Consider the following 57,462-nt stretch of genomic DNA (forward strand, 5'->3'; position numbering starts at 1 on the left):
TGCAAAACAAGCGTTTCCGCTCCTAGCAGGGTAGGGCCTGAACACAATTTCTTCGTCCAGTTTTAATTTTTTAAATTTCCGTGAGTTTCTGAAGCAAATGAGTTAAAGTAAGCAATGAAACCCGACCATTCTATTATACGAGAAAGAAGGTTATCCATGAGAAATTTCGGTTTATCCATCAGGGAAAAAAGCATTGTGTGCATCGGATTTATGGGAGTCGGAAAAACAACCGTTGGAAAATTGCTTGCCCAAAAGCTTTACCGCAATTTTGTAGACATTGATGTGGAGATCGAAAAAGAATTTGCCATGCCGATTCCGCAAATTTTCGAAACTTATGGGGAGCAAACCTTTCGTGCCAAAGAAAAAGAATTGATTTTACACTATAGCCAACAACCGCTGAACATCATTTCTGTCGGCGGTGGTGCTTTTTTGCAAAAAGAAATACAGGACATCTGCATGGCCAATTGCATCGTCCTGTTTCTCGATATTTCGTGGGAATCGTGGAAAGATCGCATTCATATTCTCGTTGATAACCGGCCTTTGTTGCAAAAGCGCTCTCTTGAAGACATGAAAACGCTGTTTCTCGAACGGCAATCTATCTACTCAGTAAACCATTCCAAGCTCCAAGTGGATAATTTCAAAGCAGAAGAAGCCGCTGAATATTTGGCAGACGCCTTAAAATTATCCTGGGAAATCCACGCACCCCAGTCAAATTAAAACAGAAACTCCGCCATCTCTACATGGCGGTTTTTTTCATGTTCTATTCTGCAGATGCGGCTGGGTCCTCGAGATCATAAGTCATTCCAGCTAGGCGGCAAAGAACACCGCCTTTCCGGCACGCCTTATGCTTGTCGGGCCTAAACAGCCGCATCCGCTTTTTTAAGAGTATTGTGCCTTTGCCAGGTCAAACAATCCGGCTCTTTTTAAATAATGTTCAGGTGCCAGGAATGTGATGGTCACTACTCCAGGATGTCGCCCAATTTCAATTGATCCCGTTATCGTAGCCCGATTCATAATTTCCGGCACGGTAACATCAAAAAGATCGGCTGCTCGCTGCAAGCCATTTTCTGTCGCATCATTCAACGTCGGCCCAGTCCCCACGAAAGAAATTGGCAACGATTCCTCCAGCTTGTCTATCTTCCATTTTTCCGCAAGCTGACGGGCTGTCTCTCGCTCTTTTTGTGTAAAAGGTTTAGCAGTATAAGGCAGATCTTCCACATTTGGCAGCAAAATCGGTCCTGCGTTATTTAGCCCTTTGACAACATGAACCTCCAAGTGAACGATTCCAGAAACGTCCGAAGTATGTCCGGCAATTTCTCCATCTCCCTGCATGGCGTGCATATCACCAAGGTAAATACCGCCTCCCGGTACTTTTACCGGACAAATCAATATTGCTCCGTCACGGACACGGCTAATGTCCATATGGCCATCTGTTCGGTGCGTCTCCAACTCTTCCTGCGTACTCGCATATTCATGTGGAGCCCCAACAAGAAATGAACCAAAATCCCCGGCGTTGTGTGAATCAGGGGTCGGACGGGAAGGCGTTGTTCCCAGCTGCCCCAAAAATGGCCGCATGCGCGCGATGGTTCCAACCAAATCATGAGGAGCAAACGTCACAATCGGATTTTGCACAGAATTCTCAGGTGTTTTCATATAACCACGGCCATCTTCGGCAATCGTTTCAGCTGCTTCTTTCGACAACGTGATTCCTACATCACCTTTTTCTCCGAAAAACATCGTGTAGCCATTTGTAAAAACAAATGGTGTAACATCCGCATCGCATTTGGCACAGCGGATCGCTTCGCTGCCAACGCCTTTAATAACCGTATCCGGATACATCGTTCCACATCCCGGGCATTTTACCGCGATAAAAGGATCTCCAAGAAAACGGCCTTCCACTGGACTGTCATTTCCTGAAGCAGTAGCATGAGACGTGACTTCGACTGACTTGATCTTAATGACAATTGCATCCCCTGGTTCTGCACCTTCGACATAAACTGGCTGTGTCACTTCATGCCCGCCACGTATACAAGGCGTAATCATTGGTCCCCAGCATCCGGGGGCTGTATGGGCAATGATATGGCCGCCGTCTTTTATCGGCCCAAGCATTTCTTTTCCAGGATCCAAGACACCATCGACATACCGATTAACCAACAAAGTCTCCACTGCTGTTTTCGTCTGGACTTTTTTTTCCACTTTTTTTTCCTCCCTTATTTTAATATTCAGTTTTTTAAAATTATACGCTATGGGTTGTAAGCTTTCAATTTTCCGCTTTATATTTCCATAGAAAAAACGCATGAGAGTCTTTTGAGACTTGCATGCGTTTCGAGAACTTATTCATAAATGAATTGCCGTTTGGATGAATAATTGAACCATAATGTAAAAAGCGACAGCAAACTTCAAATTGAATTGAAGGCCGTTGCGGATGCCGCTCAATCCATTGACACTGCTCAAAATAATAACCGGCATGACAAAAGGCGATAAAATGATGGAGATAACGCTTCCTGAAGTTACCGCGAGCACTACCAATTCTGGCGGATACGGGAAAGGAATTGCTTCTAACACTCCCGTCACCAATACTATGACTGGCAGCGGACCTAAACCGATAAATCCCAAGAAAATAACAATGAATGGGACCAGGAACAGAACATTCAGTACAGGAATAATACTCGTCAAATAGTTCATGCCACCGATTACATAGTCACCTACATTCGACTGATTCAGTGCATAAATCAATAATCCCGCAGCAACTAAAATGCTAAACTGCTGCGCTTGTTTAGCAATGCCAGTAGACAAGTAGTAGCGGGCTTCCACCGCAAAACTGGAAGGTTTTCTTTTGATCAAAAAATACATTAGGGTCCACCCAAGAATCACCAATGGAATGGTCAACAAAAATTCCAAGCCGGTCACTTCGTGCACAAAGAAAATGGTCCCAAACAACGAAATAAACAGAAAGACAAATTCCGCGACGTCTTTGTTCCATTTCCCTTGATTGCGTGAATTCTTCATGGCTTTATCGATTTCCTGTTTCAAGACATAGGTAAAATCCACACCGTATTTCTTTTCCTGAAAATAAGAGAAAATAACCGACAAAATCGTACCCGCGAAAGCGAAAGCGAATCCGAGCGCCATCGATTTCCAAAGAGTTGCTTCCAGCGCTTCCACTGCGAAGATAAAGCTGGGAATGCTGATGACCCATAAGGTAGATAATCCAAAGCCACGCAAAATAGCTGTGCCCTTAAAGTTTTCCCACGCCTCATCTTTATGCTCTTTTAAAAATGTATCGATAAAGCGATACATCATCGGCACCACCCCAAAGAGAAGAAAATGGGAAATCACTTGCGTCATTGCCATCAGACCAAAATAGAATTTTTGGCTCTGATTTAGTAAATTATGCGCAAAACTCATAATCTCTTCTATATAAGGCTCTTCTTTCAAAACCCAGCTGATCATTGGTACAATCAACAGCAGACCAATCAGGCTTCTCATCTGCTGCAATCCTTCGACGATGTCCATCTCAAAGGAATTGCTTGTGAAAAACAGCACAGCTAATGCCGTAACTACTAAAAAGAGTTGGAGTTGAATTTTTTTAAACGGCAGCAAGAGCAGAGCCGACAATAAGAGGAGCACACCTAAAATTGGAAGAAGCATGGTTAATAGAACACTCTCAAAAAAGTAGGTGATAAAATGCACGAAGGCATATGCTGAAACGGAAAAAATAAATCCCTGAGCAGCTTTTTGTTTCATTTCATCCCCCCTAGTTTCGCCATCATCTTTCCTATTCTACACCTTTTACAAGGGACATCTTTCGAATCCCGCGAATTCCTCTGGGATTCAACTTGACGACTTGAGGTGGCGGCAATTTCACAGCTGCACTCAAAGATTTTTTGTTTTCAGTTAATATGTGATATGCTCTGAGGTAACAATGATCGTATTTCATTGAGCAGACATTTCCCTTGGATAAAAGGCTTGCCATATTAATATCGTGTTCTCATAGTATAGGAGGAAATAAACGTGGGTGTAACAAGAAGCTTCTTCATTGCCTTATCTAAAAATCAAGTGCTGAACAGCGGCGCTAAAAGATGGGGTTTGAAACTCGGCGCCGGGAAAGTGGTGGCCGGAACTGACATCAAAAGTATGATGCAGTCAGTCAAGGAACTTAATGCGGATGGAATTAGTGCTACAATCGATAATTTGGGCGAATTTGTTCAGACTAGAGAAGAAGCAACGCATGCCAAAGAAGCTATCCTGGAAACACTCGAAGCGATTCAAGTTCATGGTGTAAATGCACACATGTCCATCAAATTGACCCAAATCGGTCTAGATGTTGACTTTTCTTTTTGCCTGAAAAACATTCAGGAAATTGTCGCAGCAGCTGCCAATTATGATATTTTCATTAACTTGGATATGGAAGATTATGATCATCTGCAGCAAACACTGGACATCCTAGACGTCTTGCTGAAAGAATACGATAATGTCGGAACTGTCATCCAAGCCTATTTGTACCGAGCTGAAAAAGACGTGGAAAATCTCAAAAATGTTCGCCTTCGCCTTGTAAAAGGTGCTTACAAAGAAAGCCCGGAAGTTTCTCTTCAGGAGAAAAAAGAGATTGATGAAAATTATTTGAAGCTCATCAAAATCCACCTTCAAGCTCCCGGATACACATCAATCGCAACGCATGATCATCATATTATTGAACAAGTAAAAACATTTGTAACAGAAAAAGAGATTCCGCTGCATAGCTTTGAGTTTCAGATGCTCTATGGCTTTCGTACCGAAATGCAAAAGGATCTGGCAAAAGAGGGGTTTGCGTTCACGACTTACGTGCCCTTTGGCCAAGACTGGTATGCCTACTATATGAGAAGACTGGCTGAGAGACCTCAAAATATCAATTTGGCCTTGAAAAGTTTTGTCTCTAAATAGAAAAAAAGCCCCTTCAGAAATTTTCTGAAAGGGCTCTTTTTCTATCAATTCGGTTAAACAAATGCTGGTAGAAAAACTATTACGGCTGCTTCCGCTTTTCTTTTTGTCCAGCTTCAGCAGCCAGCCCCTCGAGTCGCTTCAGCCTTTCCAGCAATGGCGAAGACCGCCATTACCGGCAAGGCTTCCAGCGCTTGTCGGGACTAAACGGCTGCTTCCGCTTTTCTTTTTTCAATCCAAATTTCTTACTTGGATTGGCTGCAGGTCTTGCTGAAGATTTTTTCTGTGTCTTTCGTATTGCAGCGGCAGCATCAATGCTTCGCCGAGCGATTCTGGAGATTCATCTATTGCAAATCCTGGGGAATCAGTTGCGATTTCAAATAAAATGTCTCCGTATTCCCGGAAGTAGATGGCGTTAAAGTAATTGCGGTCCTGAACAGGGGTTACACCCAATCCATAAGCCTCCACATGTTCTTTCCAGTCGAGTTGATCGGCATCATCTTGTGCACGCCAAGCAATGTGGTGGACCGTTCCAACACCCATTTGTCCGGTTCCGACTGGAGACAATTTCACATCAATGATATTGCCCAAGTCGCTTGCTGCGCGGAAACGCAAGAGATCGCCTTCTTCTCCGATTTTCTCAAGACCCATAACTGTTTCCAATAATTCAGCCGTTTTGTCAGCATTGGCTGTAAACAAAGTGGCTCCACCAAATCCTTTGATCGCAACTCCTTCTTCCACTTCACCGATAGTCCAGCTGTTTGGCTCTCCCTGTTCTCTTTCGACCAGTTCCAAATGCAAGCCATGCGGGTCATCAAATGTTAAGTACTGCTCTTCAAAACGCTGTGTTTTTGAAAATGGCACTTTGAATTTTTCCAATCTGTTTTCCCAGAAAGTTAAAGCTCCAACAGGTACTGCATAGGTGGTGACACCCACTTGTCCATCTCCAATTTTGCCTTTATAGGCATCTCCCCATGGAAAGAACGTGATGACGGTTCCCGGTTTCGCGGTTTCATCACCAAAATACAAGTGATACGTTCCTGGATCATCAAAATTTACTGTTTTCTTAACCAATCGCAAACCCAATATTCCTGCGTAAAAGTCCACATTTTCCTGCGGGTCACCAACAATTGCGGTAATGTGGTGAATTCCCATTGACTTCTTCGTCATTCTTCAGCACTCCTTTAGTGTTAAATCTATGTGCCTATCTTACCATCATATTATCTCGAATTAAAAGTATTGACGCTCGTATCTAAAATTGGATTTTGTAGATCAAACTATCATTTCGGTCGATTGTCTTTATGCTGTTCCAACTGCTCTTCTCTTTGATTCTTGATTTCCTCCAAACTTTCTTTGCTATCTTCCTTATCTTCTTCAATTTCTTGTTTGATTTGATGTTCTTCAGTTTTAGAAATATTCGACTTTTCCTGTTCTATTTCTATTTGCTCTTTCTGCTGTTCTTTAATTTCCTCAACTTTTTCTACATCATCCTGATATTGCTCTTCCACTTCAGAGGTAGAAGGCAGAAACGGGTCTTCGTTGAAATCTACTCGTCTGCCATAACGCAGCATATCGTAAATAATCAGTCCATTGTTTGGCATTCCATTAGCTGTTTTCATTGGGACAATATCAAACAATACATAGTAAAATGCATAAAAAACAAACCGGTCCCAAAAAGTGGCATACTCTTCCAGCATGCCATTCGCTAATAAGGCGTTTATTGTAACGGCCACTACCAGATTCACTAGAATTGGACCCGCGTAAAGCGATACGTAGGCAAACTTCCCTTCTCTTTTCAATGAATCATACGAATACCAGCTATACAAATGATAATATTTTCGTATATCGAACATCCCTATTTTAATAATCCTTGCCCCCGAGCCAATTGTCATCCGCGGGTTTTTAACACCCAAGATCAAGCTCATCAACAAATAACCGGATTCTCTTAAAAAGACTACAACCGGTAAAATAATAAATGCAGAAATTACTAATGAAACTAAATCAGCTAATCCGAACATTCGCTCACTCCTTCTCGAAAGCTCAAAAAGCTCTACCTCATAAGTTACCCGTATTATGTTTCATTCCTGCTTATCTAGCATTACAAACATGTTTCAATTTAATAAATTTAATCTGTTTTCTACTATCTTTTTCGTGTTAGCATAGCTATTATATAAAGAAGTGAAAAATCACAGACAGTTCGAAAATTTTAGGTTGCATCTTGTTAAGTGAGGTAGTACATATTCAGTCGTCGTTGCAATTAGCAATAAAAATTCACTTTAAAGGGTGGGTACTTTGGGAGCTAAACTCATACATTGGAATCGAAAAAAATGGATCATCCCTTTTTTCCTGATAGCGCTATTATTTGGAGCGGTCACTTTTGGAGAAATCACCTCTTCTCCCGATGCTTCTGCTTCCATACAAATTGCAGGATCTGCTGCCTTCAGCTCCCCACCCAACATCAATGAAATCAATAAGCGGGTCCACATTGTTAAAAACTTGTCCTACAGCGAATCGACTAACAGCTTTTTGGATGTTTATTATCCTAAACACGCAGCCGCTTCCATGCCAGTCATTTTGTGGATTCATGGAGGGGGCTATGTCGGCGGCTCTAAAGAAAGTCGTCAAGACTATGCAATGGCTTTAGCGAATGCTGGCTACGTAGTGGCGAATATTGATTATGCATTAGCCCCAGAGTCTCTTTATCCAGGTCCAGTTGTTCAGGCAAATAAAGCACTCGCTTATATGCAGCTTCATGCTGCTGAATACGGCGGCGACATGAACCGTGTGTTTATAGGCGGTGATTCAGCAGGAGCACAGATCGCCAGTCAAGTTGCCGCGCTTGTGTCAAGCGTAGAATTGGCTGAAACAATGGCAATTCAACCAGCCGTTTCCACCAGTCAACTTCGAGGAACATTGCTTTTGTGTGGCTTGTACAACTTAGACTCAGTCAGAGCCACTGCGTTCCCCAATATCGATGTTTATTTATCAGCTTACACAGGAGCAGAGCCATTCGAATCATTCCAGAGGATTGATGAACTGTCGACGGTCCAACATGTCACTTCTGACTTTCCGCCCGCCTTTATCACAGTCGGTGATGCAGATCCTTTTGTGTCGCAATCCACTGAACTGGCAGATGTTCTGCAATCCCATAATGTTCAGGTCAGTTCCGTCTTTTTTGAAGGTACCCAAAAAAACCTGAAGCACGAGTATCAATACGATTTAAGCACAAAAGATGCACGGGAAACGCTCGACAAAACTCTTCAATTCCTTTTCATCCACAGCCAATAAAACAAAAAAAAAAACGAGCAAGCCACTTATTTGTGGCTTGCTAGTTAGAGCTTGCAGATAAAAGAATATTTACAAGACAAAATGAATAAAGTATCATTTGGTCGGGTTTTATACGGAATCCTGCGCTCCAGACGGACGCTTTCCGCGGACGAAGCGCTGAGCCTCCTCGTCGCAAGCTCCTGCGGGGTCTCATCACTCCGTTCTCCCGCAGGAGTCGCCGTCTTGCGCTCCGAATTCTTGCGTGAAGTAATGAACAAGATTGTCGGAACTCGTGTAACTTAGAAATGACGAGCAGGCTTTTCTCTTCGATTAGAACCACACGCTCCCAACCGGGCTGGCCGCGTAGACTCCTGTGGCCCAGCGAGAGCTGAAGACCCCGCAGGAACGGCAGTGACGAGGAGGCTGAAGCTTGAGCCCACGGAAAGCGAAGTGGCCGGACCGGTTGGGACTATGCACGGCCATTCATTTTGGTAAGCCTTTGTCTACAGTCTGAAACGAGCAAGCCACTTATTTGTGGCTTGCTCGTTGTTATTTATCCTTGATTTATGGCGCTTTCCCTTACAATAGCTGCAGCGCGTTTCCGTTTTTTAGAAGGCAGCATGTTAAACAAGATATTCAGAACAATAGCAGTAACACTGCCGGCAACGATTCCGTTACTTGTCAAAATTTGAATGCTCGAAGGCAGTTGAACAAACAACTCAGGAACTACAGTAACCCCAAGTCCGATTCCGACTGCACAGGCAATAATCATGGAATTCTCTTGAGACTCGGTAATGATTGTGCTCAGCATTTTTATCCCCTGTGCAATGACCATCCCAAACATCGCAATCATGGCTCCGCCTAGGACAGATGGGGGGATAATCGTTGTCACAGCTGCAATTTTTGGAACAAATCCGAGAGTAATCAGCATAATGCCCGCAATCAGAATGATTTTGCGTGACTTGACGCCAGACATTTGGATCAATCCCACGTTTTGTGAAAATGCAGTATACGGAAACGAGTTGAATATTCCTCCCAATATAATGGCTAATCCTTCTGCTCGGTATCCTTTTGCCAAGTCTTTCTCGGCAATTTTCTTTTTCGTAATGTCACCAAGTGCAAAGTAAACGCCCGTCGATTCTACCAATGACACCATTGCGACCAAAATCATCGTCAAAATAGCTGGCCATTCAAAAGTCGGTGCTCCAAAATAAAAAGGTTCTACCATGTGGAAGTACGAGGCATCAGCGATAGGAGAAAAATCTACTTTTCCGTAAAAAGCAGCAACAATCGTTCCCACAACCAATCCCACCAAAATAGAAATGGCTCTCAGAAAACCTGTAGAAAACCGGTACATGAGCACGATAAAAAAGAGAGTACCGAAAGACAGTCCAATATTGACGAGTGATCCAAAATCACTTGCTCCCTGTCCGCCCCCCATATTGTTGATAGCTACAGGAATTAACGTGATTCCGATGATGGTAACTACTGTTCCAGTAACAACCGGCGGGAAAAATCGAACCAAGCTGCCGAAAAATCCGCTGATTAAAACTACGAACACTCCCGAAACGAGAATTGCTCCGTAAATAGCGGAAATGCCATATTGCCCTCCAATGGCAATCATCGGTCCAACCGCAGTAAACGTACAGCCAAGAACAACCGGAAGGCCTATGCCAAAAAAACGATTGCTGACAATTTGAAGAATGGTGGCTACACCGCAAAGCAGAATATCAATTGCAACCAGGTACGTCAATTGTTCAGCTGTCAGCCCAAGAGCCTCCCCGACAATAAGCGGCACCAAAACCGCTCCTGCGTACATGGCCAGTACATGTTGAAATCCTAAAGCTGTTTCGCCCAGTGCTTTTTTCATTGGTTTTTCTCCTCCTCTAAAAATGTCACTTGCCCATTTTCCAAAGATGAAATGTTTGCCAATGTTTCCACACGGATGCCGCGCTCTCGAAGCAAGCTTCCCCCGGGTTGAAACCCTTTTTCGATGACAATACCAATTCCAGCCAATCTTGCGCCTGCTTGTTCAACAATGTCCAATAAACCAAGTGCTGCTTGGCCATTGGCAAGAAAATCGTCCATCACCAACACCACGTCGTCTTTCTGCAGAAAATCTTTTGACACTGAAATTTCAGTGGTTTCATTTTTTGTATACGAGTGAACACTTGCTGTGTATAAATGATCCACTAATGTCAGGGATTTGCGCTTTCTTGCAAAAACCGCTGGTACACCTAAAACCAACCCTGTCATCATTGCAGGTGCGATTCCAGAGGACTCCAAAGTTAAAATTTTTGTGATGCCGCCTTCTTTAAAACGCAAAGCGAATTCTTCACCAATCGCCTGCATTAGCGGTGGGTCAATTTGATGATTTAAAAATGAATCTACTTTCAATACCGACTCCGACAAGACTTTGCCGTCCGATAAAATTTTGTCTTTTAACTTTTTCATGCTGTCAGCTCCTATTCTGTCACGGCTGAAGACATAAAAAAAGCCCTCAGAACGTGCATCCATCCATACCATGAGTGGAGCAATGTCCTTCGAGCTTGAATTCGAAAGGAAACAAAAAGAAAAGACGCCTAAAAAGGCGCAATTTTCATGCTTCGTTGCTTCTCATAGTCAGTTCGTTTACGGCAAACCGGTAGAAACTTGCGGGCCATATCCCCGCGATTATATGAGTAAATTGTATTTGAATGGTTTCATTATAGCACGCTGTTTTCGCATTTCAACAGAGCTGCAACTTAAAAAAGTATTCCTTTTATTCAGATAAAACAATCCTTTACTCGTCTTTCTCTTCCCATAAATGCTTGCCCAACTCTTGGCGAATTGTATCCGGAATTGCCTCGGATTCCTGAGCATTCAAGTTGTAATTCACGTAGACCGCAACATTTTTCGCACAAAGATTGCCGTCTTGATGCAGCTCTTCATACAATTCAAGACTGCTGCTGCCAATTTTTTTGACCCAGACATGTACTTCAACGTCTCGCCCGTAATAAAGTTGTCCTACAAATTCTAAAGTGGTTTTAACGATGACCATTTTCCAGTTCGTAAAATCATGATCAGGTGTAAACAGATCAAATATTGGCTTTCTGCCTGCTTCAAACCATACAGGCAAGGTCGTATTGTTGATATGCCCAACCGCATCTGTCTCGGAAACTCTTGGCGTCACTATTGTTTTATACATAAACGCTCTCCTAAACTTATTAGTTTTTTATTCGCAGGTATTGCAAAACCAAATCACTAAAAAAGATGGCACCGATTTGGCAGCCACCTTTCCTCGTTTAATTGTTGATGTATTTTTCAAACACATCGCCAAAATCTTTAACATGGTACTGGTTGCGAACAGAAGTCATCCAAGTAAAACCAAAGTCAGTCAGCTTTGAGTACTGATCATCCAATGCCACTTCTCCGGTTCTGGAATTTTGAAGCACAGTCACTGCTTTTTCCAGGCTATCATTGGCCATACCAATAATGATTGAGTTTTCATGAGTATTTTCCGCAATTCTTAACAATGATTTGTACAGATCGGTTAAGCGATCTGCCTGCTGTTTTTGAACATCGATTTTAAATGGAATGGTTCCTACAACAAAAGCAATTTCTACATCCAAATCGATTTTTCCAGCAGTTTCAAGAACCACACCTGAAATCGTGTATTGGGAATACGGATAGCGTTTTAATGTGCGTTTGGACGACATTGCACTATCTCCATCAACATGAATAATGGCAAGGTTCGTGAAGCAGTATTCGTCGGCTTTTGTCTTGATCAAAAAATAAATTTTTTCTCCATCTTCATACATGACATAATCATCAGAATCCGTTTTGTCAAAATCTTGCGGATCAATAATTTTTCCGATATCTGATAAACCCAGTGCTTCTGAAGCCATCTTTTTAAACATCTCGCCCATTCCCCTTTTTCCTTGTGATAGTGGTTCGTTCAAATTTAGTGTATCAAAGAAACATACGAAGGACATCAACAAAAGGAAATTCCATTTTCCAAATTCCTCAAAATGAAACTAGCTGCCCATCAGTCACTTTACTCAACTCTTCATCTAGTTAGCTGACTTGCCTTCAGTTCTATCTACTTTATAAGTAAATTCCATATCTACTTCCTTCTCTGCAGGGATGCGTACACGAAACTCCAGTTCATTTGACTGTACCAACTCATAGTCATGACTCGACGATTCCATCTGCCAAATCCGTTCGTGAATTTGATGATTAACCTCAATTCGCACGTATTCCGATTTTTGGTTTTGCAGTTTGTATACATACGTCACATAGTCAGACTGGCCATGTCGTTCACGCTTTTTCTCCCAGCTTTTGCTGACGATATCAAATGCTTCACCTGTGGAAAAAGATATTTTTTGCTGTGGTGCAGTGTGGCCAATGGCATTTTCTCCGGCAAATTCCATTTCTCCATCCAGGTCCTGTTCATATACTTTGATAATCCCTTTAGGCAGGGGAATACCAAGATTATTTTCAACTGTATTGTCAAACTCCACAATCACCTTCGCCTGCTGGCTGTCAGGCGTCACTTTATACAGCTTACGGAAAACCACGTTCTGTACGTTTTGGAAACTGATTTGCTTTACCTGTCCGTTCAGCAAGGTTACTGGATTCGCAATGCTATACGTGTGATAATCAGCAAAGCTATGTTCCCGGAAAGAAGATTCCGGTTCCTCGGCTTGCGCAAACAGCCTTGCCTGTGCATGTAATGGATGTGATTGCACATAGCGGCTAACCTTGCCAGCAATTAATTTGAAGCGGCTGTCAAAAAAACTAATCCCGCTGTTATTGGACAGTTGGACCCATCCCAAGAGATTTAGCTCGGCTCCACGAATCTCCGCGACATAACTGGCATGCCACTCCAAGCCTTGAGTCAAATAGGAAATTTTCGCTTCCACATCTGACTCTATCGAAGCGACTTTCCATACTAATGCAGGTTTCGTCAATAGCCCTTCCGGCAAGGATGGCAAAATGAGTTCACCTATTGGATCAATCACGACTTCTTTCGTGTCGACGCGTTCTCCAACAAGACTCCCGGAAACGCTGAGCAAGCGGATCTGCATCTCCTCATTGAGTTCCGCATTTCTTACCGTAATAACATCATCAATGTATTTTTCCAAAAGTTTTTCTTTGCTGATGACATTGTAATTATGGCTTTGTTCCAAAACGTGCAGACCATCGATCAACACCGATTCTGCCTCAATCCCTGAGGCGACATCCATAAATTGAATTTCAGTCACTTCTGCATTCCCCGGAATTATTCGCGTCTCTTTGATCAATCCGAATCCGTCATTGTAGACGGTCAAACTTAAAGCTGCCTGATGCTCACGCGTTGACTGGAATTTCATGCGGACCTCTCCTTTGCTAAGAGCTAATTTTCCTATTCAAAGTCGAACCTTAAACTCATTTCGGTGATTGATTAAAATACTGCTTTAAGTAAGCGATTGTATCCAACCTGCATGCTTCTGTTAGAGGAGACTTTTTTGGATGGACCAAATCGCCATAGAGCAGCTCTTCTAAAAATCGCAGTTCCCCTTGGTGCCTTTTGTCTTTTTGAGAATCATAAACTTCTATTTTTATGTAAATCGCCGTTCCTTGCTCAATAAAATCAATGACGGTAATTTGGCATGCCACCTTAATTTCACTACTTTCCTGTTTGCTGTTAACGGACTTTTTCCAGATGCGCCATCAGACTCATCCAATTTTCCCGTTCCTCACTGTTTGGATCATGAACAAGCACATTTTCACGATTAAAGATCATGACGGGACGATTTTCAAGATTATACGCATCCCACTCAGAAAGATGGGGTGTGTTTGGATTGCCACTTCGGGCAAAGCGAATCCAGGATTGATGCATCTCTTCCGCCAATTTCTTTCGCTCTTTTAAATTCCCCGTTAATCGCTCTGTACCAGCTCTTGAAAGATTGTTCCAAATAAATGGCAGCTCCAATCCGTGGCAAGCTTTTAGCTGTCCATCAAATGCAGGGGTTTCCCAATCAAAGCGATACATCCATACCGAGGCCCTTTGTTTGATCTGCAGTTCTGCAAGTTTTAAAGCCGGGAATGTAAACAAGCTCATCGTCATCAGCTTGTCGTATATATTCTGATTCAGTTCTTCCACGTTTATCAGGTGTTGTGAAATTTCCAGCCAGTTGAGGCCAAATGCCTGTTCGAAAATAGATGAAATTTCTTTTGGAGTGGAATCTTTCCATCGGCTATCAAAAAAGCTGAAAAGACGGTATTCATCTTTGTTCGTGCCGATCAACACCGGAATTTCTGCCGCCGCCCCTTCAGCTATCGCCCGCTCTGGATGGACCGGAAGCAAGTCTCCTTCAACCACAGGAATCAGGCTCATCGCTGGCAGTAAAGCAGCTGTATCTACTAACTGCTGAGCCGGAATCTTTCTAAGTTTGTCCACTTCACCATGCCCAATATTCAAAGCAGACAAAAGGCGGCTGCTTACCTTTTCAGCAGTGGAGGAGGCGAGCACATTGGCCGCGGCGCCGCTTTGCATAATTGCCTGATGGAACAATCCTTTTGCTTTTGGAACTGCCATTAGAACACCAATACTCATGGCTCCTGCAGATTCTCCAAAAACCGTTACACGCTCTGGATCGCCGCCAAACCTCTCAATATTGTCCTGTACCCATTGAAGAGCTGCAATTTGGTCCAAAATCCCACAGTTGCAGGATCCTGAGAAATCATCACCACCGATACCGCCTAAATGCAAAAAGCCGAGAGCGCCTAAGCGGTAATTGAATGTCACCACTACAACATCTCCTTCAGCCGCGAAGGAACGTCCATCATAGGTCTGGCTAGTACCCGTCCCGGCCGTAAAAGCACCGCCATGAATCCATACCATAACCGGGCGGCGCCGGTTGTCCGCAGCCGGTGACCAGACATTTAAATACAGACAATCTTCACTGGAATTGTCTGTTTGGTTTCCTAAAAACTCCATCACTCCATTGGATGTTTGCATAGCAGCCGGACCGAACAACTCAGCTTCGCGCACTTCTTCCCATGGTTCTGGAGGCTGCGGTGCTCGAAAACGCAGATCATCGATAGGCGGCTTAGCGTAGGGAATTCCTTTCCAGACAGTCACATTGCCTTTTTTCTGGCCTTTTAGTTTTCCATATATACTTTCAACAATGGTTGATGTCATAGTTTTCTCCCCTTACTGGTAATGCTTTGTTCCCCTATATTCTACCATTCATCTTCTTAAATAACCTTTTTTATCTGATTATTAAGTATTATTAAGAATACTTTTTTCTGGCTGTGCACACAAAAAAGACCCGGCATTTTACCGGGTCTTCAGCATTCAAAATAAACCGACAGCTCCTCCATCGTCAGTAACGTCCATACTCATTGCAGCCGGTTTCTTAGGCAAACCTGGCATGGTCATAATATCCCCTGTCAGGCAGACTAGAAATCCAGCACCCAATTTCGGCAGTATTTCCCGAATCGTAATGGTAAACCCTTCAGGACGGCCCAGCAATTTAGGTTGGTCCGATAGCGAATACTGGGTTTTGGCCATGCAGATTGGCAAGGAGTCCCAGCCGTATTTTTTCAATTCGACCAACTGCTTTTGCGCAAGGTCCGATAACTGAATATCTGCTCCGCCGTAAACTTTTTGAACAATCGCACGAAGTTTGTCTTCGATGTCATCGTCTTCCTGATACAAGTGATGGAAATCAGTCGGACGCGCCAATTCCTGTTTGACTAACTTAGCCAGGGCAATTCCACCCTGCCCGCCTTTTTCCCAGACCTCTGTCATAGCGATAGCAACACCTTCTGCCTCCGCCCAGTCCAGAACAACTGCTAATTCCGATTCACTGTCGCCCGCAAAACGATTCAACGCAACAACCGGCTCAATGCCAAATTGACGGATGGTGTCCACATGCTTTTCTAAGTTAACCATTCCCTGCTTCACCGCATGGGCATTTTCTTCAGCCAATAGATTTTTTGCAATACCGCCATGCATTTTCAGCGCACGGACCGTCGCTACAATGACGACCGCATCGGGATGGAACCCACCTTTTCGCGACTTGATGTGCATAAACTTTTCTGCACCTAGGTCTGCTCCAAATCCCGCTTCGGTGACGACGATATCTGCCAGTCTTCTTGCTGTATTCGTCGCAATCAACGAGTTGCAGCCATGGGCAATGTTTGCAAATGGCCCTCCGTGAATGATGGCCGGTGTTCCTTCAATTGTCTGAACCAGGTTCGGTTTAAAAGCTTCTTTCAACAATAATGTTAGAGCTCCTTCTACGCCCAGGTCTCTAACCGTGATCGGCTCCCGGTCATACGTATAGCCAATGACCATCTGCGCCAGGCGCTCTTTCAAATCTCCCAAAGAAGATGCTAGGCAAAGCACGGCCATAATTTCTGATGCCACCGTAATGTCGAAGCCGTCCTGACGCGGTATTCCCTGTCCAGGACCACCAAGACCAATTGTCACCTGGCGCAGTGCCCGGTCATTAATATCAAGCGCTCGCTTCCATGTGATGCGCCGTGGATCAATGTTTAACTGATTTCCTTGATGAAGGTGATTGTCGATCAATGCAGCCAAGGCGTTATTTGCTGAAGTGATGGCGTGAATATCTCCTGTAAAATGGAGATTGATATCTTCCATCGGCAAGACTTGTGCAAATCCGCCGCCCGTAGCCCCGCCTTTCACACCCATAACTGGACCTAAAGAAGGTTCCCGCAGCGCGACTGCGACTGATTCATCCAATTGTTTAAACGCATCTGCCAACCCAACGGTCACAGTGGACTTCCCTTCTCCTGCAGGAGTCGGGCTGATGGCGGTCACGAGTACCACTTGCCCCATTTTTTGAACCGGCGGCAGTTGATCTACATTGATTTTCGCTTTAAAGTTTCCGTATAATTCCAAGGCTTCTTTAGAGATACCCGCCTGTTCAGCTATTTCCAAAATCGGCAGTATTGTTGCTTCGCTCGCAATTGATAAATCCGTAAACGCCATGAATCCGATCCCAACTTTCAATTTTTTATTCAGTATAACCTGTTTTTACTAAAATAAAAAATAGCCGCTTCTCCAAACTTCGGAGAAACGGCTATTTGTACTTGTATGAAGCAAAATTTCCAACTGAAAACCGCTTTATTTTTTTGTAAGATCTGTTTGCTTTTCTTTGTTTTGCTTTTCTTCTAACTCAAATTCTGACGTCACATCATCCATCACTTCTTTAGTTGAGTTTTTAAACTCTTTCAAAGTTTGGCCCACTGCTCGCCCTAATTGCGGCAACTTAGCTGGTCCAAAGATGATTAAGGCAATGATTAAAATTAATATCAACCCAGGCACTCCAATATTCGGCATCTGTATTTCCTCCTTTGCTAGGCAATTTCGTTTTCAATTCGCTGGTTCATCTTTCTCAATGTCACACTTGATACCAAAATACTGATTTCAAACAAAACAAATAACGGAATGATGATTAAAACATCTGACAGAAAATCCGGCGGTGAAATTAAAACACCAATGACTACTAAAACAAAATAAGCAATTTTCCGCATATTCCGTAAAGACATAGGTGTGACTATGCCCAATTTGGTCAAGAACATGATGACAACGGGCATTTCAAACACAATTCCTACCGGAATGATCAAATTAAACATGAATGTAAAGTATTGGCTCATCCCATAAGTTTCAGTGGCACCAATAGACTGGTTGATGTCTGACATAAAATTCAGCATCATCGGAAACAAAATAAAGTAACTAAAACTGACTCCTGCCAAAAACAAAAAAAATGATACGGGAATAAATAAAAATGTTCCTTTAGCTTCACCTTCTGACAAGCCTGGTTTTACAAACAGCCAAATTTGGTGGAGGAGTACCGGCAATGTGATGAGAATTGCGAGAAGCAATGCACATTTAAAATAAATCATAATACCGTCAGTAAAACCAAAAACATTCCAATCTACATTGACTGCCGTCGGCTGCATTTTGATGAAGTTCAAAATTTTGGCCGCGATGGCAAATCCAATTCCTAGAGAAACGATAAACGCAACCGCAATTACAATGAGCCGCTTTCTTAACTCTGTTAAGTGCTCAATGAGAGTAAATTCTTGTTCCATGTTCCTTACCCACCTATTTGCTTGAATGTGGAAACCCGTTATGGAAACGCGGACGAAACACAGTGCATTTCAACAAAACCGAATTTCTAAGTCAAAGTTTTATCAAAATAGTGATTGACGTTTCTTTCCACTTGTTATTATACTCTTCATAAACGATTTGTAAATCATATATTTATGGTTATCGAATTTTTGTTGAGGCAGGTGATTTACATGACAAAATACAACGATGAAGAATTAAGAATGGTCAACCAATTGCTTTTGGCCATTTTCTTGGTAGGTGATTTCTCGTACTTCCTTTTTCTAAACAATACTGTTTTTCCTTGGTTTGCTCTAGCAGGATCTTCAGCTGGACTTGCCATTATCGTATTATGTTGGACAGGGACTAAATATCTTTTCTTTAATATCAGCCTGATTTTGGCAACAGTAGCCTTTTCATTGGTTTTTAACTGGAGTTCATTTTTTTAAGAAGATTGTTTAAAAAGAAGTTTCTGCCTTATGGCAAGAATCTTCTTTTTTGTTCCATTCATAACCATAAGTATATTTATTCATGGATAAATAAGTATTATTTTTAATGCTTGCATCGGCGTATAATCTTAATTTATGTGTATAGAATCGTTTTTTCATATTACATAAATCAAAAGATAAAGCTTAGAAATAGAGATTTCCCTGTTTTACTTTAAAGAAATTGGAGGTTTTCATGTGGCTGATAACAGCAATACACAAGTCGGCAAAAAAGGAACAACAAGACGCGATTTTTTAAAAAATTCCGGACTGACAGTCGGAGGCGTTGTTTTAGGAGGTGCAATTGGAAGTTTATTCGGAAGCAACAGTACAACACCCACACAACAAACAGCACCTGCTGCACCTGCGCTGACCGTCAATCCTTCAGTGGCATTAATGTTCTTTACACCCGCTCAATACCAACTGACTCAGGCAGCTGCGGAACGCATTTATCCCAAAGATGATAACGGACCCGGCGCCATGGATTTGAACGCCGCCATTTACATCGACCACCAACTTGCCGGTGCTTGGGGCATCAACTCCAAAGAATATATGGCGGGGCCTTTTTACAAAGCAGAAGAAACCCAAGGCAGCCAAATTCGCATTCTACGAAAAGACCTCTTTCTTATGGGATTGGCTGCTTTAAACACTTACAGCAATAAAACGTTTGAAGCGAGCTTTACTGACCTTGAAGCTGAACAACAAGACGAGGTATTAACGGCTTTCAGTGAAGACAAGGCTTCGGAGATTTCAAAAGTGCCTTCAAGCAGCTTTTTCAGCCTGCTGCGCAGTTTGACAATTGAAGGGGTTTACGCTGATCCACTATATGGCGGCAACAAAGAAATGCAGGGCTGGGCGATGCGCAAATACCCGGGCACTCGCTTGAGCTTTGCACAAGAAATACAAAACAGTGATTTTGTTCAATTGGACCCGGAGAGCCTTACAAGCCACATGGGTCATTAATGATAGATAGGAAGGATTGATTAACTATGGTGACCAAATTACCAAAAGTACCGGTCGTGGTTGTCGGCATGGGATGGGCAGGCGGCATTGTTTCATCTGAACTGACTAAAGCAGGCATCTCCGTTGTCGGGCTTGAGCGCGGCAAAGACCGGAATACCAGTGATTACACGATGGCCCACGATGAATTGCGTTATCAGCACCGCGAAGAATTGATGCAGGACCTTTCCAAAGAAACCATTACAAGCCGGAATAACGAAAAGATGCGTGCCCTCCCGATGCGGGATTACGGAACATTTATCGTTGGAGACGGCGTTGGCGGAGCCGGAAGCCATTGGAATGGGCAAACTTACCGCTTTCTTCCATATGACTTTGAAATCAAGACTATGACTGAAGAACGTTATGGGCCTGACAAAATCAGCCCCGACATGCCGCTTCAAAACTGGGGAATTACTTACGATGAAATTGAACCTTATTACGATACATTCGAAAAAATGGCGGGAATCTCTGGAGAAACAGTAGAGGGGTTCGGTTATGGCCCACGCTCAAACCCTTATCCAACCGGTCCAATGCTCAAAACACCGATTATGGAAATGTTTGAAACAGCCACAAAAAACTTAGGTTACTCTCCATATATACTGCCTTCAGGCAACCTTTCAGAAGCTTACGAAAATCCGGATGGCATTTCCCGTGCTGCCTGCCAGTATTGTGCATACTGCGAAAACTTCGGCTGTGAATATGGCGCCAAAGCTGACCCGGCAGTTACAGTCATTCCTGTCGCAAAACAAACCGGCAACTTGGACCTTCGCACACACTCCAATGTAATCGAAATCTTAAACGATGGATCTAGAGCAACAGGCGTCATTTATGTCGACACCATCACAGGGGAAGAATTCGAACAGCCGGCCGAAGTCGTCGTTGTAGCAAGCTACGTGTTCAACAACGTCCGCCTCTTGCTGAACTCCGGTTTAGGCCGTCCCTACAATTCCGCGAACCAGACAGGATCCATCGGCAAAAACTATTGCTACCAGGTCAGTTCCGCTTCTTCCATGATGTTTTTTGAAGATAAGGAGTTTAATCTATATGGTGGCGCAGGCGCGCTTGGCATTGAAATCCCTGATTTTGTCGGTGATGCATTTGATCATTCTGACTTGAACTTCCTTCACGGTGCAGGTATACGCGTCACTCAATACGGCAATCGGCCAATCGCCAACAATGTCGTTCCTGCGGGGACTCCAGCATGGGGCGCGGAATTTAAATCTGCATCAATCAAATACGCAAACAGCTTTTTTCCGGTAAAATCGCAAGGGGCGAGTATGCCGCATCGCTATAATTACCTGGACTTGGATCCCGAGTACAAGGATGCCTACGGCAAACCGTTGCTGCGCATGACTTTCGATTACACCGAACAGGACCGTGAACTGGTGAAATACATTTCGAAGGTCACCCATAAAATTGCTGAAGAAATTGGTGCTGACATTATTCAAACAAACGAAGAACAAGGTGACTTTAACGTCAATAAAGACACCAATACCCACAATACGGGCGGTGTTATCATGGGTGCAGACCCTGAAACATCCGCAGTCAACAGCTATATGCAAATGTGGGATGCCGAAAATGTTTTTGTTGTCGGATCTTCCGCTTTCCCGCATAATAGCGCGTTCAACCCTACAGGCACTTTAGGTGCGCTTTCTTACCGAGCAGCGGAAGGAATTCAACGCTTCCTAAAAGATGGCGGCTCTCTCGTCTAAACCAATCAAAAAAGCTTCAGGCTCTCTAGCAGAGCCTGAAGCTTTTTTGTGTATTTGCCGGATAAGGCTTGGATGTACTACAATGTGTTCAGCATCAGAAAGCTTTTAGAGAGGAGAAAAAGACATGGATTTTCTGCAATTAAAATATTTTCAAGAAGTAGCAAAATACCAGCATCTGACAAAAGCTGCTCAAGCGCTTAATGTATCTCAACCAGCACTTAGCAAAACCATTGCCAAACTGGAAACTCGTCTAGGCTACCAGTTGTTCGATCGCACCGGCCGGCAAATTCGCTTGAACTCTTTGGGTCAAGCCTATTTAAAAACTGTCGATAGGATTTTTCTGGAACTGCAAAAAAGCGAGAAAGAACTGGCTTTTTTGACCGAAAAACAAAATCGCTTGATTTCAGTAGCAGTCACCATTCCGACCATTCTCCCCGAACTGTTGGGCGGTTTCCTGAAAATACATCCTCAAGCTCAATTTCGCCAATACCAGGCTTTTGCCCAGCGCATGCAAAGCCAGCTTGAAAGCGGGGAGATCGATGTCGGCATTTCCACTTTTCCCATCCAAGGAGAAAACATTGAATGGTATCCCATTATAGAAGAGGAGATTCTGTTGGCAGTGCCATTATCTCACCCACTCGCTTCACGCAAAAGCATTGAGCTGACAGAAGTGCAAAATGATCCATTTATCGTTATGCCTCCAGGCTATGGATTTCGCGATTTAACGGAAAACTTTTGTGCACAAGCAGGCTTTTATCCTGACTTTGCCTTCGAGGGAGACGAAACAGGGGTCACTTACGAATTGGTTGAGAAAGGATTGGGGGTTGCCTTTAGCCCATCCTTAATCCGAAGCAAACGCATCTCTTCTCTTCAATTGAAAGAATTAAAAATTTCCGAACCAAGATGCACCCGTTCGGTAGGGCTCGTTTGGCACAAAGAGCGCAGCCAAACAGATACCGTAAAGGAATTCATTGCTTATACCATTGCCTTTTTAGAAGAACAGAAACAGCAAGCTTCAGCAGCCAAAGCAAGGGATTAGAAACGCACATCCCCGATAATCGTCAGTTCTGGGAAATCTTCTTCTACTGTTGCCAATAAATCATTTTCCTCCAGCTGTTCGTACAATTCTTCCTCATCCGCTTTTCGGACCGGTTCTAAATTTTCGGTGAGGTCATGAAACTTAAGAATGTATTTTTTCTGGCCATTTTTAGTCAGCACATAAACATCCAATGGATCGTACTTCACCACTTCTTTTAACTGCTGGTGCTCGAGAATCGATGCAGCATCCAGTTTATTGAAATGGGTATAAAGGAAGCTTTCCGAGCGTCCTTCTTCCGCTGAAATAAAACTCATTTTTGCATGATGGCGGTTGATAAAGCGCTCCGATAGTGACTGGTGAAACGTGATGGTTTCCCATTCTACGTCGTTGCTGTATTTTTCGATAAACCGTTCAGACAAAATCTGATGACGCGTCACTAATGTCCAATCGACTTGACGGGCATGACGATGGATTAACGGCATCGGCAAATACTGATAACGGCATAGCTCTGGCCACGATAATTTGTGGTGATGCTTTTCAATAAATGCCGGTGACAGTCCTTTTGAGTTGGCCAGCTGCTGCTTCATTGAAACAAGCCTCCAGTATTCTGCCTCATCAAAGGATTCACCTTCTTTTTCTGCTGTTTTTTGTTGCTTTTTACTCAATTCTTCTGGAGCAATCGGAGTCCATTTCTTTTTATCTGCATACTTCTCAATGGCGGTTTCGGAAAGCTTTTGCGCTTGAATGATCTCGTTCCAAAACAAACGATTTTTGTACTTGCGAATAAAGCCTTCTGATAGTTTCTGGAAACGTGAAACCAGCTTCCAATTCACTTGGTCCAGGTTTTCTTTAATGAATTTTTCCGATAACTGCTCTTCCTGGCAAATCTGATTCCACGAAATTGAGCGCTTGTCTGTCAACTCTTTTGCGTCCATTAGTTCAGTTAAGGAATTAAACATATAAACCACTCTCTCTTTGCATTTTGATAGTGTCTATAGTAACATGCCTTAACGCGAAAAACCCGCACACCGGTCGAAACCGGGATGCGGATATTGTTTTTCTATCGTTCTTCCTGTTGTTCCCTTTCTTCCAGATTGTCCTGCAGATTCGAAATTCTTCCGCTGTCTGCCATTTCCATTTCATTTTCTTGTTCTCTCTGTTCCTTTTCCAGCTGTTTTTGCTTTAGTTCCTCTAAATTTTTGTTTTTTGCCATCATAATCTCTCCTCAAATTTCTTATTTTTATTCCCAATGCTCTCCATTATTCAGAGACTTCTGCGGATGCCACTAAAATTGCTTCAGGCGTTTCTTAAAATGCGAAAGGATGCCTCGCTGCTTTTATTACCGTGGCAGGGAGACATCCTTCATTTGAGCTTATTGCTTTTTCTTTTTGACAATTGCGACGGTACATCTTGACACACATATCAGTTTTTCTTCTTCATCGACAATTTTAATATCCCAAACCATCGTGGTCCTGCCTATATGCAATGGTGTACCGGTAGCAGTTACCAGTCCGTCCTGTTTGCCGCGCAAGTGATTGGCATTGATTTCCAAACCGACAGCAATTTCGGTTTCCTGATCGATGGACTCCCAGGTCCCGACACTGGCAACCGATTCTGCCAACACGACGGAAGCCCCGCCGTGCAGCTGTCCGAAAGGCTGATGTGTAGCTGCGTGAACAGGCATGGTTGCAACTACTTTGTCCGGGGTAACTTCAATGAATTCGATTCCTAATACACCTGCAATTGTTTCTTCCAAAGGCTTCATTTGCATACTGGCAGTCTCCTTTTTTATCTACCGTTCCTCAAGCTTTGCTTTTTGCGTAAAGTTCACGCAGAAGGAACTTTTGTATTTTCCCGCTGGCATTGCGCGGCAATTCATCGACAAAGCGATAAGTTCTTGGCCGCTTGAAACGTGCCAATTTTTCATTGTTGAGGCAAAACTCCTCCAGCTGCTGCTCTGTCAATAAGGCATCTTTAACAACAATAAAGGCCATAACGGCTTCTCCCCATTTTTCATCAGGAATTCCCAGCACGGCAACGTCCTGAACCAGTTCATGTTCATGCAGAACGTCTTCTACTTCACGCGGATAAATATTTTCTCCGCCACTGATGATCATATCATCCACTCGATCAGCCACAAACAAATAGCCATCCTCATCCAGATACCCCAAATCACTCGTATGGTACCAACCTTTGTATAATACGCGGGAAGTGGCTTGTGGACGGTGGAAATAGCCAGCCATCATGCTTGGCCCGCGAACAATGATTTCCCCGACTTCAAATATCCCTACTTGCTCATCCGGCTCTGAAGGTCCTTTTTCATTTGGCCGAACAATACGGATTTCATGGTTGAAGGCAGGCTTGCCGGCAGATCCTGCTTTCGTTAACTGCTCATCTTCAGCAAGAAACGTAATAGCTGGACCCATTTCCGTTTGGCCGTATGCCTGAATCAAATTGATTCCCAGTACTTCTTTAACGTGTTTGACCAGTACAGGGGCCATTGGAGCCGCACCATACAATCCACGCTGCAAAGTTTTGACTTTTTCATTTGCTCCGTCCAAATCTGCCATCATGCTCCACATTGTTGGCACGGCAAACATCACTGTAACTTTTTCTTTCTCCACTGTGTCCACAGCTTCCTGCGGGTTGAATTGATGCATGATGACGCTCGAGGCTCCTGCTTGAACGCGCGGAATTACGCAGCAATGCAGCTCAGCACAATGAAACATCGGCGCAATAACCAGTCCCACGTCGTTTTTCGTATACTTCAGCATGGCAATACAGGTCAGGCTTTGTTCAGCCATATCACGATGGCGATGAATGACTCCTTTTGGGCGTCCTGTTGTTCCGCTCGTATACATAATAGCGTAAGTATCGAGCTCATCGACCTGCACATAAGGATCCGTCGCTGATGCCCTGCTTACCTGCTCCTGATAACTCACCGCATAGTCCGGAACTTTGTCATCTATAAACCAAAATTGGATACTCGGAAAATGGGCAGCAACGCTTTTGATGGTATCTTCTAAAGCTTCCTCGAACAAAACGATTTCAGGGGTTGCATCATTCAAAATATACACCAACTCCTCTGGCTTTAGGCGGAAGTTAATGGGATTAAACACAGCACCAATTTTTGCACAAGCAAACAGCACGGTAGGCAATTCGCGATTATTGAACAAAAAAGTTGAAACCCGATCGCCTTTACTGACGCCCGCCGAAGTTAGCGCATTCGCTAAGCGGTGAACTTCTTTGCGCCATTGCGCGTAAGTCCAGCTTTCCCCTCTTCTGATATCCACCAACGCTTTTTTATCCGGGTACTGATCTGCTGTCTGATCAAAGATTTTACCGAGTGTCGCGTACATACTTTGCTTCTCCTCCTCTAATGAAATCTTCTTAGTTCATTTCAATTCATAATGTCAGAAAATAAGTAATATTGCAACAATTCAAAGACTCATCTTTGTGTAAGAAATTAGTCCCTTTTTTTGATAACGTTTACGAATATCAAAAGCCGATGCTAATCACCTGAGCATAGCTCTCCTAAATGACGAAAAGACAGTCTTCTTCAGTTCGTTCCAAGACGATTAAGATGGGTGGGATAAAAGGTCTTCCCCTTTTAGAAACTAACTCTTTTAAGTAATTTAGTTGAATAGAAATTTGGTGATATATCTTTCAGAAAGAAATAGTAATTATACTTTTCGTAGTAATTTAGTATTTGCTATTAACTTTCGGAGATTATAGTCGATATTTTTAATATAAGAATCAGCATTTTTCAAAAAACGCCTAATTAGAAAAACTTGAAGTTGAATAATATAGAACGGTAAATATCCTACTTATATCTTTGTAACACAAATGTAATATTGAAACTTATTGCCTATACTAATTTAATTATATAGAATTAAGGAAATTACAGATAATAGATTGAATTGTCTATCAATAGAAAAGAAAAAGGGGTTTGAGGATGAGAAAAATTATTTTTACGTTATTTGCAGCCGCTGCTTTGTCGTTGGCCATTGGTACTTCGGATACCGAGGCCAGTGATTATACCGTTAAACCAGGAGATACTTTATGGAAAGTCGCATCCACTAATAAGGTCTCAGTTGATCAGTTGATTTCTTGGAACAAGTTATCTTCCAATTCGATTTATCCAAATCAGAAAATTAAAGTTTCTGCAGCCTCAACTCCGGCCGCATCTCCACAAAAAGTTAGTGCACCTAAATCATCTGCCAACTCTGTGAATACATATACGGTAAAAACAGGAGACACTCTGTCCCATATAGCCCGTATCCACAGCATGAGTGTTAGCTCCATCCAACAGTTGAACAAGTTGTCCGACAGCAATATCCGCCCCGGGCAAAAATTAACCGTTAGTGGCCAGGCGTCGGCACCGACCGCAAAACCCCCTGCAGCAGCTCCAGTGGTTTCTAAAACCAGTACATATCGCGTAGCCAGTGGCGATACACTATCAAATATCGCGAAACGCCACGGCAGTTCTGTTTCACAACTAATGAGCTTGAATGGCCTAACCACAAGTTCAATCCGAATTGGCCAAGTCTTAAAGGTTGATGGCAGTTCGGCAACTAAACAGCCTGTAACCGTTTCTAACCCCGTCTCTGCTGCACCTGCAACACCAGGCAATATTTCAACTCTTATTGCTACCGCTAACTCATTGCTGGGCACACCTTATAAATGGGGTGGTGCAGCGCCAGGCGGTTTCGATTGCAGCGGCTTCATTTACCATGTTTATAATCAGGCGGGGATTAGTGTCCCAAGAACAAGCACTACCGGCTATGACGCGATATCTTATAACGTAAGTTCTCCTCTAGTCGGCGATTTAGTGTTTTTTAAAGATACATACCGCGCTGGGATTTCACATATGGGCATTTATATCGGCAACAACAGCTTTATTCATGCTGGCGGGGATCGTGTTCAAATCACTAGTTTGAACGACAGCTATTGGAGCAAACATGTCGACAGCTATCAGCGCCTCAATGTGATGAGATAGCCTCCAGAATCTTGACCTAAAAACTAAGCAACATAAATAGAACCGATTATAAAAAAAGAAGAGCGACGCTGGCAGTGATCAGCGTCGCTCTTCTTTTTTCCGCTCAAACAGCGAATTGACACCAGTAATCTTTCGCTAATTATAATCATTATCACTTAATATTGATTTTAATTTAAAAACTGGTATTATTAAGAATGTAGTGTTTTATATAAAAAAAGAAAACGAGGTGTTTGATTTATGAGTACAAACAAAACAGGATTAACAACCAGCTGGGGTGCTCCAGTCGGAGACAATCAAAATTCCCAAACAGCCGGACAACGCGGTCCTATCCTTCTACAGGATGTCCATCTTCTTGAAAAGCTTGCGCATTTCAACAGAGAACGAATTCCTGAGCGTGTAGTACATGCCAAAGGCGCTGGCGCTCATGGTTATTTTGAAGTAACTCACGATGTTTCCAAATATACAAAGGCTGCTTTCTTATCTGAAGTTGGCAAGAAAACAGACATGTTTGCCCGCTTCTCAACCGTTGCTGGTGAACTGGGATCTGCGGATACCGTCCGTGATCCGCGTGGTTTTTCTTTGAAGTTTTATACAGAAGAAGGAAACTATGATTTAGTTGGCAACAACACGCCCATTTTCTTCATCCAAGACGCAATTAAATTTCCTGATTTTATCCATACACAAAAACGCGACCCACGCACGCACTTGAAAAACCCGAACGCAGTATGGGACTTCTGGTCATTATCACCAGAATCATTGCACCAGGTGACTTATTTGATGGGTGACCGCGGAATTCCGGCTACTCTTCGCCACATGCACGGTTTCGGCAGCCACACATTCAAATGGACAAACGCAGAAGGCGAATCCGTTTGGATCAAATACCATATGCTTACTGAACAAGGCATTCAAAACATCACTCAGGAAGTAGCTGACAAAATTGCCGGTGAAAATCCCGATTTCCATACCGAAGACTTGTTCAATGCGATTGAACAAGGCGACTTCCCTGAATGGAAAATGTATGTCCAAGTTATGCCTTTAGAAGATGCAAACACATATCGCTTCGACCCATTTGATGTAACAAAAACATGGTCTCACAAAGACTATCCGTTAATGGAAGTTGGCCGCATGGTGCTTAACCGCAATCCGGAAAACTATTTTGCTGAAGTGGAGCAGGCGACTTTCTCTCCAGGCACATTGGTTCCTGGCATTGACGTATCACCGGATAAAATGCTGCAAGGCCGGTTGTTTGCCTACCACGATGCTCATCGTCACCGTGTCGGCGCTAACCACCAGATGCTGCCGATCAATGCAGCAAAAAACCAAGTCAACAACTACCAGCGCGATGGCCAAATGAACTTTGGCAATAATGGCGGCGGTTCTGTTTATTACGAGCCAAACAGCTATGGCGGCCCTACTGAAACTGAAGCGGCTAAACCGGCGAAGATGGAAGTATCTGGCGTTACAGATTCAGTCCCTTACTTTAAAGAAGATCATTACACGCAGCCAGGCGATCTTTACCGTCTGCAAAGTGCTGAAGAGCAGGAACGCCTTGTTGCAACTTTCGTCGGCGGCTTAAGCGCTGTTGAACGGGATGACATCAAGCTTCGCCAAATCAGCCATTTGTACAAAGCAGATGCTGAATTCGGCACACGTGTAGCAGATGGCCTTGGACTTGCTGTTCCTGACCTTACGGAAACAAAATAAATACTCAATAACCTAACACCTATATTCTCAATTAGCCATTTATCCGATACTGGATAGATGGCTTTTTTATTTCCTCACAAAAAAAAGAAGCCAGTTGCGGCTTCTTTTTCACTTCTATTCTACATCAACCAATTGGTTGGCAATGATTTTCGCCAAATCAGAACCATTTTGTATACAAGCGCCAATTCCCACTCCAAAGTAGGAAGATCCGGCCAGTTTGACACGAGGAACTAACTCTTCCATTTTCAGCTCCAGTGCGCTGATCGCGGTTTTATGGGCCATATGGTAATTGGGCATCAAGTTTTTCCAGCCCGTCACTTCAACTGCTATAGGTGCTTCTTCAATGCCCAAGCTTTTGCGGACGTCTTCCATTGCTGCTTTCGCCAGTTCCTCTTCTGATAAGTCTTTTAAGAGCCCATAAGATGGATGGGAGCTCTTATAAAACAGACGCACCAGCAATTTATGGCTTTTTGACGTATGGCTCCATTTCCGGCTCGTCCAAGTGCAGGCATTGCAATGCAAATCACTTCCCTGCGAGACGATGAATCCCGTCCCGTCTTTCGGAAGCTGCTCGTCTGGTACATCAAACCCAAGATAAACACTGAGTAAAGAAGAATTCAGGAACTGATCAAACTCGAGATCCAACTCAGGAATTCCTAAAAGTTGTTGAGCAACTTGGTGAGGTGTTGCCAAAATTACATAATCGGCTTCTAATACTTCTCCATTCTCCAATGCCACCAGGTAGCCTCCGCCGTTTTTTTGGACCGACGTGGTTCCCACACCTTTCACGATACGGGCTTGTCCTGACTGTTTCTCCATCTCATCAATCAACACTTGCATGCCGCCATCAAATGAGATGAACTTCTTATTGGCAGTCCCTTGAAAAAACTCCTTGTTGGCTTCGAAGCCTTTGATGATGCTGCCGTATTTATTTTTGTAATCCACCAGATACGGCAAAGTAGACGCCAAAGTCAGTTCGTGGAGATTACCCGAATACACACCAGACAATACCGGCGCAATTTGATTGTCCACCAACTCTTTGCCGAGAAACGCTTCGAGGAATTCTCCAATTGAACTGTCTCGCGTGAAGCTTTCATTGACGCTGTCAAGATCCTTCAACGCTGCCTGCTTGCCCTCTTCTGACACGAGTGTTGAACTAAGCAGCGCTTCTTTGTTCATTGGGATGCCGAACACCGTATCTTTCGGAATGGCGTGCAGCACATTGTTCGCATATAAATAGGAAATACCCGTGCCGTTGTACACAACCCGGTCCTCGAGTCCCAGATCTTCAATCAACGGCATAATGCTGGCATGACGTGCAACAATCGAATCTGCCCCGACTTCCATAATGAATTCATCATCTATTACAGTTTTTATTTTCCCACCTAATTGCGGATCCCGCTCAACTAATGCCAATTCCAGATCAAGGTTCTCCCGCAGGTTCAGCTTCTGTAAATAATACAAAGCGGAAAGGCCAGTAATGCCTCCACCGATAACTACAGCTTTTTTCAACTTTATCCACTCCTTGCTTATGCTTACATTCTACCAATATTTCAGCCTGGCAGCAGGGATCTTTTTGTCTTTTTTGACACGCTTTCTCCCTTCTCCGTGGTAGGATAATGGATAGAGACCCGCATTTTTTATGCGGAAGGGAGAGACGTTTAATGATGAATGCTATTGACCAGAATATCATAGAGAGACGCTCAATCAAAAAATTCAAGGTTGATGCGGTCAATGTGGAAGAAATTATTGAACTGCTAAATGTTGCCAAATGGGCACCCAATCATAAAGTAAACGAGCCTTGGCGTTTTCAGCTGTATACAGAAGCCGGCAAGGAAAAGTTCGTTCAGGCATTTATTGACTCCATGCGCACCCCGGATGGAGAAGTTCCACCCAAAGTCTTCAATAAAGCGGATTACTTCCGCAGCATTCCGCTGCACCTGGTCGTTATCATGCCGGAAGATCCGAGGCAAAGAAGATGGGATGAGGACTATGGCGCCGTTTCATCCATGCTGCAAAACTTCCAGCTGGCAGCTTGGGAGCGCGGCATTGGCATGATTTGGCGCTCCAACGACTGGATTTACAATCCGGTGTTCCGTGAAGCCATTGGTGTGAAACCGGGCGAAAAAATCGTGGCGACGATGATGATCGGCTACCCTGCGCACGTTCCTGCCAAACAGGAGCGGACGGATATTCGCGAAAAATTGACGATTATCAGCGAATAACAGAAACTTGCAAAGAGAAGGTGCAACTGCGCCTTCTCTTTTTATTTATTGAAAAGTCATAGCTGTATAAGCACTTTAATTAGTTTATTTTTATGGGAACTATTTCAAAAAACAGCGGTCTAATTATGATAGAACTCCAACTTTGACGAAAAGGGTGACCATACGATGAAAAAAGCCTGGATAGCGCTTTTGTACCTGTGTGTATTTGGCTTGTCCGTTTACGCTTATTCCACCCACTTGAATGGTCCAGATGCTGAATTGCATCAACGGCTTTTGCCCGTCGAGATCAAAACCGTAAAGTCTGGAATGAGTCAAGATGAACTCCAACAGATTGTCCTGGGTGCCAAACAGAACGGGGACGTCCTGTCTATCGCTGGCATGCAGCATAGCCAAGGCGGACAGACAGTTTATCCGAACGGCATTATGATCGATATGAAACCTTATAATCGAATCATTAAAGTAGATGAAGAAGCAAAGACAGTGACAGTGCAAAGTGGCGCACGGTGGGCTGATATACAGGAAGCCATCAATTCCTATGGCCTATCGCTGAAAGTCAGCCAGTCGCAGAACATTTTTACGGTTGGCGGTTCGCTGAGCGTCAATGCCCACGGTCTGGATATCCGCAACGGTGGATTGACCGATACGGTTGTCTCCATGCGTTTGCTGAATGCCGAAGGTGAGATTCTTCAATTGAGCCCTACGGAAAACAGTAAGTTGTTTTATGCAGTTCTTGGCGGCTATGGGTTATTCGGCATTATATTGGATGTCACACTGGAGCTGACAGACGATGAGTTGTATGAAACCCACACGGCTAGCATGTCTTACAGCGACTACCCAGGGTACTTCAAGCAACAAGTGCAGGACAACCCCGATGCCAAAATGCACCTGGCTCGCATTTCCATTGCACCCGAGTCTTTCATGGAAGAAATGTATGCGATTACGTACAAGTCAGCCCAGGATCAAACACGGTTCCCTGAATATCAAAAACTAAAAACGGAGAATCTGGTGGCTGTGCCGAAGTTTTTCCTCGGACTTTCACGAATCAACGATGCCGGAAAAGACAGCTTTTGGAACGCTCAAACAACCTATACCCAGCAAATTGATGGAAACCTTGTTTCACGCAATAATGTTATGCGTTCGGATTCCGAATTTATGGAGTATGACAATAGCCGAAAAACAGAAATTCTCCAAGAGTACTTTGTGCCTGTGGATCAATTTGAACACTATATCCCGGCGTTAAAAGCGGTACTGGAAGACAATCCCGATTTTAACTTATTGAATGTTACGATCCGCTATGTGGAACAAAACGAAGACGCGGTTTTGTCCTATGCCAAAGAAGATATGTTTTCACTTGTGCTGCTCGTCAATCAAGGAACCGATAAGAAGAGCATTCAGCAAACACAGGACGTTGTTCAGAAAATGATCGATGTCACGCTTGCACATGATGGCAGTTATTACCTTCCATATTTCGGCTACCCGACAAAGGACCAAATGCAGAGCGCCTACCCGAGAACCGAGGAATTTTTCGAATTGAAGGATCGGTTTGATCCAGAACACCGCTTTATGAATCTTTTTTACGAGGAGTACCGGCCATGAACTACAAACGTTTTATTTATTACCAAGGCACCATCGGCATGGCATCAAGCATGATTTTTCCATTCTATATTTTGCTGATCAAAAACGTCGGGGACAGCTATGCCCAGTTCGGCTGGGCTTACGGCTTATTCGCACTGACGGCTGCGTTGTGCTATCCACTGATTGGAAAATACGCTGACCAAATTGGAGACAAAACCTTTCTCACTGTCTATTCCTGGGGAATGGCCATCCTCTTGTTGTTCTTTCCGCTGGCTTCAGAAGTTTGGCACGTGTACATTCTGCAGGTTCTGATGGGTGTATTGGGAGCCGTTCAAAAAAATTCCGAAAAAACGGTTCTGGCACGCTATGTCACAAAAGAAATCGCTGGCACACAAATCGGTCGTTATCATGTTTGGACTTCTGTCGCCGCCGCTCTCGCGGTGATCGCCACAGGCTACCTTGTCGATTTTTTGACGATTGCCAGTATCTTTTACATTGCTTCTCTTGTTTTCGCCTGGAGCGGGCTGCAGTTATTGAAACTGGAAAACGCTAGCAATCTGTCTAGTTAACTTAAAAGACGTGTTCCCTTCTGCCAGCGATTTGGCTCGAGAGAACACGTCTTTTTAATCAAACTTTACACTGTTTTTTTATTCAGTACAGACATGGCTCCCATGGCTCCTGAAAATTCGCCGTTATCGAGAAATAGCGGAACCGAACCACGCAAAATGGTGTAGCTGGTGACCACTTCTTTCAACAAAGGATTATCAATGAAAGAGGAACCGATGTAGACAATCGTCGAGCTTCTGCATTGGTGGGCTGCCTGAACACTAACCGTACTGACGGTCTCCCCCACCAAGCCAATAACCGTTGCCAACAGTTCTTCTTTCGTCAACTCTTCTGAAATGGCAAACAAATTCTGGCCAAAGTTGCTTGCCGTCAGCTCTCCAGAGATCGGAGGCTCTTTCCCCTCGTAAATGTGCTTCACTTTTAAATCAATCCGTTCACGAGAACCTTTTTTTGCCAAAGCAACAATGTCTTCGTACCGCGTAACGCCAGTCAGCAAGTGACTTAACCCGACTAATGTTCCGCCGCCGACACCCGTGCCGCCTAAACGCTCATGCCCATTGTCCTGGATGCAATGAATAGAGGTGCCAGTCCCAACGTTCGTTACCAAATAAGCATCTTCCAAGCGCCCCATCTTTTTGAGGAGAACTTGCACACCAAGGTGAGTTGCTTCGAACTCCACCATTTCCTGGACTGGCTGATGGAGCAAGGAAATCAGAACACCTGACTTGCCTCCCGTTACACATACCTTACTGTTGCCTAGACCGTTTACCCAGTCAGCAACCCGCTCAATTTCAGCAATTGGGTATTTTTCAAAATGGACTTCCCCGTTCGTGGTATACGCCACTTTGATCAACGTACCGCCTGCATCTATTCCGACAATCATTTCCGCACCTGCTCTTTCTCGCACCTTTTAAAAAATGCCAGATAATCTATACACATATGATAAAATTCTACCATACTCGTTTCTATTATGGGAGGTGTTTGCCAGCCATGCCGCGAAACAAAAGCTTTCACTTCTATTCCGTATGTTAATTAGAACGGTTTTACGGGTATAACATACCCAAGACATCAATAAATCAGAGGAGGAAGCAGTATGGATTTAACAATTTGGCTTTACATAGCACTCGCCATTTTCGTAGTGGGATTAATCATCGCAATCGTCGGCGTCGTTATGCTGATATCAGGAATGAAAGAACCCATGAAGAAAATGAAGGGTTCCGCGAACAATTTGAAAGAGCGGGTCGACAAACTCAACCTGGAAGTAACAACCTTGTCGCACAACGCAAATGAATTAAAAGAAGACGTTCAACTGAAATCCGAAAAAGTTGGCACGCTTGTTGATGCAGCAAAAGGCACGATGAATTCGGTCATAGACTTGAATGCTTCGGTCCGAGCAATTACGGGTGGCATTGCATCACGAGTCGACCATGACAGACAGCGCATTGCGGAAGTTAATCAGTACAGCAACACAGCGATAGGCTTTGTTACTTTTATAAAAAACAGAATATCTTCCGAAACCATCAATGCCACGTATACACCAAACTCTGCAGCTGATGAGAATCAGGTGCAGAAAAACTATTAAAAATGAGAAAAGGCAGCCGCATAGGCTGCCTTTTTTATGTTCTCGCTTAGCTTTTCTGAATTTCCATATTCTTCTGGATGTTGACCTGGTGCGGAAACGGAATTTCAATGCCATTGGCATCGAGTGCTTCTTTAATAGCTTTGCGCAATTGACGTTCTACCGCCCATTGTTCTCCGCTCTGCGCTTTTGCAATGACGCGCAAGGTCACATCGGATGCCCCGAATGCCTGCACCCCGATAACATCAGGACCTTCAACAATCGTTGAATCTTTTGCTGCCACCTGGTCGCAAGCTGTTTGGATGATGCCGACCGCCTCATCGATATTTTCATCGTAAGAGATGCCAATATCCACGAGTGCCCGCATATTGCCGCGCGAATGGTTGCTGACTGTGGTGATGTCGCGATTCGGAATGTAGTTCAAGGTGCCGTCAAAACTGCGGATTTGCGTCGTTCTTAGCCCAACTGCTTCAACGATCCCATCGAGGCTGCCGACAGTCACATAGTCGTTTACATCCAACTGCTTTTCCAGCAGCAGGAAGAAACCGGTCACTACGTCACTGACAAGGCCCTGGGCGCCAAAGCCGATCGCCAGTCCTACAATTCCCGCGCCGGCTATCAAGCTCGCGACAGACAAGCCAAATATATTGAATAAAGTCGCAACCAGTATAAAAATCAATACATAAGAGAACACGTTTTCCGATAAGCTTTGCAAGGTCAATGCACGGCCTTTTGTCACGTCTCCTTTTACCAGCAGTTTATCGAAGAAACGGTTTATCAGTTTTTTGCCGATTGCTTTGACTAAAGCAAAAGCGATTAAAATACCGATTATTTGGGCGGCAATTACACCTGCATTAAAGAGCAGCGCTTCCCAATCAAAGCTTTCAAAATTCATAAAAATCATCCTTTCCATTTTGCGGCAATACAGCAGATTACTCAATCTGCCAAAATTGTGTTTCATAGTCCTGTTTCTTTATAACATATATGCACGCTCCATTTCATTCGTCGTGACTAAATCGAAGAGATTCGGGTAGTGATGGAAGTAGATCAACTATACCGAGGAGGATTCTAATGAAAATACAAGCAGCGGTTACACATGGCTTAGGGGAAGAATTTAAATTTGAAGAAGTGGAGCTAGGCGAACCAAAAATGAATGAGGTGCTGGTGAAAATTGTGGCGTCCGGTGTTTGCCATACAGACGCTGTAGCAAGAGATTTGGGCTTGTCGCCATTTCCCGCAGTTTTGGGGCATGAAGGTTCAGGAATCGTAGAAAAAGTAGGATCTGCTGTTACGACCGTCCAAGCTGGCGATCACGTGGTGCTGTCCTTCGCTTATTGCGGCCATTGCGAAAATTGCCTGACGGGACATCCGACTGTTTGCTTAAACTTCAACGACTTGAATTTTGGAGGCAAAATGCAGGACGGCACAAACCGAATCCATCACCACGACCATGCCGTGTCGACGTTCTTCGGCCAATCTTCTTTTGGGACCTTTGCGGTTACCAACGAACGAAATGTCGTCAAAGTAGATCCGGAAGTAGATTTAACCTTACTTGGACCTTTAGGCTGCGGCATTCAGACGGGTGCTGGGACGGTGTTGAACCGGTTCAAACCTGAGTTTGGCTCTTCTATTGCGATTTACGGCAGCGGCGCGGTCGGATTGAGCGCAGTCATGGCGGCGAAAATCGCTGGGTGCTTTAACATCATCGCAGTCGATATTCATGATGGACGCCTAGAACTGGCAAAAGAATTGGGGGCAACGCATACCCTCAACGGCAAAAATATCGATGTCGTAAAAGAAATCAAAAACATTACAAAAGGCGGTACCCATTACGCAGTTGAAACGACAGGTGTACCGCCGGTTGTTAAACAAGCAATCCATGCCCTTCGCCCGCTTGGTTCGTGCGCCATTGTTGGGGTAACACCTGAAATCACATTCGATGTCCATAACGACATCATGGCAGAAGGCAAAACCGTCATGGGCGTAATTGAAGGCGATTCGATCCCGCAAGTATTTATTCCACAGCTGGTGGATTACTACAAACGCGGCCTATTCCCGTTCGATAAATTGACTAAAGTCTATGCTTTTGACCAGCTTAACGAAGCATTCGAAGACTCTAAAAAAGGCATCAGCATCAAACCGATTGTAAAAATGGGTCAACCGTAAAGCGCTTGAATTTGTGAAGTTGCCATACCCCTTCTCTATAAAATAAAATGCATGAGTTACGTATTCTAAATAAAAATGAGCCAGGAAATGTATCTCCTGGCTCATTTTTTGATAACTGTAAATTAGCTAACCCAATTTGTTCATCCATTTAAAACATTCCACCTTGGTGATTATTCTGTCCAGCTTGCCGCCGAGCATCTGCTTCGGCTGAATTTTGATTTAATGTTTTTTCCTGCTTATTTAAGCTGTATTTCCGTTTAGTCAAAACATCTACTAGATAACCGATTAAAAATATACCTGCAAGGGTTCCCCAAAACATCCACATCATCCAATGCATATATCCCACCCCTTCTCATTTTAGTCGTCGCTTATTACCCCTCTATATATTATTATACGTTTATAACTGCGATTAGTTTCAATAATTAATATATTCAGAAATGACAGGATACTCTGCTTCTCATAAATTATGTGTCTAAATCAATATAAAATTGCTTAAGCATTTATTTTACTAACCCTTTTCGTTTCTATAAATGCCAACTTTTCTTTAGGCAAAATCCTTTTTATATCGGACAGTCATGTAAATTCCAGCTGCTAAAAATGCCAGTGCATATTTGAAGAGGAAAAAAATGGTCCACATATACTCTTTAGGAAAAATCATGTCACACAAAATGATCGCACCCAGCATATAAAAACTACTTTTTAAATAGATTTGATTTGTTCGTTCATCACCTTCCCCAATCTTCTTATAAACTATATAGAGAAAAATTGCACTCCCCATAACCAGTAAAAAACCAATGCCAATGAGCATGTTCCAATTTCCCGTAGATTGTTCAGCCCAGGACCTTAAAGGGTTAAAAATAGCGTTATGAATGTTTGAGATAAAATTAGTTATCATTTTGATCATTTCCTTTCACATAAGTAAAAATATCGTTTACATCGACATTAAAAAAGTTGGCAATTCGAAAAGCTAACAATAGAGTCGGAACATAATTTCCTTTTTCCATTACGAAGATAGTTTGTTTAGAAACTCCGACCTTCTCCGCTAATTCTTGTTGAGACATTCTAGCAAGCACACGGTATTCATAAACTTTGTTGGATATCAAATCACCAAAATCTTTTTTCATAATCATCACCTCTTGAACCAAATTATAAATTATGAATTTATAAAAGCAAAGTAAACTTATATAAAATATAAAATTAATTTTACTTTAAACTAAAATACTTTTTACTAAAGTATTGGCATATAAAAAGAACCTGGCAAAATTCATGATTCCCACATCAATCTGATGTATTCTATTCTTACACTTTTAATTGTCACTATTCCAAATGTAAACCGTTCGTAAATGTATCAAAACACTTTACAAACGTTCCCTGACTTATACCCATATTTACGAACGGAAATATCTAAAATGCACTGAATACCAATGCTCCTGAAGCAAAAAAGCCGAGCACCCTGATTTAGGCACTCGACTTTTCCTGTTGTCTTCATGTATCCAGAAAGTTTTTCCCAACTAATTCCTTGGAAGAAAAAATAAATGCTTCCATCAAGCGCACAGTATTTTTCAGGTCATCCAAATCGACAATTTCAATTGGGGTATGTGTATAGCGCGAAGGAATAGAAACCACTCCGGACGAAACCCCAGTCGATGTCATGTGAATCGCTCCCGCATCCGTACCGATGCCCATGAAAATCTCCTGCTGGTAAGGAATGTTTTGTTCCACCGCCACTTTTTCCAGCAGCCCTGTGACAAGCGGATGGGCAATCAATGATTTGTCCGCAATTTTAATGCAAGGGCCGTCTCCAAGCGTCCGCGTGCCTGTCATGAGGACGTCGTACGTATCACTTGTCGGTGTGGTATCAACAGCCAAGGCGAAATCGGGTTTGATGCCCGGCGACAACACAGAAGCTCCGCGCAAGCCAACTTCTTCCTGAACCGTGAAGACACAGTAGATGTCGCCATGCTTGCTGTCTTTGTTTGATGCCAAATTGTTGATCAGCTCGATCAACACAGCACAGCCTGCCCGGTCATCCAACGCTTTTCCGACAACGCGGTTGCGCTTCTTGTCTCCAGCTAACTTCAGCCCGCTGCCATAGCTGATGGGTTGGCCGACTTTGATGCCCATTTCCAGTACTTCCTCTGCCGAAGACGCCCCCACATCGATATATAAATCGCGGTGGGAAGCGATGCGCTTGGGATCATCCCACTTTACATAGTGGACCGCTAATGTTCCAATTACCCCTTCTATATAACCCTCGGCTCCTTTAATCATAACTGGCTGGGCCAGCAGGACGCGGTTATCGAATCCGCCAAGCTGCTCGAAACGCAGGGTGCCGTTCGGCTCGATTTTCTTGACGATAAAGCCGATCTCATCGGCATGCGCCGCCAGCAGAATGGATGGCATCTGTGGATCTGTCGCTTTTACGGTTGCAAGCAGATTTCCCAGCGCATCGACTTCTACGTTGTCCACTTTGTTTTCTATTTCCTTTTTGATAAAGCGTTGAACGTCCTGTTCAAATCCGCTTGGCCCTACCAGTTCACATAAATCTTTCAGCAATTCATACAACCCTCATCCACTCCAAACTATTGATTTGATAAGTACACGTCCGTCATTAAATCGTTGCTCATTGGGTGCGGCACGTAATCTTCCACGTAATCGCTTTGTGCAAGCGGCGGAGTCGTATACGCAAGCATGACCCACGGTGCATCTTCCTGGAATAGCTGCTGCGCTTCCTGGTAAAGCTCTGTCCGTTTGTCCTGGTCAATGGTTTCACGCGCTTCTGTAATCAACGACGTAAACTCATCACTCTTATAGAAAGCAATATTCTGTGCAGGTACTTCCGCATTGGTTTTGCTCAAATTTGGATACAGGAAGTTATCGGGATCTGCCATGACGCCCGTCCAGCCGTACATTGCCATACTGTGCTTCCCGCTCTTCGTGTCATCCAGATAAGTGGCCCATTCTGTTGAGATGATTTCAGCTGTGATGCCAATTTCGGCTAAATCCGATTGGATCGCTTCGGCGATTTTCATTGGCTCTGGCAAGTACGGACGCGGATTGCTCATCGTATACAATTCGGTCTCGAAGCCATTTTCCAAGCCTGCTTCAGCCAACAGTTTTTTTGCTTCTTCAACATTGTAATCGTATTTTTCCAAAGAGTCGTCGTGGCTCCATAATGAAGGTGGCAATGGGCTTGTTGCCGGGTCTGCCATCCCGTTGTAAAAGGCATCGACAATTTCTTCTTTATTGATGGCCATATTGATCGCTTTTCGGACCAATGGATCATCAAATGGTTCTTTTTCCATATTAAAGGCCATGTAGCCGATATTAAAACTTGGGCGCTTCTGCAGCTCAAGCCCTTGTGTTTCTTCCACGACATTGGTGTCACCTGCGTTCATGCCGTCCAAGACATCGATTTCCCCAGTCTGCAATGCGTTCAAACGCGCTGCATTTTCAGGAATGACCTGGTAGATGACCTTGTCCAAATACGGTTTGCCGTCCATCCAGTACTCTGGATTTTTCGCCAGTGTAATGGTGCTGTTGCGGCTCCACTCTTCAAACATGAAAGGTCCCGTTCCTACGGGATTTTCGTTCAACTCAGCTCCATATTCCTCAATAGCTGCCGGGCTCGCGATTCCGAACATGGAAATGGCTAAATAGCTAAGGAATGGCGCCGTTTTGCGTTTCAATTTGATTTCAAGTTCATGTTCACCAGTCGCTAAAATATGCTCGATTAAATGGTTTTCATCGCCTTTAAATCCACCATAAAGAAACGGATAATAAGGAAAATCTCCTTGGTGGTATGGGTTTTCCGGATCCATCCATCGTTCGAAATTGAAAACGACTGCCTCTGCGTTAAAGTCCGTTCCGTCATGAAACTTAACGCCTTCCCGCAATTGGAAGGTCCAAGTCAAGCCATCTTCACTCGAGCTGTACTCTGTAGCCAATTTCGGCTGAAGTTCCAAGTTCTGATCGTATTCCAATAAAGTCTCAAAAATATTATGGGTGACGCGGATAGATTCGCCATCTGTAACATTGATCGGATCCAATCCAACCGAATCAGCTCCACGGCCATAAATCAATGTACCGCCTTGTTTGTCTTCTTCTGTCATATCTTCTGCATTTTCCGAACTTCCCGTTTCATTGCCCCCGGAACATGCTGCCAACAATAAAACCAAAATCAGCATAAAATAAAATGCACGATGCTGTCTTTTCCCCATTCCGTTTCCTCCTCGTATGTTTTTTATCTTTTTTATATACATATCGTAAGTAAAATATGCATATTAATAGACAAAAAGAATATAAATATTAGTATAAGCATTTTAATGCAAATTATCAAATAAATATTAAAATTTCTCCATAAAAAGTCTTTTTAAGATTATTCTTATGTAAATAAAAACAAATCCGCTGCTAAACGGATTTGCCAAATTCTTTATACCGGTCCCCAATTGATCAGTACGCCAACTGTCAGCATAACAACTGCAATAACGACCCACATCAACAATAGCGGCAGCATCCACTTTGCCCATTTGATCCACGGCACACCGGCCACAGCCAGGCTCGCCATTAAAGGTCCAGATGTTGGGAAGATGCTATTGGTAAATCCATCTCCAAATTGATAGGCCTGAACAGCCACTTGCCTAGTGACACCGATCATATCCGATAACGGCGCCAGGATCGGCATAACGATCATTGCCTGGCCGCTCCCTGAAGGCACAAGGAAATTTAGTGCACCATTGGCAACAAACATCCCCAATGCCGCAAAGACAGGTGATAGTCCTGCTAAAGGCACTGATAAGGCTTGGACAAAGGTATCCAAAATCAGCGCATTTTCCATCACGATCAAAATGGCGCGAGCTACACCAATAATCAATGCACCGTATACCAAGTTTTTGCAGCCTTCCAAGAAGGTCAACGTTAATTTATTGTAATCCATTCCCGCGATAATACCTGCACCGATACCGATGATGATAAAGAATGCAGCCATGTGGTCAATGGTCCATTGAAATTCGATTGTCGCATATACAAAGAATGCCAAGCATAGACCAACAAACGACAAAATCAGCTTGTGCCGTGTCGTAAACGGAGCATCCAGCGGAGATTCGTCTTTCGCTCCTTCATCCAGCACGCCAATTAAACTTCTGGATGGGTCTGCCAATACTTTCTTTGCGTAGCTCCACGTATACAAAATCGTCACGCCGACGATTACGACAAAGGCAATGACACGCAGCCCCATACCCGAAAACAAAGGCACGTCCGCAATTGTTTGAGCAATCCCAACCGTATAGGGATTCAAAAATCCGACGTTAAAACCTGCAAACGTTGCTCCGAACGTAATAGCCACAGCAACAATTGCATCCAGCTTTAAAGCTCTTGCAATGATGACCCCAATCGCCACAAAAGGAATAATGGAGTTGGCGACTGCGCCGACTGCTCCACCCAGCGCAAAGAGGATGGAAACCAAGGCAATGAGTAAAAATTCTTTCCCTTTTGTTTTATTGACTGCGCGCAAGATGCCGCCTTTGATGGCTCCAGAGCGCTCCACCACTTCAAATGCTCCTCCGGCAAACAAAACCAGGAAAATCAATCCGCCTGATTGGACCATTCCTGCCTGCAATGCCAGAAAGATATCCATAAAGCCTGTTGGGTTGCTGTCGGTTTGTGCATACGTATTCGGCACTATCCGTTCAACTTCATCTACCATCTCCCGTTCAAAAGATCCGGCTGGTACGATATATGTGGCCGCTACAGCCATTAATAAAACGATAAACAAGATTACATATGTATCCGGCATTTCAAACTTCTTTTTCTTCTTACCATCTGCTGCTTTCTGGTTGGTGGGGACACTCATAAATTTCCATTTCCCTTCAAATCTATTCTATTTCCTTTTCTTTCGCCATCCGAAAAGGATTGTGTATTAGTATATAAGTTTAAGAGAAAATTATCAAATCTGTTTTTTCGGAATTTTTAAGAAGAAATCCAACTGAGAGATGCTCTTAATTTGAACGATGCGCTATATTCTCCCGTTACGGGTATAGATTAAGAATGAGCGTTTATTCTTCGCCTCCACCAATCGATTTTTTATAGAAGGGACGTTATCTATGCCATTTGCTTATATGGAAGATGCCACAGCGCTGTATTACGAGACTGCTGGCCAAGGAACACCTATTGTTTTTATCCATCCTCCGGTTATGGGACACGTGGTTTTTAAGCATCAAAAACGGCTGACTCCGGATTTCCAAACGATCTTTTACGACCTTCGCGGCCACGGACTGAGTTCGAAAGGACATATCCCTTTATCAATAGAACTTTTAGCAAAAGATTTAAAGTCCCTGTTGGACGAATTAAATATACCAAAGGCTGTAATCTGCGGCTTTTCAAATGGCGGCACTATTGCACAGGAATTTGCGTTGTTATACCCAGAGCGAACAGAAGCACTTGTTTTAAGCGGCGGCTATTCGAGGGTTGATAGCCTCAACTTAAAAAGCATGCTCAGATTCGGCATGGCCATGAGCAAACTCGATAAAGTCGAGGTATTGGCTAAGATGCAGGCATTTTCGCATAAATACTTTAAAGAAGATGAAGCTGAATTTTACCAATACGGCAAACTGGCCAATGCCCAAAGTGTTTACGAATTTTGCAAAGCCGGCCTTACCTACAACTCAACTCATTCACTTTATCGTTTGAAAATGCCGGTGTTGTTGGTCTATGGCTCACTGGAAAAAAAGATGCACCATTATCGGGTTCCCTTCCAGCACTCTGTATCCAATGTGAAAGTGGTCTACATCAAAGGGGCAAGCCATCAAGTGCCCCCGAGGCATTTCCCAGAATTCAACGATGTGGTCCATCAATTTCTAGACTCACAACAACTAAAGCTTAACTCTAGGCACTAGAATCTGAAATAAAGAAAACAGCGTCTTTTAAAAGAGCGATTCCGGTTATCCTACCCAGAATCGCTCTTGTTTCTATTTTCTTTCGCTGTTTTGAGTACCGATACGATAAGACGTGTTGATTAGTGAAAACAGCTGCTCAATTTTGTTTAAAATATCCAATGCCAGCAAGCCGTTCCCTTCTGCAGATTTGGGATAGCCGAGCGGCATGGTACGCCGAACCAATTGTGCATACAATTCGGCTTCAGTCAGTTCACGTGCAAACTCTTTTTCTGAAATATTTTTAATCAATGCCAAAGCGCCAGAAACGTGGGGTGTTGCCATGGAGGTGCCGGAGAGGCTGGCGTATTTTCCTCCGGGATACGTCGAATAAATATCGACTCCCGGAGCCACCAAGTCAATTTCATCATTCGTATTGCTGAAGGCAGCAATCCTCCGGTTAAAATCGACCGCCCCCACTTGAATCACTTCCCCGTAAGCTCCGGGATAAGCAAACTCGTCCGTATCGTGCAGGTCATCCCCTTCATTCCCTGCAGCGCAGACAATTGGAATTCCAGCGTCTACCGCACGTTTAATCACCGCATGAAGCTCGGCGACATCTTCCGGTCCTCCCAACGACATCGAAATAACACTCACGGTCTCCTCACCAGGGCCTTTCCAATCGATCGCAAAATGGATGGCATCGATGATTCCCTGGTATTCCCCACTGCCCTCTCCCGTCAACACTTTCAAAATGAGCAGATGGGCCTCGGGTGCTACTCCTGCTATTCCTCCATTGTCTCTGTATGAAGCAGCAACCGTTCCGGCAACATGTGTGCCATGGCCATTATTGTCATCAAAGTTAGCCTGGGCTCCATCAAAATCAGCCGTGAAGTTTCTCCCGCCAATGATTCGGTCCTGCAGATCCGGATGATCCGGCTGGCAGCCTGTATCGAGAATGGCTACAATGTTTCCTTTTCCTCGTTCTGCCGCTTCCCATACGTCCGGTGCCTGAATCATCTGGACGCCTTCTGGAACCTGTGGTGCCTGTTCTGTAATTTCTTCTACGCGGTAAGGAATTAAATGCAGTTTCGCCATTATTTCACTCCTCATCATTTCCATTGATTTTCTTACTTCACTAATTCGATGTGTTTCTTCAGAATCCTTTATTTATTGTTATCCAGCGGTATGATGTAACGCTTCGCATAATGAACAAAGGATTTTTCTATTTTTTACAGAATACAAACAGAAGTGCTAAAAACGAGGAGCCGATAAAATGAAAAAATGGATGATTTATGGTGCGAATGGCTATACAGGTGAGTTGATTGCGAGAGAAGCTGTTAAGCGAGGCATGTCTCCTATTTTGGCCGGACGCAGCGCTGAAAAAATCCGCCTACTGGCCCAAGAGTTGTCACTGGAATTCCAAGCTTTTCCGTTGGATGAACACGCGGCAGCCCAGTTACAAAACATTGATTTGGTGCTTCATTGTGCAGGTCCTTTTCAAGTGACCAGCAAACCCATGATCGATGCGTGTCTGTCTGCAAAAACACATTACTTGGACATTACAGGTGAAGTTTCCGTGTTCGAACACACCCATTCCATGCATGCTCAGGCTGCAGAAAAAAACATAATCCTCTGTTCGGGGGTAGGCTTTGATGTGGTGCCGACCGATTGCACTGCTTTAAAACTAAATGAAGAGCTGCCTGATGCAACGGAACTGGCACTTGGATTTGATTCGGATTCCGGCATTTCACCCGGAACGTTCAAAACCATGATCCAAGGTCTGGGCTCAGGGAGCATGCACAGAAAAGATGGCATTCTAAAAACGGTCGCTCTCGGGAGCCAGCACCGTACCATTGATTTCGGTCGCGGTTCGCGCTCAGCCATGGGGATTCCGTGGGGCGATGTGTCAACTGCGTTCTATACAACAGGCATTCCGAACATCTCTGCCTGGATTCCGATGCGGACCTCACGGGTTTACAGCGCACGTTTGATGGGAGCAGCGGGTCCGCTGCTGGCCACAGAGTGGATCAAAGAAAAACTGCAGAAGCAAGTGGAAAAACAGGTACAGGGCCCAACTGACAGTGTCCGCGCCAACTCGCCCGGCTATATTTGGGGAGAAGCCAAAAACCAGCAGGGTGTCATCAAAGTTGCACGCATCCGAACAGCCAATGTTTACGATTTAACAGTCTATGGGTCTCTCGAGATAGTCCGCCGCCTGCTGATTGAAAAAATCGACGGCGGATACTACACACCTGCTGGCCTTTTCGGTTCCAGTTTGGTGGAAAATTTACCGGGTTCGGGCACTTTTGAAATAGATACTTTTTATCCGTGACAGCTGAATGACAGCGCCATAGTCAGTATTTTCTAAGCAAAAAAGACAAATCCTGAATTTCAGGATTTGTCTTTACGTTTAACTCAGGTCTTTTCTCATTAATTGCATCCGTTGATTGAACAGAGTTGGATAAGACAGAAAGCCCAGCATTACACTGGTTACTGCAGCCGTAGTTAGCAATAAGAACATGATCAGCAGCTGAAACTGAACCGCTTGGATTGGGTCCGCACCTGCAATGATCTGGCCGCTCATCATGCCGGGCAATTGGACAAGCCCGACCGTTTTTTGACTTTCAATGGTCGGAATCATGCTGGCTTTGATCGAATTGATCAGTTGCGTGTGGATCGCTTGTTTCGGTGTTCCTCCGAGCGACAGGATCAACTCGGTTTCATCTTGGTGCGACTCAATTTCTGATGTAAATCGGTTCAGGAAAAGAATCGACAGCACCATTGAATTTCCGATGACCATTCCGCTAATCGGAATGATGTATTGGGCGGTTGCTGGCGTAATGTTGAATCCCAGCAGGATGCCTTGCGTCAACACTTCTACAGATATCAAGGTGACAGCCACCTTTGACGTGATGCCTTGGATGGCGGCTCCTTTTTTCTGTGCATTGTGCGTGGCCGCCACAATCATCAAAGCGACCATCAGAAAAATATAAACCAAGCTTTCCGAATCAAATACAAACTTCAATACATAACCGACTGCCAATAACTGAACAATCGAGCGCAAAGTGGCGACAATGGTATCTCTCTCGAGACCAAGGTTTAAGGTTTTAGATAACAATAAGGGAATCACAACGAAAATCAAGGTGATAGATAAGGTTAAATAGCTCATTGCGCTTCCCCCATCACAAACTGTCTGACTTTGTCATTTTCCGGATCATTGAGCAAACTGCTTTCGCCCGTTTCAACTACTTCGCCATCCATCATGACCCACGTAAAATCACCAATTTCACGCGCCTGTTGGAGGTTATGCGTAATCCAAATGATGGTGGTGCCGTATTTTCGATTGATTTTTACAATCAGCTCTTCAATTTCTTTTAAAGATGTTCGATCCAGGGAAGACGTAATCTCATCGAGCAGCAAAACAGCCGGTTTGTTGACGAGTGTTCGAGCAATGGAAACTTTTTGCCGCTGACCGCCGGACAAGTCTTTAACTTTCCGTTCCAGCAGCTCTTCTTCGAGTCCCACATCGTGCAGCAGTTCTTCTGCTTCGGCTTTGGATAAGGATTTCCCTTGCAGTTCCAATGGCAAGCTCAAATTTTTGTAAACACTGCCAGCAACCATCGGAGCACTTTGAAGGGCAATGCCCACTAGGCGGCGAAGTTCAACGGGTTCGTAGCCTTCGATTGGCTGATCCTTGATATAAACCTCACCAGACTGAGGCGATAACAAGCCGTTGCATAATTTCAATAAGGTCGTTTTTCCTGCTCCTGATGGACCTACCAGCGTCGTTATTTTCCCTTCTGGAAAAGAGCCGGTTATGCCTTTTAAAATTTGATTTTCCATAAATGAAAAATCCACATGATTAAAATGGACAGCCGGTTTATAGTTTGTTGACATCGATACCATTTCCTTTCGGGCACAAAAACAGCACACTTTTCACTGTGTGCTGCCCGCATTGCTATTATTCTTCCAATTTGCGGTGTGCGAACTCATCGTCCATTTTCAAGAAGTACTCGCCGCCTTCTTCAATTGCTCTCACTCTTGCAATGATGTCGCGGAATGATTTTTCTTCTTCCATTTGTTCTTCGATAAACCAATCGAGGAAAGAAAGTGTCGCATGTTCCTGCATTTCACCAGCCAATGTCACCAATGCATAAATATTGCTGGTCACGCTTTTCTCCTGCGATAATGAACTTTCCAGAACATCCAACGCACTGACAAAGTGGTTTTTGGGTTCCGTTAAAGCCTGTAAAACTGGTTTTTCATCCATTGTCACCAAATAATTGTAGAATTTCATCGCGTGAGAATGCTCTTCTCTTGATTGGATCAAATAGAAGTTTGCAAATCCGTGAAATCCTTTTTTTGAAAAATAAGCTGCCATCGCTGTATAAGCATGCGCCGCCTGCAATTCATTGTTGAACTGGTCGTTTAATGCATTTGTTAGTTTTTCTGATAACATGTTTATTCCTCCTCTTTCTTATTTAGAATTATTATAATGTAGTAAACATAACATATGATGTGAAGATAATCAAATTAAATGAGAAAATTTGTTTTTAAATGAGAATAAATATCAGTAATCATAGTTTTGGATTGATTCTAAATGATAATAATTATTGTTTGTAACCTATTCAAGCTAATAACTTACTTTTAGTAACATCATGTAGTACGATATCATATAGACAGGGTACATATAGGGGGAACTTGACATGACAGACATGAAGCTAGATCCAAAGGTCTTTGCTATATTAAAAGAGAAAATTCAAATGATCCCGGCCGAAGACGGTGCAGTTTATCTCGTCGGGCCGATTCGGCTGCCTGTAAATTTATATGAAGAAACTTTCATATTCAATTGGTATTGCTGGCTAAGTCTTGAAGAAGTAACCGAAGATTATGAGAGCATTATCGAGAAGCTCAGTTCTGCAAATTTGGCAGAATACCAGCAATCGAGCGTACTGGTTTATGGTGATTTCGAAAACAACCCAGAGGCATTGATTCGCATGCATTCTATTTGCCACACGGGCGATATTTTCGGCAGCAAGCGCTGCGACTGCGGTTACCAATTAAAACAATCCATGAAACGGATAACCGATCATGGCACGGGGGCTTTATTTTATTTGGCCAACCATGAAGGGCGCGGCATCGGCCTCTTCAGCAAAGCGATGGCATATGTCCTGCAAGAAAACGGCTACGACACTGTTGAAGCCAATGAGCAGTTAGGCTATGTGGACGATTCCAGAAATTATGGAGACGCGATTGCGGTTTTACGGGCATTGCGCACCAAACCAGTCACGTTGATGACCAACAATCCTAAAAAAATCGCAGCCATTGAAAAAGCTGGGCTCCAAATTGCCTCAAGAACTTCTCTTTGGGGAGATGAATCCGAATACAACGCCAATTATTTGCAGACTAAAATTGACCGCTCGGGCCATCTCAAAGACGGGGAGGAAATTGTCCATGCCAAGCCATGAGTTTTATATGGACCTCGCACTCAGCAATGCGAAAAGCTTGATGGGACAGACGGATCCAAACCCGCTTGTGGGTTCCGTCATCGTCAATGATAGCCGGATCGTTGGCATTGGAACCCACTTGAGAGCTGGAGAGCCTCATGCTGAAATCCACGCACTTCGCATGGCAGGGGATATGAGCCAGGGCGCGACCATTTATGTAACGCTTGAGCCGTGTTCTCATGTCGGGCGGACTGGTCCCTGTGCACAGGCCATCATTGATGCTGGCATAAAAAAAGTGGTGGTGGCTGCGCTCGACCCCAATCCAATTGTTTCTGGAAATGGCGTGAGGATGTTGGAAGACGCTGGCATCGAAGTGATTGTCGGTGTTCGCGAGCAGGAGTCTCAAGCCATGAATGAAGTTTTTAATAAATTCATTGTTGAAAAAACCCCTTTCGTGACCTTGAAAGCCGCTTCGACGCTTGACGGCAAAATTGCCACTCATTCTCTCGACAGCAAATGGATCACTTCCGAGGAAGCACGATTGGATGTCCACCTTTTACGCAGTCAGCATATGGCCATTCTGGTTGGTGTTGGAACTGTGATTGCAGACGATCCAGAGTTGACCGCCCGCATTCCAAATGGCCGCAACCCACTGCGCATCGTTCTCGATTCTACATTGCGCATTCCGCTCGACTCAAAACTTGCGACGGATGGATTGGCTGACACTTGGATTTTCACAAGCCGCACTCATGATGCAACGAAGAGAAAGGCACTGGAACAGCTGGGAGTTTCTGTTTATGAAACAAACAGTGATACTCAAGTAAACGTACTCGACGTTGTTCGCCTGTTGGGTGAAAAAGGCATTTCCTCTCTCTTTATTGAAGGCGGCGGCACCATCAACGCTGCATTTTTGGAACAGGGATTAGTCGATAAAGTAGTCTTTTACTTTGCTCCTAAACTTGTTGGCGGCAAAATCGCACCGACTTTCATTGAAGGGACAGGCGTAGAATGGATGAAAGACGCCGTCGATATCCGTGATGGCGAGTTCAGTAAAATTGGCAAAGATTTTAAATTTATGGGATATCCCGAAAAGCGAGGAAGCATATGAGATTTGGATTCGATATAGACGATACATTGATCAATTTACGTGAGTACGCATTTCACTATTACCAGCAACAGTTGAACGAACAAGTGGATATCGATATTTTCCACGCTTTAAACCGTGTTGAAATACACGAGGCATTCGGCATGAACGATGAAGAAGGCACGAAAATGTGGAACCAATCTTTAGACTTTTTGTACTTTACCGATTGTCCCGTCTATCCCGGTGCACTTGAATTGCTGAAGCAGCTCGAGTCGGGCGGCCATGAGATCTTCTATATTACTTCTCGTCCCCCTGAGTACACGGAAAACACATTTAACTGGCTCGTTCAGCAAGGTTTCCCTATTGAGCGGGAGAAATTTTTCTGCGGGATGAAAGATTCGGAAAAAGTTGGAGTTATTAAAAGCCTTGAGTTGGATTATTATTTCGATGATAAGCCGGCTGTTTTGGATACTTTAGCAAATGAGCCCGTGAGAGTAGTTGTCAAAGACCAATCGTATAATCGCCACCTTGATTTGCCACGCGTGACAAATTGGGATCAATTGGGCGATATGATGGGCAGCAGAAAGTAAAACACAAATAAACCAGGCAGAGAAAAGGATTCTTTTCTCTGCCTGGTTTATTTTATGTGGCATTATTCAACTTTGTCTTCTTCATTTAACTGACATTGGCCAAAAGCGTCATCCAAGGTATCGTACCTGCCCAATCGATGGACTTTTCCATTTCTGATATCCATAAAGGTATAGATTGTAACATGGCCATTTTGATTTTCCCATGTAGCTCGTTGCACACAAACTACTTCGTTGCCTTTGGCATAGTAGTCCAGCGTTTCCATTTGAATGCCCGATTCCTGAACCCATTGCCGAAGAATGTCGTGCCCTTCAGCTGAACCTCTCGGACCAATCAATTCAATGTGCGGGTCGGAAACTTCCAGCACGCCTTTGATGTCTCGCTCGTTTACTTTTGTGGTCCATTGCTCTGCAATTTTAATTTTTTCCTTCATGATTTTTTCTCCCTTCTCCCAGAAATAACGTACTCTTCCTGCAGTGTAAATAAGGTTGAAAAAAGAAGCCAGAAAAGATCTGTCTTCTTTAATAATTCTCGTTTTTCAATTTTTTAAACGTTTCTACGAAGTTATCCGGATCTGTATGGATTTTGTAGGTCAACACGCCTCGATGTGTATGGAGGTATAGTAAGCTGGCATCTGAAGAAAACGATTTATAGGAAATATCCCATACATTCGCTACATGAAATTTTGTCGCAGAAGTCACCAATGTGTCTTCGTATAATTGAATGTTGCATTCGGTTTCGACAATTTTCATTTCGCCGGCCTCAATCGAGCGTTCCGTGTCAATGTAAGTGATGGACGACAGTAAATTTAGTTGGTCCAAATTGGCATTCCTCCTACAGATCCTTTTCTAGCAGTTTATCGCAAACCAAGTGTTTTTAGCAAAGCATCTGTCCACGCGATCCGTTCGCTTGTGATTTTTTAGGAGATAGACCAACTGACCCAATAAAGTGTTAGACTATTCTTACTATAAGAATTTAAGATAGGAGGATTACTATGGAAACGTGGTTTGCGGCGACATCCACACACCCTTTTATCCCCTTTTCTCTAAACCACCTGCTGGCATTAGCCATCGCTGTGACAGGCATTTTTGCGCTTGTTGCTGCAAGGAAAGGGCTGAAAGAACAAAAGCGGTTATTTCAATCGCTGCGCTGGCCTCTTCTCGTTATTTTGATCATTTCCGAAATTTCCTATCATTACTGGGCCATCACAAATAATGTGTGGAGCTTTGGCGGGCAAATGCCGCTGCACCTTTGCGGCATAGCTTCGCTCACAGCCATGATTGGCCTTCTGACCATGCGCCCTTTATGGATTCAAGTATCTTTTTACATCGGCATTGTGCCCGCATTTTTGGCTTTGATTACGCCTGAATTGCCCTATGATTATGAGCATTTTCGGTTTTGGAAATTCTTTGTTCATCACATAGCCATTCCTTGGTCTTGCTTGTTTTTGGCATTATCCCGTCCTGCTGCCATAACATTGCCTTCGGTTTTTTCATCCTACGTACTGGTGCTGGCTTATGCTGCACTTATCGGTTTTTGGGTCAATCCATGGAGCGACTCCAATTTTCTTTATTTAATGCAACGTCCAACGACCACTTCTCCACTCGATTTCTTTGGAGACGGCCTTTGGTATTACATCAACCTATGCCTGACTGCTTTACTGCTGTTTTTTTGCCAATACCTGGTATTTCGAAAGTTCGTAAAACCTTCTTAAGGGTGTTATTCCATATCGAAGTATTCATTGACTAAATCTCCGTTTACACCGATAGCAGCCGCACTTCCTTCACCAGCAGCAATTACCAGTTGGGAAGGCACAATCAATGAAGCGTCCCCTGCCGCGTAAACGTTCCAAACATTGGTCCGGCCATAATCATCCGTTAAAATGCCTCCATGGGCATTGAACTTGCAGCCAAGTTCTTTAGCAAAAAGAGTGGAATGGCTCCACAACGGTGTCACAAAACCGCCGACCCGGTCAATCAGCGTACCGTCTTCAAGTCTGACGCTGCGTAATTGTCCGTTATCGCCTTCAAGACCGTCAATAATGTCTTCTACTACTTTGATGCCTTTTCGAAGCAATTTTTGCTTGTCCTCTTCTTCCAGCCGGCCTTCTCCGTTTGTAAAGACGATTAAATCCCGACTCCATGTATAGATTTTCTTCGCTAACTCAAAAACTTGCTTATCCGCAATAACTGCCAGCGGCTGATCGCGTAGTTCCCAACCATCGCAATAAGGACAACTGAATAAACTGGTGCCGTAAAATTTCTCAATCCCCGGAACGTTAGGCTGTTCTTCTACCAGTCCTGCGGCGATGATAATTTTGATGCTGTGAAACACCTCTCCACTTGCTGTAACCAGCTCGTAATGTGTTTCGGAAACACGATTTACACGAACGATGCGTTGTTTTTTGATATCCACCGAGTTATATTTTCCGATTTCCTCGCGGCCCAAACGTTTAAGTTCTTTCGGTTCAATACCATCTCTTGTTATAAAGCCATGCGATTCTCTGGTCACCAAATTGCGGCCGTTGTCATCGTCAAAAAGCACAGTTTTTCTTCTGGATCTTCCGAGTACCAATGCTGCATTCAATCCTGCAGGACCGCCTCCGATTATCGCGCAATCAAAAATCATAACATCCATCCTTTAATCAAGTCATTCCCAGAAAGTTCCCGATTCTCCTCTTTACTAAACAATCGTTTCAGCAGGATGTAAAAGTGTGCAAATAAAAAAGAAGCTCCATTTCTGGAGCTTCTTTTAAGCTTGTTTAACCAATAATCCCGTTAAGGCATCGATGAAAAATTGATTTTCTTCCGGTGTTCCAACAGAAACCCGGACATATTCAGGCAGTCCCCAAATTTTCCCGTGGCGGACAATAACGCCTTTCGCCATCAATTCCTTATAAAGTTTTTCACCGTCTTCGCCGATTCGAACCAAGACAAAGTTTGCCATGCTGTCGATGTACGCCAATCCCAGCTCGTCAAAAGCCGTGTACAATTGTTCACGCCCAGCTTTATTGGCATTTTTGGAAGTCATCACATGCTCCGTGTCTTCAATTGCTGCTGTTGCCGCAATTTGCGCTAATGTATTGACGTTGAATGGCTCTTTTACTTTTAAGATAGACTCAATGATTGATTCGGGGGCAATCCCAAAACCAACCCGCACTCCGGCAATGCCGTAAATTTTTGAGAACGTCTGAAGCGTCAAAACAGGATGTCCTGCATTGATGTATTCTATCCCGTTACTGTAATCGGGAGCATCTGCAAAATGATGATAAGCCGCATCGATTACCACTAACACATCATCGATTGCTTCTACTAATTTATCCAAATCTGACTTGGACATATATGTGCCGGTAGGGTTGTTTGGTGAACATACGTAAATAATTTTGGTTTTTTCGGTTACAGCAGCGATCATCGCATCCACATCAAACTCGAATCCTTCTGCAAATTTTACCGGCACGACTGTGGCGCCCATAATGTGCGCACCAAAGTCATATTCGCTGAACGATGGAGATGGCACAATCACTTCGTCGCCTTCTTCGAGAAATGCCTCAGAAATCAGTGTGATCAATTCGTCCGCTCCATTGGTCGGAATGACTTGTGTCGGATTCACATGAAATTCGTTGGCAATCGCTTTTTTCAATGCGCTGGCATCCGCATCGGGATAGCGGTTTAATTCCGATAAGCCATTTTGAATAGCTGCCACTGCTTTAGGTGATGGGCCATGCGGGTTTTCGTTAGAAGCCAATTTAATGACACGTTCCAACCCCAACTCTTTTTGGACTTCCCAAATTGGTTTTCCAGGCGAGTACGGCTGGATTTTCTCCAAAGTTTTGCGCGCTTTAATATTGTTCGAACCGGTCATAGTAACTCCTCCAAAAGATGTAAGTGATGGATCATTCTTTATATTCTTATAATCATATCAGCCTTAGCTAGCAAATCAACTGAAAAATCGTTTCAGGCACGTGGATGTGGATTTTTAGAGAACTTTTTGCTGTCCCCTCTTTTCATTATACAGAATTGCGGCATTACTTGAACACAACCACACTATATTGTGCCGAATAATAAAATATGGTTTACTGTTAAGCAGATGAAACTGAAGAGGAGTTTTAACACGATGAAGAAAATGAAATTCGCATTTGCCCCTTTCCTTTTATTGCTGATACTGGGCGCGTGTTCAGCTAACGAAGAGACAGCCCCTGAAGAAACCGCTGAACCCGATTCCGAAACAACGGAAGAAGCTGCTCCTGAAACGACTCCTGAGCAATCTTCCTTGGAATTGCCTGCTCAAGAAGATGTCGTGGTTACAGTAGATGGAGAAGACATTTTAGGAAACGTCTATAATAGCGTAGCGCGCCAGCTCGAAACTACTCTGACTTCCCAGGGGCACACAACATCAGGTGAAACGGATGAAATGGTAAAAGAACAGGCCTTATCCGTGTTGATAGGCAATAAAGTCATCTTGAATGACGCAGCCCAAAAAGGCTTGGAAGCTGACGAAGAGATCGTTAAAGAGCGCCTGGAAGACTTGAAAGGCCAGTTTGAATCGGAACAAGCCATGAATGAAGCACTGGAACAAACTGGCTTCACACTAGAAGACATGGAAGTGCAGCTTCGCGAACAACTGGTATACGAACAATATGTTGCCGAAGAAATCGAACCAGCTGCAGTGACCGATGAAGAAATACAGGAATCGTATAATGGTTTTGTCGAAACTTCTGAAGAAGAAGTACCGCCTATGGAGGAAATGGAGCCTAGCATCCGCCAGTCTCTTGAGCAACAGAAAACACAAGAAGCGGTATTTACCCGCATTGAAGAACTGAAAGAATCGGCTGAAATAGAAATTAAGATTTAAACAAAAACATCCTGCTCGCAATTGAGCAGGATGTTTGTTTGATTAAGCTAGTTTTGCTGAACAGTAGGCAAGGATTTCTTCTTCTTCCTCGTCTTCAAGTCCAAATTCAAGTGCGCCTCTTGTTTGTTTGTCAATAAAGTTGTAATGCGCTACGCGGGCACCAGTTTCTTCTGCAGCGATTATAACGCGCAGTTCCAATCCGCCTTCGGTATATAGTTCATCATCTTCGTCAACTTCGACATTCAACAAAAACTCGTAACGGTCGCCTACCATGATGCCCGTAGGATCGTTAATTTTGTGGAATACATAATCTGTAATTTGCATTGTAACACCTCCGTTCCTCTATTCTAGCGTGTCTGCACCTTTTTGGACAGTTGCATGTGAAAATAAAACGTTTAATGCACTATTAAACGGGAACACAAATGAAGTGAAGACAATTAAAGGAGTGGAATCGAATGAACGTATTAGTTATTGGAGCAAACGGTCAAGTCGGCCGCAACGTTGTCAAAGAATTGGCCGAATCAAACCATGAAGCGACCGCAATGGTCCGCAAAGAAGAACAAGTAGATAAAATGAAAGAACTTGGAGCATCTAAGGTCGTATTGGCGGATTTAGAAAAAGATTTCAGCGATGCTTTTGAAGGCATTGACGCTGTTATTTTCGCTGCAGGTTCTGGACCTTCAACAGGAGCTGACAAAACCTTGACCATCGATTTATGGGGATCGGTCAAAGCGGCTCAATACGCACAGGAAAAAGGCATCAAACGCTTTGTACAATTAGGATCAGTGGGATCAGACGACCCTGATGCCGGCGGCGAAGCGATGAAACCTTATCTTGTAGCTAAACGCACAGCAGACGACTTGCTGAAGACAACTAATTTGGATTACACGATTGTCCGTCCAGGAGCACTTTCTGACGAAGACAAATCTGAGAAGATTGAAGTTTCGCTAGAAGGATTTTCTTCATTGGAAGGAAGATCTATTCCAAGAGCGGACGTTGCACATGTATTGGTCGGAGTTTTAGACCGCAGCAATACGTACAACAAGGTATTCGAAGTGCTGCAAGGCGACCAGCCAGCAAGCAGCCAATTAGATTCTTTATAGAAGCGAGTCGAATAGCATGTAAAAAAAGAGCGGATGGATTTCCGCTCTTTTTTGTGTTAAAATAGGCAATACGATAATTAGAGGACGTGATAAGCATGATTAATATTCAACCACCAAAAGCGGATGTGACGATTACACAGCGCAAACAGGAAATTACAGGTGACGAAGC

The 57,462-nt window shown here is 43.8% G+C and carries 59 protein-coding genes and 1 riboswitch (1 of these 60 running past the window's edge); of the genes, 23 read left to right on the plus strand and 36 right to left on the minus strand.

Going from position 1 to position 57,462, the window contains the following annotated elements; all coding sequences use genetic code 11:
• Positions 1–156: 156 nt before the first annotated feature.
• On the plus strand, positions 157–717 hold the full coding sequence (locus AC4EG4_RS13820; RefSeq protein ID WP_490988136.1) for a shikimate kinase: 561 nt from the start codon (positions 157–159) through the stop codon (positions 715–717).
• A 162-nt stretch (positions 718–879) separates the two neighbouring features.
• Here AC4EG4_RS13820 and AC4EG4_RS13825 read toward each other — a convergent pair whose 3' ends face one another.
• Together AC4EG4_RS13825 and AC4EG4_RS13830 are read right to left on the minus strand one after the other, a co-directional pair.
• Complete coding sequence (locus AC4EG4_RS13825) at positions 880–2,196, minus strand: acetamidase/formamidase family protein (RefSeq protein WP_490979534.1); 1,317 nt, start codon at positions 2,194–2,196, stop codon at positions 880–882.
• Positions 2,197–2,337: 141 nt separating this feature from the next.
• A complete protein-coding gene (locus AC4EG4_RS13830; protein WP_490988137.1) occupies positions 2,338–3,747 on the minus strand; it encodes a hypothetical protein in 1,410 nt (469 codons plus the stop codon).
• Positions 3,748–4,014: 267 nt separating this feature from the next.
• Between AC4EG4_RS13830 and AC4EG4_RS13835 the strand changes: the two genes are divergently transcribed.
• The gene (locus AC4EG4_RS13835) at positions 4,015–4,923 is read left to right on the plus strand and encodes a proline dehydrogenase family protein (RefSeq protein WP_490988138.1); all 909 of its coding nucleotides are present in this window, start codon (positions 4,015–4,017) and stop codon (positions 4,921–4,923) included.
• Positions 4,924–5,151: 228 nt separating this feature from the next.
• Here the strand turns inward: AC4EG4_RS13835 and AC4EG4_RS13840 are convergent, their stop codons facing one another.
• The gene (locus AC4EG4_RS13840; protein ID WP_490979531.1) at positions 5,152–6,090 is read right to left on the minus strand and encodes a ring-cleaving dioxygenase; all 939 of its coding nucleotides are present in this window, start codon (positions 6,088–6,090) and stop codon (positions 5,152–5,154) included.
• Between the two features lie 110 nt (positions 6,091–6,200).
• Positions 6,201–6,938, minus strand: a complete 738-nt coding sequence (locus AC4EG4_RS13845) for a hypothetical protein (protein WP_490979530.1) — start codon at positions 6,936–6,938, stop codon at positions 6,201–6,203.
• A gap of 265 nt (positions 6,939–7,203) precedes the next feature.
• On the opposite strand from AC4EG4_RS13845, the gene AC4EG4_RS13850 reads away from it, so the two are divergent.
• Positions 7,204–8,208 carry an alpha/beta hydrolase gene (locus AC4EG4_RS13850; RefSeq protein WP_490988139.1) on the plus strand — a complete coding sequence of 335 codons (1,005 nt, stop codon included), beginning with the start codon at positions 7,204–7,206 and terminating at the stop codon, positions 8,206–8,208.
• Between the two features lie 532 nt (positions 8,209–8,740).
• Here AC4EG4_RS13850 and AC4EG4_RS13855 read toward each other — a convergent pair.
• The 10 genes from AC4EG4_RS13855 to tatC form a co-directional block, all read right to left on the minus strand.
• Positions 8,741–10,057 (minus strand): nucleobase:cation symporter-2 family protein, encoded by a 1,317-nt coding sequence (locus AC4EG4_RS13855; RefSeq protein ID WP_490979528.1) that lies wholly within the window; start codon positions 10,055–10,057, stop codon positions 8,741–8,743.
• Positions 10,054–10,641, minus strand: a complete 588-nt coding sequence (locus AC4EG4_RS13860) for a xanthine phosphoribosyltransferase (RefSeq protein WP_490988140.1) — start codon at positions 10,639–10,641, stop codon at positions 10,054–10,056. Before AC4EG4_RS13860 ends, AC4EG4_RS13855 begins: the two co-directional genes overlap by 4 nt.
• Positions 10,642–10,786: 145 nt before the next feature.
• Positions 10,787–10,888: riboswitch (purine riboswitch) on the minus strand.
• 81 nt (positions 10,889–10,969) lie between these two features.
• A complete protein-coding gene (locus AC4EG4_RS13865; RefSeq protein ID WP_490979526.1) occupies positions 10,970–11,374 on the minus strand; it encodes an acyl-CoA thioesterase in 405 nt (134 codons plus the stop codon).
• Between the two features lie 97 nt (positions 11,375–11,471).
• Positions 11,472–12,086 carry a PH domain-containing protein gene (locus tag AC4EG4_RS13870; RefSeq protein WP_490988141.1) on the minus strand — a complete coding sequence of 205 codons (615 nt, stop codon included), beginning with the start codon at positions 12,084–12,086 and terminating at the stop codon, positions 11,472–11,474.
• Positions 12,087–12,239: 153 nt separating this feature from the next.
• Entirely contained in the window at positions 12,240–13,541 is a 1,302-nt protein-coding gene (locus tag AC4EG4_RS13875) for a DUF4139 domain-containing protein (RefSeq protein WP_490988142.1), read from the minus strand.
• 55 nt (positions 13,542–13,596) lie between these two features.
• Entirely contained in the window at positions 13,597–13,827 is a 231-nt protein-coding gene (locus tag AC4EG4_RS13880) for a hypothetical protein (protein ID WP_490988143.1), read from the minus strand.
• Between the two features lie 28 nt (positions 13,828–13,855).
• Entirely contained in the window at positions 13,856–15,355 is a 1,500-nt protein-coding gene (locus AC4EG4_RS13885) for a carboxylesterase/lipase family protein (RefSeq protein ID WP_490988144.1), read from the minus strand.
• A gap of 156 nt (positions 15,356–15,511) precedes the next feature.
• A complete protein-coding gene (locus AC4EG4_RS13890) occupies positions 15,512–17,176 on the minus strand; it encodes a formate--tetrahydrofolate ligase (protein ID WP_490988145.1) in 1,665 nt (554 codons plus the stop codon).
• Between the two features lie 135 nt (positions 17,177–17,311).
• Positions 17,312–17,527, minus strand: coding sequence for a twin-arginine translocase TatA/TatE family subunit (gene tatA / locus AC4EG4_RS13895; RefSeq protein ID WP_185960020.1), 216 nt, complete (start codon positions 17,525–17,527; stop codon positions 17,312–17,314).
• A gap of 17 nt (positions 17,528–17,544) precedes the next feature.
• Entirely contained in the window at positions 17,545–18,282 is a 738-nt protein-coding gene (gene tatC / locus AC4EG4_RS13900; RefSeq protein WP_490988146.1) for a twin-arginine translocase subunit TatC, read from the minus strand.
• A 210-nt stretch (positions 18,283–18,492) separates the two neighbouring features.
• Between tatC and AC4EG4_RS13905 the strand changes: the two genes are divergently transcribed.
• The 4 genes from AC4EG4_RS13905 (at position 18,493) to AC4EG4_RS13920 (ending at position 22,533) form a co-directional block, all read left to right on the plus strand.
• Positions 18,493–18,747, plus strand: a complete 255-nt coding sequence (locus AC4EG4_RS13905; protein WP_490988147.1) for a hypothetical protein — start codon at positions 18,493–18,495, stop codon at positions 18,745–18,747.
• A 234-nt stretch (positions 18,748–18,981) separates the two neighbouring features.
• Positions 18,982–19,746, plus strand: a complete 765-nt coding sequence (locus AC4EG4_RS13910; RefSeq protein ID WP_490988148.1) for a gluconate 2-dehydrogenase subunit 3 family protein — start codon at positions 18,982–18,984, stop codon at positions 19,744–19,746.
• 26 nt (positions 19,747–19,772) lie between these two features.
• The gene (locus tag AC4EG4_RS13915; protein ID WP_490988149.1) at positions 19,773–21,494 is read left to right on the plus strand and encodes a GMC family oxidoreductase; all 1,722 of its coding nucleotides are present in this window, start codon (positions 19,773–19,775) and stop codon (positions 21,492–21,494) included.
• A gap of 124 nt (positions 21,495–21,618) precedes the next feature.
• Positions 21,619–22,533 (plus strand): LysR family transcriptional regulator, encoded by a 915-nt coding sequence (locus AC4EG4_RS13920; RefSeq protein ID WP_490988150.1) that lies wholly within the window; start codon positions 21,619–21,621, stop codon positions 22,531–22,533.
• Here the strand turns inward: AC4EG4_RS13920 and AC4EG4_RS13925 are convergent.
• The 4 genes from AC4EG4_RS13925 to AC4EG4_RS13940 all read right to left on the minus strand — a co-directional run bounded on the left by AC4EG4_RS13925 (position 22,530) and on the right by AC4EG4_RS13940 (position 25,892).
• Entirely contained in the window at positions 22,530–23,492 is a 963-nt protein-coding gene (locus AC4EG4_RS13925) for a hypothetical protein (protein WP_490979515.1), read from the minus strand. The genes AC4EG4_RS13920 and AC4EG4_RS13925 overlap by 4 nt on opposite strands.
• A 101-nt stretch (positions 23,493–23,593) precedes the next feature.
• Entirely contained in the window at positions 23,594–23,746 is a 153-nt protein-coding gene (locus AC4EG4_RS13930; protein WP_490979514.1) for a hypothetical protein, read from the minus strand.
• A 159-nt stretch (positions 23,747–23,905) separates the two neighbouring features.
• Positions 23,906–24,304, minus strand: coding sequence for a hotdog fold thioesterase (locus AC4EG4_RS13935; RefSeq protein WP_490979513.1), 399 nt, complete (start codon positions 24,302–24,304; stop codon positions 23,906–23,908).
• Positions 24,305–24,335: 31 nt separating this feature from the next.
• On the minus strand, positions 24,336–25,892 hold the full coding sequence (locus AC4EG4_RS13940) for a fatty acid--CoA ligase (RefSeq protein ID WP_490988151.1): 1,557 nt from the start codon (positions 25,890–25,892) through the stop codon (positions 24,336–24,338).
• A gap of 596 nt (positions 25,893–26,488) precedes the next feature.
• On the opposite strand from AC4EG4_RS13940, the gene AC4EG4_RS13945 reads away from it, so the two are divergent.
• On the plus strand, positions 26,489–27,532 hold the full coding sequence (locus tag AC4EG4_RS13945; RefSeq protein WP_490979766.1) for a C40 family peptidase: 1,044 nt from the start codon (positions 26,489–26,491) through the stop codon (positions 27,530–27,532).
• Between the two features lie 237 nt (positions 27,533–27,769).
• Entirely contained in the window at positions 27,770–29,236 is a 1,467-nt protein-coding gene (katA, locus tag AC4EG4_RS13950) for a catalase KatA (protein ID WP_490988152.1), read from the plus strand.
• A 114-nt stretch (positions 29,237–29,350) separates the two neighbouring features.
• Here the strand turns inward: katA and AC4EG4_RS13955 are convergent, their stop codons facing one another.
• Positions 29,351–30,748, minus strand: a complete 1,398-nt coding sequence (locus AC4EG4_RS13955; RefSeq protein WP_490988153.1) for a protoporphyrinogen oxidase — start codon at positions 30,746–30,748, stop codon at positions 29,351–29,353.
• Positions 30,749–30,903: 155 nt separating this feature from the next.
• Between AC4EG4_RS13955 and AC4EG4_RS13960 the strand changes: the two genes are divergently transcribed.
• From AC4EG4_RS13960 to AC4EG4_RS13970, 3 genes are all read left to right on the plus strand, one after another.
• Positions 30,904–31,461, plus strand: coding sequence for a nitroreductase family protein (locus tag AC4EG4_RS13960; RefSeq protein WP_490979765.1), 558 nt, complete (start codon positions 30,904–30,906; stop codon positions 31,459–31,461).
• 165 nt (positions 31,462–31,626) lie between these two features.
• Positions 31,627–33,057 carry an FAD-binding protein gene (locus AC4EG4_RS13965; RefSeq protein ID WP_490988154.1) on the plus strand — a complete coding sequence of 477 codons (1,431 nt, stop codon included), beginning with the start codon at positions 31,627–31,629 and terminating at the stop codon, positions 33,055–33,057.
• Positions 33,054–33,605 carry an MFS transporter gene (locus AC4EG4_RS13970; RefSeq protein ID WP_490979508.1) on the plus strand — a complete coding sequence of 184 codons (552 nt, stop codon included), beginning with the start codon at positions 33,054–33,056 and terminating at the stop codon, positions 33,603–33,605. The genes AC4EG4_RS13965 and AC4EG4_RS13970 overlap by 4 nt, the downstream gene beginning before the upstream one ends.
• Before the next feature lie 65 nt (positions 33,606–33,670).
• On the opposite strand, the gene coaW is transcribed toward AC4EG4_RS13970, so the two are convergent.
• On the minus strand, positions 33,671–34,486 hold the full coding sequence (gene coaW, locus AC4EG4_RS13975) for a type II pantothenate kinase (RefSeq protein WP_490988155.1): 816 nt from the start codon (positions 34,484–34,486) through the stop codon (positions 33,671–33,673).
• A gap of 210 nt (positions 34,487–34,696) precedes the next feature.
• On the opposite strand from coaW, the gene AC4EG4_RS13980 reads away from it, so the two are divergent.
• Positions 34,697–35,185, plus strand: a complete 489-nt coding sequence (locus tag AC4EG4_RS13980; protein WP_490988156.1) for a DUF948 domain-containing protein — start codon at positions 34,697–34,699, stop codon at positions 35,183–35,185.
• Positions 35,186–35,231: 46 nt separating this feature from the next.
• On the opposite strand, the gene AC4EG4_RS13985 is transcribed toward AC4EG4_RS13980, so the two are convergent.
• On the minus strand, positions 35,232–36,077 hold the full coding sequence (locus AC4EG4_RS13985; RefSeq protein WP_490988157.1) for a mechanosensitive ion channel family protein: 846 nt from the start codon (positions 36,075–36,077) through the stop codon (positions 35,232–35,234).
• A 176-nt stretch (positions 36,078–36,253) separates the two neighbouring features.
• On the opposite strand from AC4EG4_RS13985, the gene AC4EG4_RS13990 reads away from it, so the two are divergent.
• Positions 36,254–37,348: an NAD(P)-dependent alcohol dehydrogenase gene (locus AC4EG4_RS13990; RefSeq protein ID WP_490988158.1), complete on the plus strand. Its 1,095-nt coding sequence runs from the start codon at positions 36,254–36,256 to the stop codon at positions 37,346–37,348.
• A 148-nt stretch (positions 37,349–37,496) separates the two neighbouring features.
• On the opposite strand, the gene AC4EG4_RS13995 is transcribed toward AC4EG4_RS13990, so the two are convergent.
• The 6 genes from AC4EG4_RS13995 to AC4EG4_RS14020 all read right to left on the minus strand — a co-directional run bounded on the left by AC4EG4_RS13995 (position 37,497) and on the right by AC4EG4_RS14020 (position 43,199).
• The gene (locus tag AC4EG4_RS13995) at positions 37,497–37,685 is read right to left on the minus strand and encodes a hypothetical protein (protein WP_490988159.1); all 189 of its coding nucleotides are present in this window, start codon (positions 37,683–37,685) and stop codon (positions 37,497–37,499) included.
• A 207-nt stretch (positions 37,686–37,892) separates the two neighbouring features.
• Positions 37,893–38,243: a DUF2178 domain-containing protein gene (locus tag AC4EG4_RS14000; RefSeq protein ID WP_490988160.1), complete on the minus strand. Its 351-nt coding sequence runs from the start codon at positions 38,241–38,243 to the stop codon at positions 37,893–37,895.
• The gene (locus AC4EG4_RS14005; protein ID WP_490988161.1) at positions 38,233–38,472 is read right to left on the minus strand and encodes a helix-turn-helix transcriptional regulator; all 240 of its coding nucleotides are present in this window, start codon (positions 38,470–38,472) and stop codon (positions 38,233–38,235) included. The genes AC4EG4_RS14000 and AC4EG4_RS14005 overlap by 11 nt, the downstream gene beginning before the upstream one ends.
• A gap of 361 nt (positions 38,473–38,833) precedes the next feature.
• Positions 38,834–39,913, minus strand: coding sequence for a M42 family metallopeptidase (locus AC4EG4_RS14010; RefSeq protein WP_490988162.1), 1,080 nt, complete (start codon positions 39,911–39,913; stop codon positions 38,834–38,836).
• Between the two features lie 17 nt (positions 39,914–39,930).
• Entirely contained in the window at positions 39,931–41,568 is a 1,638-nt protein-coding gene (locus tag AC4EG4_RS14015) for an ABC transporter substrate-binding protein (protein ID WP_490988163.1), read from the minus strand.
• A 212-nt stretch (positions 41,569–41,780) separates the two neighbouring features.
• Positions 41,781–43,199, minus strand: coding sequence for a YfcC family protein (locus AC4EG4_RS14020; RefSeq protein WP_490988164.1), 1,419 nt, complete (start codon positions 43,197–43,199; stop codon positions 41,781–41,783).
• A gap of 250 nt (positions 43,200–43,449) precedes the next feature.
• Here AC4EG4_RS14020 and AC4EG4_RS14025 point away from each other — a divergent pair, with 250 nt between their 5' ends.
• Positions 43,450–44,241 carry an alpha/beta fold hydrolase gene (locus tag AC4EG4_RS14025; RefSeq protein ID WP_490988165.1) on the plus strand — a complete coding sequence of 264 codons (792 nt, stop codon included), beginning with the start codon at positions 43,450–43,452 and terminating at the stop codon, positions 44,239–44,241.
• A gap of 72 nt (positions 44,242–44,313) precedes the next feature.
• On the opposite strand, the gene AC4EG4_RS14030 is transcribed toward AC4EG4_RS14025, so the two are convergent.
• Entirely contained in the window at positions 44,314–45,315 is a 1,002-nt protein-coding gene (locus AC4EG4_RS14030; protein WP_490988166.1) for a S8 family peptidase, read from the minus strand.
• Between the two features lie 178 nt (positions 45,316–45,493).
• Here AC4EG4_RS14030 and AC4EG4_RS14035 point away from each other — a divergent pair, with 178 nt between their 5' ends.
• Positions 45,494–46,552 carry a saccharopine dehydrogenase family protein gene (locus AC4EG4_RS14035; protein WP_490988167.1) on the plus strand — a complete coding sequence of 353 codons (1,059 nt, stop codon included), beginning with the start codon at positions 45,494–45,496 and terminating at the stop codon, positions 46,550–46,552.
• A gap of 78 nt (positions 46,553–46,630) precedes the next feature.
• Here the strand turns inward: AC4EG4_RS14035 and AC4EG4_RS14040 are convergent, their stop codons facing one another.
• The 3 genes from AC4EG4_RS14040 to AC4EG4_RS14050 form a co-directional block, all read right to left on the minus strand.
• Positions 46,631–47,389, minus strand: coding sequence for an ABC transporter permease (locus tag AC4EG4_RS14040; protein WP_490979485.1), 759 nt, complete (start codon positions 47,387–47,389; stop codon positions 46,631–46,633).
• Entirely contained in the window at positions 47,386–48,117 is a 732-nt protein-coding gene (locus AC4EG4_RS14045; RefSeq protein WP_490979484.1) for an ABC transporter ATP-binding protein, read from the minus strand. The genes AC4EG4_RS14040 and AC4EG4_RS14045 overlap by 4 nt, the downstream gene beginning before the upstream one ends.
• A 64-nt stretch (positions 48,118–48,181) precedes the next feature.
• Positions 48,182–48,679: a ferritin gene (locus AC4EG4_RS14050; RefSeq protein WP_490979483.1), complete on the minus strand. Its 498-nt coding sequence runs from the start codon at positions 48,677–48,679 to the stop codon at positions 48,182–48,184.
• A gap of 247 nt (positions 48,680–48,926) precedes the next feature.
• Here AC4EG4_RS14050 and AC4EG4_RS14055 point away from each other — a divergent pair, with 247 nt between their 5' ends.
• From AC4EG4_RS14055 to AC4EG4_RS14065, 3 genes are read left to right on the plus strand one after another with little or no spacing between them, the layout of a single operon-like run.
• A complete protein-coding gene (locus AC4EG4_RS14055) occupies positions 48,927–49,688 on the plus strand; it encodes a GTP cyclohydrolase II (RefSeq protein WP_490988168.1) in 762 nt (253 codons plus the stop codon).
• Entirely contained in the window at positions 49,675–50,775 is a 1,101-nt protein-coding gene (gene ribD / locus AC4EG4_RS14060) for a bifunctional diaminohydroxyphosphoribosylaminopyrimidine deaminase/5-amino-6-(5-phosphoribosylamino)uracil reductase RibD (protein ID WP_490988169.1), read from the plus strand. The genes AC4EG4_RS14055 and ribD overlap by 14 nt, the downstream gene beginning before the upstream one ends.
• Positions 50,772–51,341, plus strand: a complete 570-nt coding sequence (locus AC4EG4_RS14065) for a 5' nucleotidase, NT5C type (protein WP_490988170.1) — start codon at positions 50,772–50,774, stop codon at positions 51,339–51,341. Before ribD ends, AC4EG4_RS14065 begins: the two co-directional genes overlap by 4 nt.
• Positions 51,342–51,403: 62 nt before the next feature.
• Here the strand turns inward: AC4EG4_RS14065 and AC4EG4_RS14070 are convergent, their stop codons facing one another.
• Both AC4EG4_RS14070 and AC4EG4_RS14075 read right to left on the minus strand, forming a co-directional pair.
• Complete coding sequence (locus tag AC4EG4_RS14070; protein WP_490979479.1) at positions 51,404–51,772, minus strand: nuclear transport factor 2 family protein; 369 nt, start codon at positions 51,770–51,772, stop codon at positions 51,404–51,406.
• Between the two features lie 88 nt (positions 51,773–51,860).
• A complete protein-coding gene (locus tag AC4EG4_RS14075; protein ID WP_490979478.1) occupies positions 51,861–52,160 on the minus strand; it encodes a hypothetical protein in 300 nt (99 codons plus the stop codon).
• A 173-nt stretch (positions 52,161–52,333) separates the two neighbouring features.
• On the opposite strand from AC4EG4_RS14075, the gene AC4EG4_RS14080 reads away from it, so the two are divergent.
• On the plus strand, positions 52,334–53,053 hold the full coding sequence (locus AC4EG4_RS14080) for a YwaF family protein (protein ID WP_490988171.1): 720 nt from the start codon (positions 52,334–52,336) through the stop codon (positions 53,051–53,053).
• A gap of 5 nt (positions 53,054–53,058) precedes the next feature.
• Here AC4EG4_RS14080 and AC4EG4_RS14085 read toward each other — a convergent pair whose 3' ends face one another.
• Positions 53,059–53,967: an NAD(P)/FAD-dependent oxidoreductase gene (locus AC4EG4_RS14085; RefSeq protein ID WP_490988172.1), complete on the minus strand. Its 909-nt coding sequence runs from the start codon at positions 53,965–53,967 to the stop codon at positions 53,059–53,061.
• A gap of 123 nt (positions 53,968–54,090) precedes the next feature.
• On the minus strand, positions 54,091–55,200 hold the full coding sequence (gene hisC, locus AC4EG4_RS14090; RefSeq protein ID WP_490988173.1) for a histidinol-phosphate transaminase: 1,110 nt from the start codon (positions 55,198–55,200) through the stop codon (positions 54,091–54,093).
• Between the two features lie 252 nt (positions 55,201–55,452).
• On the opposite strand from hisC, the gene AC4EG4_RS14095 reads away from it, so the two are divergent.
• Positions 55,453–56,190 carry a SurA N-terminal domain-containing protein gene (locus AC4EG4_RS14095; protein WP_490988174.1) on the plus strand — a complete coding sequence of 246 codons (738 nt, stop codon included), beginning with the start codon at positions 55,453–55,455 and terminating at the stop codon, positions 56,188–56,190.
• Between the two features lie 42 nt (positions 56,191–56,232).
• Here AC4EG4_RS14095 and AC4EG4_RS14100 read toward each other — a convergent pair whose 3' ends face one another.
• Positions 56,233–56,514: a DUF6509 family protein gene (locus AC4EG4_RS14100; RefSeq protein ID WP_490979473.1), complete on the minus strand. Its 282-nt coding sequence runs from the start codon at positions 56,512–56,514 to the stop codon at positions 56,233–56,235.
• 131 nt (positions 56,515–56,645) lie between these two features.
• Here AC4EG4_RS14100 and AC4EG4_RS14105 point away from each other — a divergent pair, with 131 nt between their 5' ends.
• Both AC4EG4_RS14105 and AC4EG4_RS14110 read left to right on the plus strand, forming a co-directional pair.
• Entirely contained in the window at positions 56,646–57,293 is a 648-nt protein-coding gene (locus AC4EG4_RS14105; protein ID WP_490979472.1) for an SDR family oxidoreductase, read from the plus strand.
• Positions 57,294–57,388: 95 nt separating this feature from the next.
• Positions 57,389–57,462: the 5' end (the start) of a nucleotide excision repair endonuclease gene (locus AC4EG4_RS14110; protein ID WP_490979471.1), read on the plus strand. 310 nt of this gene lie beyond the right edge of the window; 74 of the gene's 384 nt are visible here — the first part of the coding sequence; its start codon is at positions 57,389–57,391; its stop codon lies beyond the right edge, outside the window.

Source organism: Planococcus sp. TJ-201 (assembly GCF_058268495.1).

Coding starts and splice junctions, on each gene's coding strand:
- AC4EG4_RS13820 (WP_490988136.1), top strand. CDS start 157: ATGAGAAATTTCGGTTTATCCATCAGGGAAAAAAGCATTGTGTGCATC.
- AC4EG4_RS13830 (WP_490988137.1), bottom strand. CDS start 3,747: ATGAAACAAAAAGCTGCTCAGGGATTTATTTTTTCCGTTTCAGCATAT.
- AC4EG4_RS13840 (WP_490979531.1), bottom strand. CDS start 6,090: ATGACGAAGAAGTCAATGGGAATTCACCACATTACCGCAATTGTTGGT.
- AC4EG4_RS13845 (WP_490979530.1), bottom strand. CDS start 6,938: ATGTTCGGATTAGCTGATTTAGTTTCATTAGTAATTTCTGCATTTATT.
- AC4EG4_RS13855 (WP_490979528.1), bottom strand. CDS start 10,057: ATGAAAAAAGCACTGGGCGAAACAGCTTTAGGATTTCAACATGTACTG.
- AC4EG4_RS13860 (WP_490988140.1), bottom strand. CDS start 10,641: ATGAAAAAGTTAAAAGACAAAATTTTATCGGACGGCAAAGTCTTGTCG.
- AC4EG4_RS13865 (WP_490979526.1), bottom strand. CDS start 11,374: ATGTATAAAACAATAGTGACGCCAAGAGTTTCCGAGACAGATGCGGTT.
- AC4EG4_RS13870 (WP_490988141.1), bottom strand. CDS start 12,086: ATGTTTAAAAAGATGGCTTCAGAAGCACTGGGTTTATCAGATATCGGA.
- AC4EG4_RS13875 (WP_490988142.1), bottom strand. CDS start 13,541: ATGAAATTCCAGTCAACGCGTGAGCATCAGGCAGCTTTAAGTTTGACC.
- AC4EG4_RS13885 (WP_490988144.1), bottom strand. CDS start 15,355: ATGACATCAACCATTGTTGAAAGTATATATGGAAAACTAAAAGGCCAG.
- AC4EG4_RS13890 (WP_490988145.1), bottom strand. CDS start 17,176: ATGGCGTTTACGGATTTATCAATTGCGAGCGAAGCAACAATACTGCCG.
- tatA (WP_185960020.1), bottom strand. CDS start 17,527: ATGCCGAATATTGGAGTGCCTGGGTTGATATTAATTTTAATCATTGCC.
- tatC (WP_490988146.1), bottom strand. CDS start 18,282: ATGGAACAAGAATTTACTCTCATTGAGCACTTAACAGAGTTAAGAAAG.
- AC4EG4_RS13905 (WP_490988147.1), top strand. CDS start 18,493: ATGACAAAATACAACGATGAAGAATTAAGAATGGTCAACCAATTGCTT.
- AC4EG4_RS13915 (WP_490988149.1), top strand. CDS start 19,773: ATGGTGACCAAATTACCAAAAGTACCGGTCGTGGTTGTCGGCATGGGA.
- AC4EG4_RS13920 (WP_490988150.1), top strand. CDS start 21,619: ATGGATTTTCTGCAATTAAAATATTTTCAAGAAGTAGCAAAATACCAG.
- AC4EG4_RS13925 (WP_490979515.1), bottom strand. CDS start 23,492: ATGTTTAATTCCTTAACTGAACTAATGGACGCAAAAGAGTTGACAGAC.
- AC4EG4_RS13930 (WP_490979514.1), bottom strand. CDS start 23,746: ATGGCAAAAAACAAAAATTTAGAGGAACTAAAGCAAAAACAGCTGGAA.
- AC4EG4_RS13935 (WP_490979513.1), bottom strand. CDS start 24,304: ATGCAAATGAAGCCTTTGGAAGAAACAATTGCAGGTGTATTAGGAATC.
- AC4EG4_RS13940 (WP_490988151.1), bottom strand. CDS start 25,892: ATGTACGCGACACTCGGTAAAATCTTTGATCAGACAGCAGATCAGTAC.
- AC4EG4_RS13945 (WP_490979766.1), top strand. CDS start 26,489: ATGAGAAAAATTATTTTTACGTTATTTGCAGCCGCTGCTTTGTCGTTG.
- katA (WP_490988152.1), top strand. CDS start 27,770: ATGAGTACAAACAAAACAGGATTAACAACCAGCTGGGGTGCTCCAGTC.
- AC4EG4_RS13960 (WP_490979765.1), top strand. CDS start 30,904: ATGAATGCTATTGACCAGAATATCATAGAGAGACGCTCAATCAAAAAA.
- AC4EG4_RS13965 (WP_490988154.1), top strand. CDS start 31,627: ATGAAAAAAGCCTGGATAGCGCTTTTGTACCTGTGTGTATTTGGCTTG.
- AC4EG4_RS13970 (WP_490979508.1), top strand. CDS start 33,054: ATGAACTACAAACGTTTTATTTATTACCAAGGCACCATCGGCATGGCA.
- coaW (WP_490988155.1), bottom strand. CDS start 34,486: ATGATTGTCGGAATAGATGCAGGCGGTACGTTGATCAAAGTGGCGTAT.
- AC4EG4_RS13980 (WP_490988156.1), top strand. CDS start 34,697: ATGGATTTAACAATTTGGCTTTACATAGCACTCGCCATTTTCGTAGTG.
- AC4EG4_RS13985 (WP_490988157.1), bottom strand. CDS start 36,077: ATGAATTTTGAAAGCTTTGATTGGGAAGCGCTGCTCTTTAATGCAGGT.
- AC4EG4_RS13990 (WP_490988158.1), top strand. CDS start 36,254: ATGAAAATACAAGCAGCGGTTACACATGGCTTAGGGGAAGAATTTAAA.
- AC4EG4_RS13995 (WP_490988159.1), bottom strand. CDS start 37,685: ATGCATTGGATGATGTGGATGTTTTGGGGAACCCTTGCAGGTATATTT.
- AC4EG4_RS14000 (WP_490988160.1), bottom strand. CDS start 38,243: ATGATAACTAATTTTATCTCAAACATTCATAACGCTATTTTTAACCCT.
- AC4EG4_RS14005 (WP_490988161.1), bottom strand. CDS start 38,472: ATGAAAAAAGATTTTGGTGATTTGATATCCAACAAAGTTTATGAATAC.
- AC4EG4_RS14015 (WP_490988163.1), bottom strand. CDS start 41,568: ATGGGGAAAAGACAGCATCGTGCATTTTATTTTATGCTGATTTTGGTT.
- AC4EG4_RS14020 (WP_490988164.1), bottom strand. CDS start 43,199: ATGAGTGTCCCCACCAACCAGAAAGCAGCAGATGGTAAGAAGAAAAAG.
- AC4EG4_RS14025 (WP_490988165.1), top strand. CDS start 43,450: ATGCCATTTGCTTATATGGAAGATGCCACAGCGCTGTATTACGAGACT.
- AC4EG4_RS14030 (WP_490988166.1), bottom strand. CDS start 45,315: ATGGCGAAACTGCATTTAATTCCTTACCGCGTAGAAGAAATTACAGAA.
- AC4EG4_RS14035 (WP_490988167.1), top strand. CDS start 45,494: ATGAAAAAATGGATGATTTATGGTGCGAATGGCTATACAGGTGAGTTG.
- AC4EG4_RS14040 (WP_490979485.1), bottom strand. CDS start 47,389: ATGAGCTATTTAACCTTATCTATCACCTTGATTTTCGTTGTGATTCCC.
- AC4EG4_RS14045 (WP_490979484.1), bottom strand. CDS start 48,117: ATGTCAACAAACTATAAACCGGCTGTCCATTTTAATCATGTGGATTTT.
- AC4EG4_RS14050 (WP_490979483.1), bottom strand. CDS start 48,679: ATGTTATCAGAAAAACTAACAAATGCATTAAACGACCAGTTCAACAAT.
- AC4EG4_RS14055 (WP_490988168.1), top strand. CDS start 48,927: ATGACAGACATGAAGCTAGATCCAAAGGTCTTTGCTATATTAAAAGAG.
- ribD (WP_490988169.1), top strand. CDS start 49,675: ATGCCAAGCCATGAGTTTTATATGGACCTCGCACTCAGCAATGCGAAA.
- AC4EG4_RS14065 (WP_490988170.1), top strand. CDS start 50,772: ATGAGATTTGGATTCGATATAGACGATACATTGATCAATTTACGTGAG.
- AC4EG4_RS14070 (WP_490979479.1), bottom strand. CDS start 51,772: ATGAAGGAAAAAATTAAAATTGCAGAGCAATGGACCACAAAAGTAAAC.
- AC4EG4_RS14080 (WP_490988171.1), top strand. CDS start 52,334: ATGGAAACGTGGTTTGCGGCGACATCCACACACCCTTTTATCCCCTTT.
- AC4EG4_RS14085 (WP_490988172.1), bottom strand. CDS start 53,967: ATGATTTTTGATTGCGCGATAATCGGAGGCGGTCCTGCAGGATTGAAT.
- hisC (WP_490988173.1), bottom strand. CDS start 55,200: ATGACCGGTTCGAACAATATTAAAGCGCGCAAAACTTTGGAGAAAATC.
- AC4EG4_RS14095 (WP_490988174.1), top strand. CDS start 55,453: ATGAAGAAAATGAAATTCGCATTTGCCCCTTTCCTTTTATTGCTGATA.
- AC4EG4_RS14100 (WP_490979473.1), bottom strand. CDS start 56,514: ATGCAAATTACAGATTATGTATTCCACAAAATTAACGATCCTACGGGC.
- AC4EG4_RS14105 (WP_490979472.1), top strand. CDS start 56,646: ATGAACGTATTAGTTATTGGAGCAAACGGTCAAGTCGGCCGCAACGTT.